At 56.0% G+C, this 40,631-nt stretch carries 48 protein-coding genes (1 of these 48 running past the window's edge); 29 read left to right on the top strand and 19 right to left on the bottom strand.

The window, feature by feature from the left end; genetic code table 11:
- From RMR24_RS11375 to RMR24_RS11290, 18 genes are all read left to right on the top strand, one after another.
- Window positions 1–188 (top strand): hypothetical protein (locus RMR24_RS11375; RefSeq protein ID WP_310615192.1); only part of this gene is annotated, 188 nt, incomplete at its 5' end.
- A gap of 155 nt (window positions 189–343) precedes the next feature.
- Complete coding sequence (nrdR, locus tag RMR24_RS11370) at window positions 344–793, top strand: transcriptional regulator NrdR (protein WP_310615191.1); 450 nt, start codon at window positions 344–346, stop codon at window positions 791–793.
- Window positions 794–846: 53 nt separating this feature from the next.
- Window positions 847–1,386 (top strand): prepilin-type N-terminal cleavage/methylation domain-containing protein, encoded by a 540-nt coding sequence (locus tag RMR24_RS11365; RefSeq protein WP_310615190.1) that lies wholly within the window; start codon window positions 847–849, stop codon window positions 1,384–1,386.
- Entirely contained in the window at window positions 1,374–1,922 is a 549-nt protein-coding gene (gene pilV / locus RMR24_RS11360) for a type IV pilus modification protein PilV (protein WP_310615189.1), read from the top strand. The genes RMR24_RS11365 and pilV overlap by 13 nt, the downstream gene beginning before the upstream one ends.
- Complete coding sequence (locus RMR24_RS11355; RefSeq protein WP_310615188.1) at window positions 1,919–2,686, top strand: PilW family protein; 768 nt, start codon at window positions 1,919–1,921, stop codon at window positions 2,684–2,686. The genes pilV and RMR24_RS11355 overlap by 4 nt, the downstream gene beginning before the upstream one ends.
- A gap of 38 nt (window positions 2,687–2,724) precedes the next feature.
- Complete coding sequence (locus tag RMR24_RS11350) at window positions 2,725–3,381, top strand: hypothetical protein (RefSeq protein ID WP_310615187.1); 657 nt, start codon at window positions 2,725–2,727, stop codon at window positions 3,379–3,381.
- A 5-nt stretch (window positions 3,382–3,386) separates the two neighbouring features.
- The gene (locus tag RMR24_RS11345; protein ID WP_310615186.1) at window positions 3,387–3,797 is read left to right on the top strand and encodes a type IV pilin protein; all 411 of its coding nucleotides are present in this window, start codon (window positions 3,387–3,389) and stop codon (window positions 3,795–3,797) included.
- Between the two features lie 39 nt (window positions 3,798–3,836).
- The gene (gene ribD, locus RMR24_RS11340) at window positions 3,837–4,940 is read left to right on the top strand and encodes a bifunctional diaminohydroxyphosphoribosylaminopyrimidine deaminase/5-amino-6-(5-phosphoribosylamino)uracil reductase RibD (protein WP_310615185.1); all 1,104 of its coding nucleotides are present in this window, start codon (window positions 3,837–3,839) and stop codon (window positions 4,938–4,940) included.
- Between the two features lie 30 nt (window positions 4,941–4,970).
- On the top strand, window positions 4,971–5,651 hold the full coding sequence (locus RMR24_RS11335) for a riboflavin synthase (RefSeq protein WP_310615184.1): 681 nt from the start codon (window positions 4,971–4,973) through the stop codon (window positions 5,649–5,651).
- A complete protein-coding gene (ribBA, locus tag RMR24_RS11330; protein WP_310615183.1) occupies window positions 5,648–6,781 on the top strand; it encodes a bifunctional 3,4-dihydroxy-2-butanone-4-phosphate synthase/GTP cyclohydrolase II in 1,134 nt (377 codons plus the stop codon). Before RMR24_RS11335 ends, ribBA begins: the two co-directional genes overlap by 4 nt.
- 21 nt (window positions 6,782–6,802) lie before the next feature.
- Complete coding sequence (ribH, locus tag RMR24_RS11325) at window positions 6,803–7,276, top strand: 6,7-dimethyl-8-ribityllumazine synthase (protein ID WP_310615182.1); 474 nt, start codon at window positions 6,803–6,805, stop codon at window positions 7,274–7,276.
- Window positions 7,273–7,830, top strand: a complete 558-nt coding sequence (nusB, locus tag RMR24_RS11320; RefSeq protein ID WP_310615181.1) for a transcription antitermination factor NusB — start codon at window positions 7,273–7,275, stop codon at window positions 7,828–7,830. The genes ribH and nusB overlap by 4 nt, the downstream gene beginning before the upstream one ends.
- A gap of 13 nt (window positions 7,831–7,843) precedes the next feature.
- A complete protein-coding gene (locus tag RMR24_RS11315) occupies window positions 7,844–9,028 on the top strand; it encodes a pyridoxal phosphate-dependent aminotransferase (RefSeq protein ID WP_310615180.1) in 1,185 nt (394 codons plus the stop codon).
- Window positions 9,029–9,031: 3 nt separating this feature from the next.
- Entirely contained in the window at window positions 9,032–9,430 is a 399-nt protein-coding gene (ybgC, locus tag RMR24_RS11310) for a tol-pal system-associated acyl-CoA thioesterase (RefSeq protein WP_310615179.1), read from the top strand.
- Window positions 9,427–10,113, top strand: coding sequence for a protein TolQ (tolQ, locus tag RMR24_RS11305; protein ID WP_310615178.1), 687 nt, complete (start codon window positions 9,427–9,429; stop codon window positions 10,111–10,113). The genes ybgC and tolQ overlap by 4 nt, the downstream gene beginning before the upstream one ends.
- Window positions 10,114–10,127: 14 nt before the next feature.
- Window positions 10,128–10,559 carry a biopolymer transporter ExbD gene (locus RMR24_RS11300; protein ID WP_310615177.1) on the top strand — a complete coding sequence of 144 codons (432 nt, stop codon included), beginning with the start codon at window positions 10,128–10,130 and terminating at the stop codon, window positions 10,557–10,559.
- 10 nt (window positions 10,560–10,569) lie between these two features.
- Window positions 10,570–11,538, top strand: a complete 969-nt coding sequence (gene tolA / locus RMR24_RS11295) for a cell envelope integrity protein TolA (protein ID WP_310615176.1) — start codon at window positions 10,570–10,572, stop codon at window positions 11,536–11,538.
- Window positions 11,539–11,559: 21 nt separating this feature from the next.
- Complete coding sequence (locus RMR24_RS11290; RefSeq protein WP_310615175.1) at window positions 11,560–12,603, top strand: acyltransferase family protein; 1,044 nt, start codon at window positions 11,560–11,562, stop codon at window positions 12,601–12,603.
- 10 nt (window positions 12,604–12,613) lie between these two features.
- Here RMR24_RS11290 and RMR24_RS11285 read toward each other — a convergent pair whose 3' ends face one another.
- Genes RMR24_RS11285 through RMR24_RS11275 form a run of 3 tightly spaced genes read right to left on the bottom strand, consistent with a single transcriptional unit; the run spans window position 12,614 to window position 15,444 of the window.
- On the bottom strand, window positions 12,614–13,816 hold the full coding sequence (locus tag RMR24_RS11285; protein WP_310615174.1) for an MFS transporter: 1,203 nt from the start codon (window positions 13,814–13,816) through the stop codon (window positions 12,614–12,616).
- Between the two features lie 22 nt (window positions 13,817–13,838).
- Window positions 13,839–14,939: a chorismate synthase gene (aroC, locus tag RMR24_RS11280; protein ID WP_310615173.1), complete on the bottom strand. Its 1,101-nt coding sequence runs from the start codon at window positions 14,937–14,939 to the stop codon at window positions 13,839–13,841.
- A gap of 37 nt (window positions 14,940–14,976) precedes the next feature.
- A complete protein-coding gene (locus RMR24_RS11275; RefSeq protein WP_310615172.1) occupies window positions 14,977–15,444 on the bottom strand; it encodes a CBS domain-containing protein in 468 nt (155 codons plus the stop codon).
- A gap of 77 nt (window positions 15,445–15,521) precedes the next feature.
- Here RMR24_RS11275 and RMR24_RS11270 point away from each other — a divergent pair, with 77 nt between their 5' ends.
- Window positions 15,522–16,865 carry an O-acetylhomoserine aminocarboxypropyltransferase gene (locus tag RMR24_RS11270; RefSeq protein WP_310615171.1) on the top strand — a complete coding sequence of 448 codons (1,344 nt, stop codon included), beginning with the start codon at window positions 15,522–15,524 and terminating at the stop codon, window positions 16,863–16,865.
- Between the two features lie 12 nt (window positions 16,866–16,877).
- Complete coding sequence (locus tag RMR24_RS11265) at window positions 16,878–17,717, top strand: alpha/beta hydrolase (protein WP_310615170.1); 840 nt, start codon at window positions 16,878–16,880, stop codon at window positions 17,715–17,717.
- On the opposite strand, the gene RMR24_RS11260 is transcribed toward RMR24_RS11265, so the two are convergent.
- On the bottom strand, window positions 17,714–18,934 hold the full coding sequence (locus RMR24_RS11260; RefSeq protein WP_310615169.1) for a YihY family inner membrane protein: 1,221 nt from the start codon (window positions 18,932–18,934) through the stop codon (window positions 17,714–17,716). The two genes, RMR24_RS11265 and RMR24_RS11260, sit on opposite strands and share 4 nt — an antisense overlap.
- A 37-nt stretch (window positions 18,935–18,971) precedes the next feature.
- Here RMR24_RS11260 and RMR24_RS11255 point away from each other — a divergent pair, with 37 nt between their 5' ends.
- On the top strand, window positions 18,972–19,373 hold the full coding sequence (locus tag RMR24_RS11255) for a DUF2069 domain-containing protein (RefSeq protein ID WP_310615168.1): 402 nt from the start codon (window positions 18,972–18,974) through the stop codon (window positions 19,371–19,373).
- On the opposite strand, the gene RMR24_RS11250 is transcribed toward RMR24_RS11255, so the two are convergent.
- Genes RMR24_RS11250 through RMR24_RS11240 form a run of 3 tightly spaced genes read right to left on the bottom strand, consistent with a single transcriptional unit; the run spans window position 19,370 to window position 21,251 of the window.
- Window positions 19,370–20,023 carry a response regulator gene (locus RMR24_RS11250; RefSeq protein ID WP_310615167.1) on the bottom strand — a complete coding sequence of 218 codons (654 nt, stop codon included), beginning with the start codon at window positions 20,021–20,023 and terminating at the stop codon, window positions 19,370–19,372. The genes RMR24_RS11255 and RMR24_RS11250 overlap by 4 nt on opposite strands.
- A complete protein-coding gene (locus tag RMR24_RS11245; protein WP_310615166.1) occupies window positions 20,007–20,390 on the bottom strand; it encodes a polymer-forming cytoskeletal protein in 384 nt (127 codons plus the stop codon). The genes RMR24_RS11250 and RMR24_RS11245 overlap by 17 nt, the downstream gene beginning before the upstream one ends.
- Before the next feature lie 3 nt (window positions 20,391–20,393).
- Complete coding sequence (locus tag RMR24_RS11240) at window positions 20,394–21,251, bottom strand: hypothetical protein (RefSeq protein ID WP_310615165.1); 858 nt, start codon at window positions 21,249–21,251, stop codon at window positions 20,394–20,396.
- Between the two features lie 263 nt (window positions 21,252–21,514).
- On the opposite strand from RMR24_RS11240, the gene RMR24_RS11235 reads away from it, so the two are divergent.
- Genes RMR24_RS11235 through xth form a run of 3 tightly spaced genes read left to right on the top strand, consistent with a single transcriptional unit; the run spans window position 21,515 to window position 23,643 of the window.
- Window positions 21,515–22,351, top strand: coding sequence for a thymidylate synthase (locus tag RMR24_RS11235; protein ID WP_310615164.1), 837 nt, complete (start codon window positions 21,515–21,517; stop codon window positions 22,349–22,351).
- A gap of 17 nt (window positions 22,352–22,368) precedes the next feature.
- On the top strand, window positions 22,369–22,857 hold the full coding sequence (locus RMR24_RS11230; protein ID WP_310615163.1) for a dihydrofolate reductase: 489 nt from the start codon (window positions 22,369–22,371) through the stop codon (window positions 22,855–22,857).
- Window positions 22,858–22,878: 21 nt separating this feature from the next.
- Window positions 22,879–23,643 (top strand): exodeoxyribonuclease III, encoded by a 765-nt coding sequence (gene xth, locus RMR24_RS11225; protein ID WP_310615162.1) that lies wholly within the window; start codon window positions 22,879–22,881, stop codon window positions 23,641–23,643.
- Between the two features lie 37 nt (window positions 23,644–23,680).
- Here the strand turns inward: xth and ntrC are convergent, their stop codons facing one another.
- The 10 genes from ntrC to RMR24_RS11175 all read right to left on the bottom strand — a co-directional run bounded on the left by ntrC (window position 23,681) and on the right by RMR24_RS11175 (window position 33,927).
- Window positions 23,681–25,216 carry a nitrogen regulation protein NR(I) gene (gene ntrC / locus RMR24_RS11220; RefSeq protein ID WP_310615161.1) on the bottom strand — a complete coding sequence of 512 codons (1,536 nt, stop codon included), beginning with the start codon at window positions 25,214–25,216 and terminating at the stop codon, window positions 23,681–23,683.
- A gap of 40 nt (window positions 25,217–25,256) precedes the next feature.
- A complete protein-coding gene (gene glnL, locus RMR24_RS11215; protein ID WP_310615160.1) occupies window positions 25,257–26,330 on the bottom strand; it encodes a nitrogen regulation protein NR(II) in 1,074 nt (357 codons plus the stop codon).
- Window positions 26,327–26,776 carry a hypothetical protein gene (locus RMR24_RS11210; RefSeq protein ID WP_310615159.1) on the bottom strand — a complete coding sequence of 150 codons (450 nt, stop codon included), beginning with the start codon at window positions 26,774–26,776 and terminating at the stop codon, window positions 26,327–26,329. The genes glnL and RMR24_RS11210 overlap by 4 nt, the downstream gene beginning before the upstream one ends.
- A 136-nt stretch (window positions 26,777–26,912) precedes the next feature.
- Complete coding sequence (glnA, locus tag RMR24_RS11205) at window positions 26,913–28,328, bottom strand: type I glutamate--ammonia ligase (protein WP_310615158.1); 1,416 nt, start codon at window positions 28,326–28,328, stop codon at window positions 26,913–26,915.
- A gap of 225 nt (window positions 28,329–28,553) precedes the next feature.
- Window positions 28,554–29,423, bottom strand: coding sequence for a molybdopterin-binding protein (locus RMR24_RS11200; protein WP_310615157.1), 870 nt, complete (start codon window positions 29,421–29,423; stop codon window positions 28,554–28,556).
- The gene (locus RMR24_RS11195; protein ID WP_310615156.1) at window positions 29,386–30,270 is read right to left on the bottom strand and encodes an EI24 domain-containing protein; all 885 of its coding nucleotides are present in this window, start codon (window positions 30,268–30,270) and stop codon (window positions 29,386–29,388) included. The genes RMR24_RS11200 and RMR24_RS11195 overlap by 38 nt, the downstream gene beginning before the upstream one ends.
- Window positions 30,271–30,292: 22 nt before the next feature.
- Window positions 30,293–31,273 carry a sterol desaturase family protein gene (locus RMR24_RS11190; protein ID WP_310615155.1) on the bottom strand — a complete coding sequence of 327 codons (981 nt, stop codon included), beginning with the start codon at window positions 31,271–31,273 and terminating at the stop codon, window positions 30,293–30,295.
- Window positions 31,261–32,076, bottom strand: a complete 816-nt coding sequence (locus RMR24_RS11185) for a polysaccharide deacetylase family protein (RefSeq protein WP_310615154.1) — start codon at window positions 32,074–32,076, stop codon at window positions 31,261–31,263. The genes RMR24_RS11190 and RMR24_RS11185 overlap by 13 nt, the downstream gene beginning before the upstream one ends.
- 2 nt (window positions 32,077–32,078) lie before the next feature.
- Window positions 32,079–33,020 (bottom strand): YncE family protein, encoded by a 942-nt coding sequence (locus RMR24_RS11180; RefSeq protein WP_310615195.1) that lies wholly within the window; start codon window positions 33,018–33,020, stop codon window positions 32,079–32,081.
- 163 nt (window positions 33,021–33,183) lie between these two features.
- Window positions 33,184–33,927 (bottom strand): 16S rRNA pseudouridine(516) synthase, encoded by a 744-nt coding sequence (locus RMR24_RS11175; protein ID WP_310615153.1) that lies wholly within the window; start codon window positions 33,925–33,927, stop codon window positions 33,184–33,186.
- Window positions 33,928–33,971: 44 nt separating this feature from the next.
- On the opposite strand from RMR24_RS11175, the gene RMR24_RS11170 reads away from it, so the two are divergent.
- Complete coding sequence (locus RMR24_RS11170; protein ID WP_310615152.1) at window positions 33,972–34,838, top strand: alpha/beta hydrolase; 867 nt, start codon at window positions 33,972–33,974, stop codon at window positions 34,836–34,838.
- Here the strand turns inward: RMR24_RS11170 and RMR24_RS11165 are convergent.
- Complete coding sequence (locus tag RMR24_RS11165; RefSeq protein WP_310615151.1) at window positions 34,835–35,452, bottom strand: glutathione S-transferase; 618 nt, start codon at window positions 35,450–35,452, stop codon at window positions 34,835–34,837. The two genes, RMR24_RS11170 and RMR24_RS11165, sit on opposite strands and share 4 nt — an antisense overlap.
- A 115-nt stretch (window positions 35,453–35,567) precedes the next feature.
- Here RMR24_RS11165 and RMR24_RS11160 point away from each other — a divergent pair, with 115 nt between their 5' ends.
- Window positions 35,568–36,353 carry a fumarylacetoacetate hydrolase family protein gene (locus RMR24_RS11160; RefSeq protein WP_310615150.1) on the top strand — a complete coding sequence of 262 codons (786 nt, stop codon included), beginning with the start codon at window positions 35,568–35,570 and terminating at the stop codon, window positions 36,351–36,353.
- A gap of 6 nt (window positions 36,354–36,359) precedes the next feature.
- Here the strand turns inward: RMR24_RS11160 and garD are convergent, their stop codons facing one another.
- The gene (gene garD / locus RMR24_RS11155) at window positions 36,360–37,904 is read right to left on the bottom strand and encodes a galactarate dehydratase (RefSeq protein WP_310615149.1); all 1,545 of its coding nucleotides are present in this window, start codon (window positions 37,902–37,904) and stop codon (window positions 36,360–36,362) included.
- Between the two features lie 99 nt (window positions 37,905–38,003).
- Between garD and RMR24_RS11150 the strand changes: the two genes are divergently transcribed.
- The 3 genes from RMR24_RS11150 to RMR24_RS11140 all read left to right on the top strand — a co-directional run.
- Window positions 38,004–39,038 (top strand): LacI family DNA-binding transcriptional regulator, encoded by a 1,035-nt coding sequence (locus tag RMR24_RS11150; protein ID WP_310615148.1) that lies wholly within the window; start codon window positions 38,004–38,006, stop codon window positions 39,036–39,038.
- A gap of 130 nt (window positions 39,039–39,168) precedes the next feature.
- Window positions 39,169–39,978: an NAD(P)-dependent oxidoreductase gene (locus tag RMR24_RS11145; RefSeq protein ID WP_310615147.1), complete on the top strand. Its 810-nt coding sequence runs from the start codon at window positions 39,169–39,171 to the stop codon at window positions 39,976–39,978.
- 26 nt (window positions 39,979–40,004) lie between these two features.
- A protein-coding gene (locus tag RMR24_RS11140; RefSeq protein WP_310615146.1) for a TRAP transporter substrate-binding protein crosses the window boundary here: on the top strand, window positions 40,005–40,631 show its 5' portion. Its footprint extends 354 nt past the window's final position; 627 of the gene's 981 nt are visible here — the first part of the coding sequence; its start codon is at window positions 40,005–40,007; the stop codon falls past the right edge of the window.

Here is a 40,631-nt window from a genome sequence, read left to right as displayed (position 1 = left end):
TTTGGTTTTTGGTGCGGGGTTCGCTCGTTAATATTTCTCGCCGTATACCGCACGGGTTGCTGTTAGGGCGGTTTATTCATGCTGGTAACACAAATAAACACCCGCCGTACCAGCAACCCGCGCTGTTTTGGTTTGAAATATTTCTCTCGAGCGTTTCCTCTTTGTTTATGCACCAATGGTTCGAGTGAAATATGCGAGCGAAGCAAAGCATGACGCAGGCTGAGGGTGTTTGGTATTGGCCGCTGACGATTTCTGCTACTCCAGCATGAGGAAGCGGCCAATACCAAATGCCCTCAGCGAGCCCAGCAAATAAAAATACAAAAAGCAAAAGAGAGAACAACATATGAAATGTCCCTTCTGCGGTCACCTAGAAACCCAAGTCGTCGAAACCCGAATGTCCGAAGACGGCGACTCCATTCGCCGCCGTCGCCAATGCGGCGCCTGTGAAAAGCGCTACACCACCTACGAGCGACCAGACGTTAACTTCCCCAACATCGTCAAGAAAGACGGCCGGCGCACCGAATACAAACGCTCCAAACTCCTTGACTCCATGAGCTTGGCCCTGCGCAAACGCCCCGTCAGCACCGAACAGGTAGACAACGCCATCGAGCGCATCGAAGAAAAGCTCATGTCCTTGGGTCAGCGCGAAATACCCTCCACACGCCTTGGCGAACTCGTCATGCGCGAACTCAAAAAGCTCGACAAGGTTGCCTACATCCGCTTTGCCAGCGTGTACCGCAGCTTTGAAGACATCGATGACTTCAAAAGTTTGGTGGACGAAGTTCGCAAGTAGTTTTCGAGTCTCAGCCATGTGCTGATGCATCTTCAAAACCTAGCATTTGCACCATGCAATCGCTAGGTTTTTTTACGACTCATCTCCGGCGCTTACGGGATTCAAACTCACGAGGCTTCACGCTGGTGGAGCTGTTGGTGTGTTTGGGCATGCTCGCGGTCATCGCATCGTTTGCGATTCCCAGCTGGCAACGGCTTCAAGAACGCAGCCGCATTGAAGCCGCACGCGACCAACTGATGAACGATTTGCAAACCGCCCGCTTACGCGCCCTTCAACGTAGCGAAACTTTGCAACTCACACGCTTGCGTGATTGCACCTGGGCCACATCAGCCAACAACGATTGGAGTTGCGGCTGGCAACTCATCGTCAAAACCAATCAAACCGTTCTGCATACCTCGCAAGTGCAAACGCCTATGCAAGTGACCTTTGCCAAATTAGAACCACTGGACATCAGCCAACGTGGTGACCTTGGCACCGTCGGCGATCGCTGGGTCATCAAGTCACGCCAAGCGTCACTCAACATCGCCAACGTCTTATGCCTTAGCAGCGCCAGTCGTTTGCGCTGGCAATCGGGCGACTCATGCAGCAACTGAACAATTCGCTCAAGCTGCAATGCGTACCGCATCAAAGACAAGCCACACAACGGCAACTTGGCATTGCAATGCTAGAAGCGCTTGTGGCATTGGTCATCTTGGCCTTTGGGGTGCTGGGTCTGTTGTGGATGCACCAGCAGGCATTGACCCAACAGCGACAGCAACTCATGCGATCCGTGGCGATAGGTATTGCCGACGACATCGTTGAACGCATTTTTTTAAACGCAGCGCAACGTGCGATGTACGCCAAGACTTGGGGCGATGCCCCCACTTCAGCGCCTGACTGCGCGACCACCGCCTGCACGCGTCAAGACCTAGCAGCCTGGGACAAACAACAATTGCAACTGACTTTGCAAACCCAATTACCAGAAGGCGACGCCGCCATATATGCCTTGACCGGTGCGGCAGACTGGTGGGGAATCGTCATTGCTTGGCGCGATGCGAATGAAACTTACCGCACCGACACAGCTTCTGGCTCGCCGGCCTGCCCCGCGGACATGAGCTGTTGGCGTTTGCTATTTAGACCCGACCGATGAGCCCACTCACACACACCACACATGGGCAACGCGGTTACACCCTACCCGAGCTAGTCATCGGCATGGCACTGAGCCTACTGGTCATCGCTGCCGCCACGACAGCCTACGGCACCAGCAAACAAACATGGAACGCCATGGCCGCTGCAGATGCGGTCCACGCTAACGCACGCGTGGCGCTGCGCAACATACGCGAGCAAGCTCAGATGGCAGGGGCAACATACCTGAAGCCCGCCAGCAACATCGATGGCGACTTCACTGTAGAAAATTCAACCAGCGACGATACTGGGCAAGCTGCCCTTGCGGGCGTGAACGGCAACAAATCCGTCGAAAGCGTCACCCTCGGCCATTGGCATGCGCTAGACGCCATCGACTGCCAAGGCAATACCGGTAGCACCCACACCAGCGTGCGCAACGACTACAAGCTCAATGCCAACAAAGAGCTGAGCTGCAAAGACCTCAACCTCACCAACAGCACCTACCAAGCCTTGGCCGAAGGCGTAGAAGACTTTCAAGTGCGCTACGCCGAAGTCAACCCAAGCACGCAAACCATTCAATGGAAAACCGCCAATCAAATGACCAGCATGACACAGGTATTGGCCATCGAGGTGTGTTTGCGCGTGGCCAGCATCAACACCGTTCACAACAGCAAGCCCAGCACAAGCCTAAAAGGCTGCCAAGGTGAGGCCCTTGCCTCTGACGGACGTGTGCGTCGCACCTTCAAACGCGTGGTTGCTTTACGCAACCGAGATGGGGTTATGCCGTGAAGGGCCTAAGGTATCGCCATAGGCAGACCCTCCTCCCCATGACCGCCAGAGGTTTTGCATTGCCCATCTTGATGGTCATGCTTGCGCTGGCCAACATCGCCACGTTGTTAGCTTTGCGTAACTTGTGGGTGAATGACCAGCTACTGAACGCCGAAGCTGACCAGCTTCGCACGCAATACAAAGCCGAAGCCGTGTTGCCTGTCGCTCTGGCCGACATCTTGGGTGCTGCAGCCAACAACAACGCACAAGCTACGACAAACCTTCGCCACACCCCAGGCAGCGCCACACTAACCCATGCATTTTTTCCCAACTCGATGGCTGAGTACGCCCTGCTGCGTCAACGATTAAGCGCTATGACGGTAACCTGCAGCTTAGGCATTTGCGCATCCAACACACTTGATGCAAAGACGACCAAAGCCAGCTACTGGAAAACACAAATCACCACGGCCTTGCCTGTCAGCGCAACAGTCACACCCTATGGCGACAACACCGCTTGGTATTGGGTCGAAGTTTTTCCGCAGCACAGCACCAACTCCCCCAACGCATCATTGACTGCGCCATTCATTTACCGGATCACCACACTGGCCAATGGCGTCATGCCCGGCAGCACCACTGTGCTGCAAGCCATTTGGGTTCGTAAAACCCCCACATCCAGCACAGGCCAATGGCACAGCTGGCATGTGCTGCACGACTAAGGCCCATGACACGCACAAATTCATCGCAAGGATTCACCCTCATTGAGCTTCTCATCGCCCTCGCCTGCGTGGCCGCGCTCACCACCCTGGCATGGCCTAGCTTCCAAAGCTTGATTCTGCGAAGCCAACGCGCCCAAGCGCGTGCTTCATTGCTGCAAGCAGCGCACTGGTTTGAACGCGCCGCCAGCGCCAATGGCAGCTATCCTTTGGCAGCCGATGTGCCCACCAGCGTGCTGCAGGTTGATGGACAGCATTACAAGATGACCATCACCAGCACCGCGCAAAGCTACATACTCAGCGCCACGCCTTTGGGCACACAAGCGGCCGATAGCTGCGGCATTTTGACCGTCAACCATTTAGGTGTGCGCAGCGTGCAAGGCGCCAGCCAAACGGCGGCGCAGTGCTGGAGTCAATAAACCGTATCAGCGCCAAGCCTAGCCGTTCATAATTGCGTCATGACATTTTCTGCGCACGACATCACCCACATGACACGCGCCTTGGCCCTGGCGCGCGAGGCTTTGTTCTTGACCTCCCCCAACCCTCGCGTGGGCTGCGTCATCGTGGGCGCAGACGGCGTAGAGCTCGGCAGCGGCCACACACAACGCGCAGGCGAAGCGCACGCCGAAGTCATGGCCTTGCGTGATGCACAAACCAGAAACAACCCTATCAAAGGCGCGACCGCTTATGTGACGCTAGAGCCCTGCAGCCACCAAGGCCGCACCGGCCCTTGCTGTGATGCGCTGGCAGCCGCCGGTGTGGCGCGTGTGGTGGTTTCAGTCCTAGACCCCAACCCATTAGTCTCAGGCCAAGGCATAGCTCGTTTGCGTGATGCAGGTGTGCAAGTCGATGTGGGGCTGCTCAGCACGCAAGCCCACGAACTCAACATCGGTTTTTTCAAACGTATGACGCACGGCACACCCTGGGTGCGTATGAAGATAGCCGCCTCGCTCGACGGACAAACTGCGCTGGAAAACGGCGTGAGCCAGTGGATCACCTCAGCCCCCGCGCGTGACGACGGCCACGCTTGGCGTGCCCGCGCTTGCGCGGTACTCACGGGCATCGGCACCGTGGTGGAAGACGACCCTCAACTCGATGTACGCGCTGTCACCACACAGCGCCAGCCTACGCTCGTGGTGATGGACAGCCAACTGGAAACCCCACCCACTGCCAAACTGTTCACCCCACAACGCCCCGTGTGGATTTACTGCGCGCTAGACAATGCTGAACGCCGCCAGGCACTTGAGGCCAAAGGTGCCCAAGTGGTGTGCCTGCCCAATGACTCCGGCAAGGTCGATCTTGCAGCCATGCTCAAAGACTTGGGTCAAAAACAAATTAATGAAGTGCATGTCGAAGCGGGCCACAAGCTCAATGGTTCTTTGCTGCGCGAAGGCTTGGTGGACGAGCTGCTCACCTACCTTGCGCCCAAACTCATGGGCCAAGCTCGAGGCATGACGAATTTGGGACCTTTCACAAGTTTGGACGATGCAAAAGCCCTGTCGTTTCACGAAGTGACACAAATCGGTCCTGATTTAAGGATATTGGCTCGCCTCAGCCGGTAAGCAGGCTGTAAACCTGCGAAAATATGACCCATGTTCACCGGAATCATCACCGGCGTGGGGCGCATCACCGCTGTCCACGACCTGGGTAGCTCTTTAAGCCACGGCAAGCGTCTCACCATTGAGGCCCCTGCCGCGTATCTCGACGACGTCACACTGGGGGACAGCATCGCGCTCAACGGCGCTTGCATGACGGTCACCAGCTTCGACCTCGACACACACACCTTCACCATCGACATCTCTGCTGAATCACTGGCTCGCACCAGTGGCTTAACTGAGCTTGGCCGCGTCAACCTTGAAAAAGCGTTGCGCGCCCATGACCGCTTAGGCGGCCACATCGTGTCGGGCCATGTGGATGGCATTGGTCATGTGAGCCACTTTGCGCAAATCGGCGAAAGCTGGGAGCTGCGCATCATGGCCCCCACCGACCTTGCCAAGTACTTGGCCTACAAGGGCTCCATCACCATCAATGGCGTGAGCCTGACGGTGAACCGCGTGCAAGACTTCTTCAACGCGAACGGCCCATTGGGCTTGCGCGGCTCTGAAGTCAGCATCAACCTGATTCCTCACACCGTGGACAACACCGCTTTGGGCTCGCTCCAAACGGGCAACACAGTGAACCTCGAAATTGACACCGTCGCCCGCTACGTTGAACGCATGTTGCGTGTCGACGCCTTGCTGGGTGAGGCTGCCGCATTGAAAGCCAACGCATGAGCATCGCCAACGCATCGGGCAAATCGCCCGTCGCCATCTCTCCTGTTGAAGATATCGTGGCCGACATGAAGGCTGGTCGTATCGTCATCTTGGTAGACGAAGAGGACCGCGAGAACGAAGGTGACTTGGTACTGGCTTCCGACCACGTCACGCCCGAAGCCATCAACTTCATGGCCCGCTTTGGTCGTGGCTTGATCTGTCTCACACTCACCCGCGAACGTTGCGAATATTTGAAGCTGCCCCCAATGGCCGCGCGCAACGGCACGGTCTACAGCACCGCGTTCACCGTGTCCATCGAAGCCGCTGAGGGCGTGACCACCGGCATCTCTGCCGCTGACCGTTCGCGCACCATCGAAGTGGCTGTGGCCAAAGCCACCCAGCCAACCGACTTGGTGCAACCCGGCCATGTGTTTCCGCTGCAAGCGGTGGACGGCGGCGTGCTGATGCGCGCAGGCCACACCGAAGCGGGTTGCGACTTGGCCGCCATGGCTGGCTGCTCGCCCTCTTCCGTGATTTGCGAAATCATGAAAGACGACGGCACCATGGCCCGCTTGCCTGATTTGCAAGTCTTCGCAGCCGAACACGGCTTGAAGATTGGCACCATCGCCGACCTGATTGCTTACCGCAGCCGCACCGAATCGTTGGTGCACAAAGTCAGCTCACGCCCCATGCATACGGCGCACGGTGCGTTCACTGCCAACGCTTACAAAGACATGACCAGTGGCGCTGTGCACATGGCGCTCGTCAAAGGCACGTGGGGCTCTGATGCCGAAGTGTTGGCCCGTGTGCACGAACCACTCTCTGTGCTCGATGCGCTGGAACCCAACCGCGTCATGCACTCATGGGGCTTAGACGCAGCCTTGGCTCGCATCAGCGCGCAAGGCACTGGCGTGGTTGTGTTGCTCAACTGCGGTGAAAGCGGCGAACAGCTGCTGAACCAATTTGATGGCACCGCGCGCTCGGCCCACGGACCCGAACGCGGCCGCATGGACCTGCGCAGCTACGGCGTGGGTGCGCAAATCTTGCGCGACTGCGGTGTTCAAAAAATGCGCCTCATGGGTAACCCACGCCGCATGCCCAGCATGACTGGCTACGGACTTGAAATCACAGGCTACCTGTCCAAAGAATAAAACGATCAAAGAATAAAAATTATGTTTGTCTCCAACCTCGCCTCCACCACCACGCTCGATGGCAGCGCTTTGAAAATTGGCATCGTCCAAGCGCGCTTCAACGATGACATCACCAACGCACTCGCGGCGGCCTGCATCGCCGAACTCAAAGCCATGGGCGTGGCAGATGACCGCATCACCCATGTGCATGTGCCGGGCGCCCTCGAAGTGCCTTTGGCCTTGGCCGCACTCGCGCAAATTGAAGACCCCGAACCGTTCAGTGCCCTGATTGCGCTGGGCTGCATCATCCGTGGCGAGACTTACCACTTTGAGTTGGTGGCCAACGAATCTGGCGCAGGCGTGACCCGTGTGGGCATGGACTACCACGTGCCAATTGCCAACGCCATCCTCACCACCGAAGATATGCCGCAAGCTGTGGCCCGTCAAACAGACAAAGGTCGTGACGCCGCACGCGTAGCCGTTGAAATGGCCTTGTTGTTGGAGCAATTGGCATGAACGACATTCAACACACCACAACCTCGGCCCCAACCGCCACAGACGACAAAGCCCCGCGCAAAACAGCCAGCAAATCGGAAAGTAATGGCGCCACCAAAAGCGCCGCCAAATCGGGCCGCAGCCGCTCGCGCGAATTTGCCTTGCAAGGCCTCTACCAATTTTTGGTGGGCCAAAACGAAGCGGCAGACATTGATGTGTTCACCCGCGACTTGAGCGGTTTTCACAAATCCGACTCGGTGCATTACGACGCGCTGTTGTACGGCTGCATTGAGCAACGCGAAATTTTGGATTCCCTGATTGAACCTTTGCTCGACCGCAAGCTCAACGAAATATCTCCCATCGAACACGCCATCATGTGGATGGGCGCTTATGAGTTTCAACACTGCATCGACGTGCCATGGCGCGTGGTGCTGAACGAATACATCGAGCTCGCCAAATCATTTGGCGGCACTGACGGCCACAAGTACGTCAACGGCGTGCTCAACGGCTTGGCGCCAAAGTTGCGCGCTCTAGAAGTAGAGTCTGACCGCGCCAAAGGCAAAACCCAAAGTTGATCAGCGACTGATGATGAAAATCGCCCAGCGCGCACAACGCATAGAACCTTTCTATGTGATGGAGGTGGCCAAGGCCGCCGCAGAGCGTGCAACCTTGGTGGCGCACACCGATGCGCCCATGATCTTTTTGAACATCGGCGAGCCCGATTTCACCGCACCGCCCTTGGTGCAAGAAGCCGCGGCCCGCGCTGTGCACGACGGCGTGACGCAATACACACCGGCACTCGGCATTCCAGAATTACGCGAGCGCATCAGCGCTTGGTACAGCACACGTTTTGGTGTGAACGTCCCAGCGCGACGCATCGTCATCACTGCGGGTGCATCCGCTGCTTTGCAACTGGCTTGTTTGGCGTTGATTGAAGCTGGCGACGAAGTGCTGATGCCCGACCCGAGCTACCCCTGCAACCGCCACTTTGTGAGTGCCGCCGAAGGCCGTGCGGTGTTGGTGCCCACCAACGCAGCTGAACGCTTTCAGCTCAGCTCAGAACAAGTGCGCACCCACTGGACGACTCACACACGCGGTGTGTTGCTGGCTTCGCCGTCCAACCCGACCGGCACCTCGATCCACCCCAACGAGTTGCGTGCCATTCACAACGAGGTTTCCCAACGCGGCGGCACCACCTTGATTGACGAAATTTATTTGGGCCTGAGCTACGACCCACAGTATGGCCAATCGGCACTGGGCATCGACGACCAAATCATCAGCATCAACAGCTTCAGCAAGTACTTCAACATGACGGGCTGGCGCTTGGGTTGGTTGGTCGTACCCGATGCACTCGTGCCGGTGATGGAGCGCTTGGCACAAAACCTATTCATCTGTGCCAGCACAGTGGCGCAACACGCCGCACTCGCTTGCTTTGAAGACGAGAGCATTGCCGAGTACGAACGCCGCCGCGCTGAGTTCAAAGCTCGCCGCGACTACTTTGTGCCCGCCCTCAATGCACTGGGCCTGAATGTGCCTGTCATGCCCGATGGCGCGTTTTACGCATGGGCTGATTGCGCGGCAGCAGCCGAGAAGCTGGGCGTCAAAGGCAGCTGGGACTTTGCCTTTGAAGTCATGAACAAAGCCAATCTGGCCATCACACCAGGGCGCGACTTTGGCCATGCCGACACCTCGCGCTTTGTGCGTTTCTCCACCGCCCGCTCTTTGCCCGAACTGCAAGCAGCGATTGGGCGTTTACAAATCTTGCTGGGCTAATTGATGAGCACCGTTTTCGAACACCCCATTCGGGTGTATTGGGAAGACACAGATGCCGGTGGCATCGTGTTTTACGCCAATTACCTGAAGTTTTTTGAACGCGCCCGCACCGAGTGGCTGCGCGCGCTAGGTATCGGCCAGCACGCCTTGCGCGAAGAAACCGGCGGTATGTTTGTGGTGAGTGAAACCGCTGTCAAATACCACCGCCCCGCCAAGCTGGATGACCAGTTGCGCGTCACCGCGAAGCTGGCCGAAGGTGGCCGCGCCAGCCTGGTAATTGCGCAACAAGCATGGCTGAGCGAGACTTTGCTTTGCGAAGGCACGATTCGTATTGGATGGGTCGATGCCGCCACGATGAAGCCTGCGAGAATCCCCTCTTCTGTATTGGAACGCCTGACATGACACAAGACTTTTCCATCGTTCATTTATTGCTCAACGCGAGTTGGGTTGTTCAACTTGTGGTGTTGATGCTGATGGGCGTCTCCATCGTGAGCTGGGCCGCGATCTTTCGCAAGATTGGTTCGATCAAGCGCATCAAAGAACTCAATGACGAGTTCGAGCGCGACTTTTGGTCGGGCACCAGCTTGAACGAGCTGTTCGCTGCTGCTGCGCAAAACGCCAAAACCTCTGGCCCCATGGAGCGCATTTTTGCCAGCGGCATGCGCGAGTACCAAAAACTGCGCGAACGCCGCATCAACGACAGCAGTGCTTTGATGGACGGCGCACGCCGCGCCATGCGTGCAAGCTACCAACGCGAAATGGATGCGATTGAATCCAACCTCTCCATGCTGGCCTCCGTTGGTTCGGTGTCGCCTTACGTGGGTTTGTTTGGCACGGTGTGGGGCATCATGCACGCCTTCACAGGCTTGGCTGGCATGCAACAAGTGACCTTGGCCAAAGTGGCGCCTGGCATTGCCGAAGCGCTGGTGGCCACCGCCATCGGTTTGTTTGCCGCGATTCCTGCGGTGTTGGCCTACAACCGTTTTTCACGCGACATTGACCGCGTGTCCATCAAGTTGGAAACCTTCATCGAAGAGTTCAGCAACATCCTGCAGCGCAACAGCGCCAGCACGATGACTCACTGAGCTGGAGACGCAGCATGGCTTCTATCTCCCCTCGCTCAGGACGCGGCCGCCGTGCCATGAACGACATCAACATGGTGCCGTTCATCGACGTGATGTTGGTGTTGCTCATCATCTTCATGGTGACCGCACCGCTCATCTCGCCCAGTGTGATTGATTTGCCCAGCGTGGGTAAAGCAGCCACTGTGCCTGACCAAGTGATTCACGTTGAGATCAGCAAAGAAGAACGCATCACCGTCAAAAGCACAGGCACGGTGAACAAGTCGGTCAGCAGCACGTTGTTAGGCCTCGCGCGCGACGTGCGTGAGTTGCAAGGCGAAACCTCACAAGGCCCCGTGGTCATCACGGCAGACCGCACCATCAAATACGAAACCGTGGTCAAAGCCATGGACACGCTGCAACGCGCAGGCGTGCAACGCGTGGGCCTGTCGGTTCAGTTGGTCGACTGATTCTTAAGCCATGAGCGCATTGCCCAAGCATCTAGAGTTTGCTCCGCCGCCACCGCAAGGCACGGGCCGTTCGGTGGGTGCAGCTTTGGTCGTGCATGCTTTGCTCATCGTGGCTTTGACGGCTGGCATTCAATGGAAGCAAGACAACAGCTTGTCAGTAGAGGCTGAATTGTGGTCTGCCGTGCCCATGGCTGCTGCGCCCAAGTTGGTCGAGGTCGAAGCACCGCCGCCACCTCCCGCGCCCAAGCCTGAACCCACTCCCAAGCCGGTGGTGAAAGCCCCAGAACCGCCAGCGCCTAACCGCGATGCAGACATTGCATTGGCGAAAAAGCGCAAGCAAGAAGAAGATAAAAAACTTCAAGACACGTTGAAAGCCGAAGAACGTCGCAAAGATGAGCTGAAGAAAGAAGCCGAGAAAAAGGCCAAGGCCAAGCTCGACGAAGACAAGCGCAAACTTGAAGCCAAGAAGGAAGAAGAGCGCAAGGAAAAAGAGCGTAAAGAGAAAGAAAAAGAGAAAGAACGCGCCGAGAAGGAACGCAAAGAAAAAGAAGCGAAGAAGCAAGCCGAGCAAAAAGACAGCAAAGCTGCCGCAGAAGAAGCCAAAAAGCTCGACGCCATTCGCAAAGAAAACATGAAGCGCATCGCAGGCCTGGCAGGTGCTAGCGGCAACGAAAACGCCACGGGTACTGCCATGAAAGCCTCTGGCCCGTCCGACACCTACGGCGGTCGCATTCGTGCAAAGGTAAAGCCAAACATCACATTCGATCCAAGTTCGGTGGTGGGCAACCCCGCCGCGGAAGTGGAAGTGCGTTGCTCCCCAGATGGCACCATCGTCGGCAAAAAACTGGTCAAGTCCAGCGGCAATTCGGCATGGGACAACGCCGTACTTAAGGCGATCGACAAGACCGAAATCTTGCCGCGCGACACAGACGGTCGCGTGCACTCGCCGCTGCTGCTGGTCTTCAAACCAAACGACTAAACACACACGGAATCCATTCAGTTGTTAGAACGCTCCTTCACAGTGGACGTGTTGAAAGTCGTGGCTGCACAGTTCATTGTGTGGCACCACTTCTCAGCCTACGGCCCCATGGCAGACACCATGACCTTGATTTGGCCGCACCTCATGGAATGGCTGTATCGATACGCACGCCTGGCAGTGCAAGTGTTCTTAGTGGTCGGCGGCTATTTAGCGGCGCAGTCTGTCATGCACAAACCCATCCAAAATCCGTTGGTCAGCATTGCCAAGCGTTATCTGCGCTTGGTGCCGTTTTATGCGTTCGCACTGGCGCTGATCAGCCTTGCCGTGGCGGTGTCTCGCAACACTATCCATGCTGACTGGCTGCCGAGTGAGCCGACCTTGTTGCAGTTTTTGGCGCACGGCTTGTTGCTGCATGACATCTTTGGTTTTGAAGCCCTCTCCAGCGGCGCTTGGTATGTGGCTATTGATTTCCAGCTCTATGCGCTCTTGATTCTGCTTTGCTACACCTTGCAGACAAAGACAAACCAACGTCTGTCGATCGCAGTTGCTTTGCTGTGCGTGGCCTCTGTGTGGCAATTCAACCGTGTGGATGAATTGGACATTTGGGCCATCTACTTTTTTGCAGCCTATGGATTGGGCGTGTTGGCTGCATGGGCCAAACGCTCAGCATTTGAAACCAAGGTGTTTTGGCTCACCGCGCTGCTGGTTGTAGGCGCTTTGTGGGTCGAATACCGCACGCGCTTATCACTCGCCTTGCTGACCGCTGTTTGGTTGGTCATCAAGCCCAAAGGTTTGGTGCACTGGACGCCTCTCAAGCGTGTGGTCCACCGCTTGTCTAACAGTGCTTATGTGTTGTTCTTGACGCACTTCGGTGTGATCGTGCTCTTCAGCGACATGTGGAATAAAAGTTATTTCTACGATCCCAGCATGGCTTTGGCTTTGACAACGTTTGCATGGCTGTGCTGCGTCGCTATGGGCTTGTTTCTGCATGAAAAAGCAGAAGTTCCAATGCACCATTGGGTCTCGCAAAAAACCAAGCAATTTTTTCTTCGCCTAGCCCGCTGACAAACGGGTGTCAGTGTTTGGCATGCTGTCGCATGCATTGCCAAGCGCAAACACAAGCCAACGCAGCCGTCGCAATCGACACGGCATAAACAGACGATAGCCCCAGGGCATCGCTCAATGCGCCGCCGCCCAAAGCACCCAACACACCAGGCAGGCCATAGCCAATCGACGCGTACAGCGCTTGACCCCTGCCCCGCAAGCGACCCGGGAAATGGTGCGACAACAAAGCAATGCACGCCGTGTGATGCGTGGCAAAGGTCAGCGCGTGCAGCAGCTGAGCAAACAGCAAAGCCCACAACCATTCAGCGGCCCAAGTGGTGAGCACCATGCGCAGCACCATGGCCACAGCACACATGAACATCCACATCGACAAGCTCAACTTGGGCAGCCAACGACTTTGCGTGAAGAACCACACAATCTCGGCCGCCACTGACACTGCCCACAACACGCCGATCATGGTTTTGCTATAGCCCAGCGCATCTAGGTAAAGCGAGAAAAACACATAGATGCCAATGTGCGAGAGCACATGAAAAAACACCGAGGCGAAAAACCATTGCACCGCGCGCTGGCGAAGGACAGGCATCACAGACAGCCGAACCTCGTCGTGGTGCACCGCTTCTTTGCGGTTGGGCAGCCACCACACGCTCAGGTTGAGCAACACCAACGAGCCCACAGACCATGCAGGAAAGCTTTGCATACCCTGCACTTCAAACCAAGCGCCCGCCACAAACACGGTGACCAAAAATCCCAGAGAGCCCCACAAGCGCACACGGCCATAGCGGCGTGAGTCAAAGCCTTGGTCGGTACTCACCAAATGCGCCAAAGCGGCTTCGCTCATGGGCATCATGGCGCTGGTGTGAATGAACATCAGCAGCAACACCACAGCAATCCAAACTGCACCCCCTTCGATCAACAACCCCGCCGAGCAGACCAATGCGCAACCTGCACAAAAGCGCAGCAGCTTCACACGTTCGCCCGTGTGGTCACTTAGCCAGCCCCAGCCATAAGGTGCCAGCACGCGCGTAGCGGCTTGCACTGCGGTGAGCAAACCAATGATGGTGATGGAGAAGCCCAAATCTTTGAGCCACAACGGCAAGTACGGGTTGAAAAACCCGATATGCGCAAAGTAGCTGGCGGACAACGCCGCAAACGGAAAGAGCTGAAAACGAGAAAGCGCGTTACTCGAACGCGCTTGTGGGGTGGGAGATGTCAAAGTAGGCCTAAGTGCAAGGCCATCAAGAGCTGATATGGCCCGCAATGGCTGGCATGGTCACCTGCACATCACCGCACTGGGCACGATGCAGCAAGACATGGTCCATCACCACCAAAGCCAACAAGGCTTCGGCAATCGGCGTGGCGCGAATGCCCACACATGGGTCATGACGGCCCTTGGTCACCACCTCGGTGGGCTGACTGTTTTGGTCAATCGAGTCACGCGGGCTCAAGATGGAACTGGTGGGCTTGATGGCAATACTCACCTCTAGGTCTTGGCCCGTGCTGATGCCCCCCAACACACCACCTGAGTTGTTGGTCACGAAACCTTGGGGCGTGAGTGAGTCACCATGCGTGGTGCCACGTTGCGCCACGCTGGCAAACCCAGCACCAATCTCCACGCCTTTCACCGCGTTGAGGCCCATCATGGCGTAAGCGATGTTGGCGTCCAAACGGTCGTAAATGGGCTGGCCCAAACCCACAGGCATGCCGCTGGCCACCACGCGAATGCGTGCGCCGCAGGAGTCACCCGCTTTGCGCAAGCTGTCCATGTAGTTTTCAAAGGCTTGCACGTCAGCACAGGGGGCGTAAAACGGGTTATGGCCCACATGGTCCCAGCTCTCAAAGGGAATAGGCAGCTCGCCAATTTGCGTCATACAGCCGGCAAACGTGGTGCCGTATTTTTCTTTGAGCCACTTCTTGGCGACAGCACCCGCTGCCACCGTGGGCGCAGTCAAACGTGCCGAAGAACGGCCGCCACCGCGTGGGTCACGAATGCCGAACTTTTGAAAATAGGTGTAGTCTGCGTGACCCGGGCGGAAGGTTTGCAAGATGTTGCCATAGTCTTTGCTGCGCTGGTCGGTGTTTTGAATCAACAGCGCAATCGGGGTGCCGGTGGTTTTGCCTTCGTACACGCCGGACAAGATTTGCACTTGATCGGGTTCGTTGCGCTGAGTCACGTGTCGGCTGGTGCCGGGGCGACGACGGTCCAAGTCATGCTGGATGTCTGCCTCACACAGTGGCATGCCCGGTGGGCAGCCGTCAATCACGCAGCCAATGGCTGGGCCGTGGGATTCACCAAAGTTGGTGACGGTGAAAAGGGTTCCAAAGGTATTGCCGCTCATAAGGCGAGATTATCCCACCACCACGAGGCGCCCTGGCTTACTTATCGTCTGGGTCTGGCGTTCCGCTTGGCCAGTCTTTGATGTAGGCCTTGAGCATCTTGTTCTCAAAGTTTTGGCTGTCCACCACCGACTTGGCCACGTCGTAAAAGCTAATCACACCTTGGAGTTGGCGGTTGCCAATGACAGGCATGTAGCGCGCATGGCTCTCGAGCATCATGCGGCGCACATCGTCAATGTCGGTTTCGGGGGTACATGTGAGGGGATGGTCATCCATGGCGCTACGCACTGTGAAGTCGCCCAAGTTGCCGCCATTGCGATGGAGCGCTTGAATCACTTCACGGAAGGTCAACAAACCCACCAAATCACCGTGCTCCATGACCAAAAGGGAGCCCATGTCTTTTTCAGCCATGATGTCAACGGCGGAGACCAAAGGCTCCATCGGATCAATGGTGAACAAAGTGCCGCCGCTTTGCCCTTTGACGCGCAAGATGTCGCTGACTTTCATGGTTTATCTCCTCTGGTTATGGTCGAAATATAGCCCACAATGACCAATCAAATTCTGACAAAACACCCGAGAAAACCATGCCCGGCTATAACGATCCCAGTTTTGACACGCTCGCTTTACACGCAGGCGCAGCACCCGACCCCACCACAGGTGCACGTGCGGTGCCCATTCACCTCACCACCTCGTTTGTGTTTGAGTCTTGCGACCATGCAGCCTCGTTGTTTAACTTAGAGCGCGCAGGCCATGTCTACAGCCGCATCAGCAACCCCACCAACGCAGTGCTAGAACAACGCGTGGCAGCACTTGAAGGTGGCATTGGTGCCATCACCACAGCCAGCGGGCAAGCGGCGCTGCACTTGACGATTGCCACACTCATGGGGGCAGGCTCGCACATCGTGGCCAGCACGGCTTTGTATGGTGGCTCGCACAACCTGTTGCATTACACGCTGAGCCGCTTTGGTATTGAAACCACCTTTGTTAGCCCCAACGACATCGATGCATGGCGTGCCGCAGTGCGCCCCAACACCAAATTGTTTTTTGGCGAGACCGTGGGCAACCCGGGACTCGATGTGTTGGACATCCCCACCCTCTCAGGCCTAGCCCATGAAGCGGGTGTGCCGTTGCTCGTTGACAGCACGCTCACCACGCCCTACTTGATCAAGCCTTTTGAGCTGGGGGCCGATTTGGTTTACCACTCAGCCACCAAATTCCTGAGCGGTCACGGCACGGTGATTGGCGGCATCGTGGTGGACGGTGGCAGTTTTGATTGGGAAAAAAGTGGCAAATTCCCCGAGCTCACGCAGAGTTACGAAGGGTTTCACAACATGGTGTTCAGTGAGGAGAGCACCGTGGGGGCGTTCTTGCTGCGTGCCCGCCGCGAAGGCCTGCGCGACTTTGGCGCTTGCCTGAGCCCGCACAGTGCGTGGCTGATTTTGCAAGGCATCGAAACCTTGTCACTGCGCATGGAGCGCCACATGGCTAACACCGAAAAAGTGGTGCAGTTTTTGGCCAGCCACCCGTTGGTCAACCGTGTGGGCCACCCACTCATCGAGAGCCACACTAGCCATGCATTGGCTGAAAAACTATTGCGCTTTGGTGCACGGGGCGCTGGCTCGGTGTTCAGCTTTGACATTCAAGGCTCGCGCAAACAAGGCAAAGCCTTCATTGAAGCGCTACAAATTTTCAGCCATCTGGCCAATGTGGGCGATTGCCGCAGCCTGGTGATTCACCCTGCCAGCACCACGCACTTTCGCATGAGCGACGATGCGCTGAGCAGCGCAGGCATTGGCCCGGGCACCATTCGTTTGTCCATTGGCCTAGAAGACCCTGCCGATTTGATAGACGATTTGAAACGCGCCTTGAAGGCCGCAGAAAAAGCGGGTGGCTTAGCCCAACAAGCCTCACCAAAGTCCCAAGCCTGAAAAGAGATGGCCATGCAATTCCAACTCCAAACAGCCAGCGGCAAGGCCTATGAGGTCTACGCCTACACAGGCGGCAAAACGTTTGATGCAGCCAAGCCCACGCTCGTGTTCATTCATGGCGTGCTCAACGACCACAGCGTGTGGATTTTGCAAACGCGCTACCTCGCGCACCACGGATTCAATGTGTTGGCCGTCGACTTGCCAGGCCACGGACGCAGCGGTGGCGATGCACCATCCAGCGTGGAAGAAGCTTCGCAATTCATCGCCGATTTATTGGATGCAGCAGGTGTAAAGCAAGCGAGTTTGGTTGGCCACAGCTGGGGCTCGTTGATTGCGCTTGAAACTGCCGCACGTTTGAAAGAACGGATCACACACCTGGCCTTGATCGGCACCGCCTTCCCCATGAAGGTTTCACCCGCCTTGATTGAGGCGTCGTTGAATGAGCCCATGAAAGCACTGAAGATGGTGAATGTCTTTTCACGCGCCACACTGGCTGCGCCACCTTCAGCGCTCGGACCTGGCACATGGGTATACGGTGCTTCGATGGCTTTGGGCCGACGCGTTCTGGCCAGTAATACCCAGGTGAATATTTTTCACCGAGGCTTTGTGGCTTGCGACAGCTATCCCAACGGCTTAGAGGCGATAGCTGACGTGACCTGCCCTGTGTTGTTTGTCTTGGGGAAAAACGACCAGATGACAACACCACGCGCAGCTAAGAGCTTGATGGACCAAGCCAAAGCTACTGGCAAAACCTTCAGCCTGGTGAAGGTGCCCATGGGCCATCACCAAATGAGCGAATCACCAGAAGAAACCTTGAATGCCCTCAAAGCATTTTTGAGCGTGGCCACTTAAAGCACATCGCGCAAGCGCAAGTCTTGCCACGTCATCCACAGGCCTTCAGCCTCGGGGCTGCGAACCAACAACAAACGCTCCATCAATGGAGCCAACGGCGTGCGGTGCGGGTCGGCCAACATCACATACCGGGCTTCTTGCACATGGGTTTGACGGGCGTCAACCGACTCGCTCAAGCGAGCAATCCAATCGAGGTCCACCAAGGTGGCCAACACATCTTCTAGCTGCAAAGGGTCAAGCGCCAAGACTTCGCATAAGGTGCTTAAGCTTGCCCCGTGCTCATCGGTGGTACGCGCCAGTTGCAAACGCTGCAACACTTCCAACGCCAGCTGAAAACGCCAGCCCACACTGCGGCCATCGCGCGAGATGCCTGCCAGCAAACTAGGCAAGTTGGCGACCAAGACAGCACCAATCAGCACAATCGTCCAAGCCAAATAAATCCACACCAACAAAATTGGCACAGTCGCAAACGCACCGTACACCACCGAGTAAGTGGGAATTTGTCCAAAGTAATACGCCAACACTTTGCGCGCCACTTCACTGGCAGCCGCCACCCAAACACCCCCCACCAAGGCATGACCCCAACGCACTTGGGTGTAGGGCACGAAACGGTAAAGCGCGCTCACGGCCCATGCCAACAAAAAGAACTCCAGCACGCTAAAAAACCAACGCAGATTTCCAAGCAGATCAGGCACCGCACCACGCGACGCCGCCATGAACTGCGACATCATCACCAAGCTCGCGCCCATCAGCAAAGGGCCCAAGGTGATGGCCGTCCAATACAGGAGCATGCTGTGTGCGAAAGGACGGCGCTTGCGCACGCGCCAAATGGCGTTGAGCGTGCGATCAATCGTGAACACCAAAGCCAAGGCGGAGATAAGCAATACCGCCACACCAGCAGCCCCCAAACTGCTGGCCTTGCTGGCAAACAGCGTCAAATAGCCCAGCACTTGGCGAGAGATGTTGTCGGGGACCAAGCTTTCAACCAGGCGTTTTTGCAGCACAGTTTGAAAATCGGCAAACATGGGGAATGCGGTCAATACAGCCAGGGCCACCGTCACCAGAGGCACCAAGGCGATGGTGGTGGTGAAGGTCAAACTACCGGCGGTTTGTCCCAAACGGTCATCGCGAAAACGCAGACGCAAAGTGCGGGCGGTGTTGCGCCAAGGGAATCGAGCGAGGCGATCGAAAAAGTTCTGGAGATACGGGACAATCATGGACTGAATCATCCCACTTTCTCTACCCAAGTTCCCCATGAACCTTCAAGAAAATTCGCTCCGTCACGTGACATTCACGCGCTTGATTGCCGTGATCAGCCTGCTGGGCCTCATACTGCTGGGCTTGGCTTGGGAGCTCTGGTTGGCCCCCTTACGTCCGGGCGGAACGCTGTTGGCGCTCAAGGTGCTGCCCCTGTGTTTTCCTCTCACGGGTTTGCTGAAAAACCGCATGTACACATACCGCTGGCTGAGCTTACTGATTTGGCTGTATTTCACCGAGGGTGTGGTTCGCGCTTGGGGTGATGCCGCGCCGAGCAACTACTTTGCCATGGTGGAGGTGTTCTTGTGCGTTGTCTTGTTTGCAGCCTGCGCCTTGCATGTGCGCTTGCGTTTGAAACACGCGAAAGACAACGATTTGAGCGAAGCGCCTCAGGCTTAAGCCGTTTGGCGCTGAGGGGCTGGAATATCTAAGCCAGTCAGCATGTCAATGAGTTCGGGCAAAGTGCCAGCCGCCATTTTTTCCATCACGCGTGCGCGATGCAGTTTGATGGTGGCCGATGCCCCGCCATCAACGGTGGCAATTTGTTGGTTGGAGTACCCACGCACCATCCAATGACAGACTTCCATTTCACGCGGCGTGAGGCGCTTTAAGCGTTCTGACACTTGAATGCTCTTCTGCGCCACAACCACCGCTTGCTGTGACAGGTGCATGGCGCGCTGAATCACATCCATCATGGCTTGTGCCGTGAAGGGTTTGAGCAAAAAATCAACCGCACCCTGCTTCATAGCGACAATAATTTCTTCGGGGCGGCTGTCACCACTCACAAAAATTACGGGCACGTTGTGAGCCAAGGTTTTGAGCTGCGACTGCAAGCCAACACCCGTGGTGCCAGGCATGCGCATGTCCAGCAAAATCACGGCCGGTGAAGGAACGACGGGGTTTTGTAAAAATGCATCCGCGCAGTCATACAAGCTCACCTCGTAGCCTGAACGCTCAAGCATCGTACACAAACTGCGGCGCACAGAAGCATCGTCATCAATCACGATGACATGACCTAAGGTTTGTAAACGGTCAGAGGGGTTTGACATGGTTGCTACTCATCATTCCGTAAAGCTTGGCACCATGCTCAATGGCCATGGTGGCGTATGAAATATTGCCTTTCACATCAGCACCCGAGTGCAGCTCGACGCGACCTGTAGATTCAATGTTGCCGGTCACCACCCCATTGACCACCGCTTGCTGCGCATTGATATCACCTTCGACATGCGCCTGAGACAGCACGGACAACTGAGCGTTTGGGCTGCCATTGACATCAATATTTCCCACCACATGGCCTTTGAGTTGTACCAAGTCTTGAGACACGATGTTGCCAACGACCACGGCCGACTGGCCAATGATGGTTTTCTCAGTGGCGGCAGATGACTCAGACTGCCCAAACGTCATTTTTCTAAACATAGCTTAGCGAGCCACAGAAACTTCTAGCAACTTCACACGGGTCGCAGCGTCAGGCAAGGACACACGTCCACCTTGGAAATAAATTTGAACCTTTGACAAATGAGAGCTCGACACTTGCCAAGGCGACACGCCATAAACACTGCGGTTTTCGCCTGCCTTCATTTGCAACACGGTCGCTTGCTTATTGCCATCAACGACGCAAATGTCAACATTGCTGGTGCTGACCACATACACATAGCGGCCTTCTTTTTGCGCAATGAACGGGGTCAACTCAGGCATGACCTCATCGGCAAACGCACAAGTGGTCGATGGGCTTGAAGCCACTGCAACGGTCGATGAAGCGCTGACGGCAGAGGCTGCACGGATGGGTTCTGGGGTCGATGTCACGACAGCCATCTCGGATATGGCTGGTGTTGAGGCAGGCAGAACTGGTGTGGACTCAGCTCTAGAAGAAGAAGCCAAAAGAGAAGCATCTTCGATACGTTTCGGTCCATACAAACTGAACACAACGACCGCAACAACGAGCAACAACAAAGCACCGATGAATTGCTTATGTCGCTTGAGTTTGGCAAACAGCGCGCTTAGCTCGTCGAAAGTAGAACGATTGATCGTCGGCTGCTGGCTCATGGCCACAATTTGGTCTAGGGTGTTCAGATGCGCCTCCGCCACTTTGGCAGCATCACGCAAATCTTCAGGCACTTCAACGGACGGTGGCTCGGCCCCCAAAATCATCAACAAACGTTTATAAGCTTGGCGCTTGATCGCATCAGAATAAAACAAACCGTCGCTGTCATCGCTCTCAAGTTGGCGAACTTGCGCAACTGACAAACACGCGGTTCGTGCCAACACTAAGATATCCACGTTCGCCGCCTCACGCAGACCGCGAAGGTATTGAGGGTCACATGTGTCGTAGACACTACGCTTTGGATTTTTGTATTCGTTGGATGTCATAAAAGACAGCTTTGTCACAACTTGAAAGAAATAAAGGGCTAATGTCGCAGTGCGTGCAACAAGCGTCAATACGCCAGGTGGCGTAGCATACTTAACTACTCATTCTAGCCAGTCAGTCATCCCAACGGCTGGAGCACCACTAGCGCTTAAACTTGGTCATAGATTCTTACCAAATGACCCACATGCGCCCAATCCGCCGCCAATACGAAGATTTCATGCAACACGTGTCCAGCCACGGTGTGGCCAAGACCGACCGCACCGGAACGGGCACCCAAAGCGTGTTTGGCCATCAAATGCGGTTTGATTTGAACGAAGGTTTTCCGCTGGTCACCACCAAAAAGGTCCACCTGCGCTCCATCATTCAAGAGTTGCTTTGGTTCCTCAACGGTTCTAGCAACAACAACTGGCTGAAAGAGCGCAATGTCAGCATTTGGGACGAATGGGCCCGTGAAGATGGTGACCTCGGTCCTGTGTACGGCGTGCAATGGCGCAGCTGGCCCACGCCCGATGGTGGCCACATTGACCAAATTCAGCAAGTCATCGACACCCTCAAAAACAACCCCGACAGCCGCCGCATCATCGTGAGTGCGTGGAACGTGGCCGAACTCGACAAGATGGCCCTCATGCCCTGCCATGCGTTCTTCCAGTTTTATGTGGCACCTGCACAAAACCCAGGCGAAAAAGCCAAGCTCAGCTGCCAGTTGTACCAGCGCAGTGCCGACATTTTCTTAGGCGTGCCCTTCAACATCGCCAGCTATGCGCTACTCACGCACATGGTGGCCCAACAGTGCGACTTGGATGTGGGCGACTTCATCTGGACCGGCGGCGATTGCCACATTTACAGCAACCACCATGAACAAGTGGCGCTGCAACTCAGCCGCGAGCCTTTTGCTTACCCCACGCTACACATCAAGCGCAAACCTGATTCCATCTTCGACTACCAGTTTGAAGACTTCGAGGTGTTGGACTACCAATGCCACGGTGCGATCAAAGCCCCCGTGGCAGTATGAATGCAGCGGTTTAAGCCATGACTTTGAATTTAATTTTTGCACGCGCACGCAACGGCGTCATTGGCAAAGACAACACGCTGCCTTGGCACTTGCCTGAAGACTTGGCCCACTTCAAACAAACCACGCTTGGCCAACCCGTGGTGATGGGCCGAAAAACATGGGAATCTCTCCCCCCTAAATTTCGTCCATTACCCGGGCGCACCAACATCGTGGTCACGCGCCAAACCAGTTGGCAAGCTGAGGGCGCTGTGGTGGCCCACTCCATAGAAGAAGCGATGCAACACTGCCCATCTGACACGCAGGTGTGGGTCATTGGCGGCGCAGAGGTCTACGCGCAAGCCATGCCCTTGGCAGCTCGCGCCGTGGTGACCGAGATTGATGCTGACTTTGAAGGTGACGCCTTTGCACCCACCTTTGATCTCAGCTGGCAAGAAGCTGAACGCACATCACACACTGCGGCCAACGGCTTGCGCTACAGCCTCGTCACCTTGACGCGCACGCCTTAATTCAACACACACAACTCACACATGCAACTTGCCACCTGGAACGTCAACTCACTCACCGTCCGTCTACCTCAAGTGCTGGACTGGTTGGCGACCAACCCCGTCGATGCCTTGGTGCTGCAAGAAACCAAATGCACCGACGACAAATTTCCGCATGAAGCCATTGAAGCTGCAGGCTACAAGGTGACCTTCTTCGGTCAAAAAACCTACAACGGTGTCGCCCTGCTCTCACGCAGCGAAGCAACCGCTGTGGTGAAAAATATCCCCGGCTTTGAAGACGACATGGCCCGTGTGATTGCAGGCACGGTCGATGACGTGCGTGTGATTGGCGCCTACTTTCCAAACGGCCAAGCGCCCGACAGCGACAAGTTTGTTTACAAAATGCGCTGGCTCAAAGCCCTGCAAACCTGGCTGCGCGAAGAACTCCAACAACACCCCAAGCTGGTATTGATGGGCGACTTCAACATCACCGTGGACGACCGTGATGTGTGGGACCCTGTTGCCTTGAAAGACACCATCCACTGCACAGTGGAAGAACGTGACCACTTTCAAGCTTTGATCGACCTTGGCACACACGATGCCTTCCGCTTGTTTGAGCAAGCCGACAAAAGCTACAGCTGGTGGGACTACCGCGAGTTTGCATTCCGCCGCAACCGTGGTTTGCGCATTGACCACATCTTGGTCAGCGATGCGCTCAAGCCATCCGTCCAAGCATGTGTGATTGACAAAGCGCCGCGCAAAAACGAGCGCCCCAGCGACCACACACCCGTTGTGGTGACGCTCGCTTAATCAACCCACAGCCCTTGCACGCAAGGGCTAGGGCCAATCAATCGTCTAAGCCCAATTCTTGAATTTTGCGAGTAATGGTGTTGCGGCCAATGCCCAACTTCTGCGCGGCCTCGATGCGACGACCCCGCGTGTTGACCAAGGCAGTTTGAATCAAACGCGCTTCAAATCGGTTGACCAACACATCCCACACATCCGTGCGGCCCGCCACGAGCAAACTCATGGCCTCTGCCTCTAGGCCCTGCTCCCAATCGGCACCCGGCATATTGAGCACCACGGGCACAGCACTGTCAGGCAAAACCGCCGCAACAGGTGCCACATGACTCACGTCTTGCAACACGGGTGCACTGAACCCTGATGTGTCTTGCCCTGTGTGGTTAAGTGCAGCCAATGCATCACCCGACAGCATGACCTCGGGCGGCAAGTCTTTGGGCTCAATCACTTGCGAGGGCGCCATCACGGTCAGCCAATGACAAATGTTTTCCAGCTGACGCACATTGCCCGGGAACGCAAATTGGTCAAGCACCGTTTGTGCGCTTTCTGAGATCCGTTTGGATTCCACGCCCAATTGTTGTGCACTCTGCTGCAAAAAGTGGCGCGTCAAAGTGGGGATGTCTTCGCGGCGCTCGCGCAAGGCAGGCAATCGCAAACGAATCACGTTCAGGCGGTGAAACAAGTCTTCGCGAAACACGCCATCTTTGACGCGTTTTTCTAAGTCTTGGTGCGTGGCCGCAATCACGCGCACATTGGCCTTGATGGCGTTGTGGCCGCCCACGCGGTAGTAAGTGCCGTCACTCAACACGCGTAGCAAACGGGTTTGCAAATCAAAGGGCATGTCGCCAATTTCATCGAGAAACAGTGTGCCGCCCTCGGCCTGCTCAAAGCGACCGCGGCGCGTGGTTTGTGCGCCTGTGAATGCACCACGTTCGTGCCCGAACAGCTCACTCTCTAACAAGTCTTTGGGAATCGCAGCGGTGTTGATGGCCACAAACGGGCCTTTGTTACCCGCGTCGCCGCGAGGTGAGTGTTTGTGCAAGGCACGCGCCACCAACTCTTTGCCGGAACCGCTCTCGCCCGTGATCATGACCGTCACATTGCTTTGGCTCAAACGGCCAATCGCACGAAACACATCTTGCATGGCGGGCGCTTGGCCCAGCATTTCAGGCGTGGCATCTTGTTGCTCGCTTTGTAGTTGTTCGCGTTGGCTTTCGTCCAAAGCGCGACGAATCAGCTCAACAGCTTTGGGCAAGTCAAACGGCTTGGGTAGGTATTCAAACGCACCGCCTTGAAAGGCGGACACCGCGCTGTCCAAATCAGAAAAAGCCGTCATGATGATGACGGGCAATGCAGGCAAGCGCTCTTTCACCTTGGTGAGCAAATCGAGCCCCGAGCCACCCGGCATGCGAATGTCACTGACCAAAATTTGCGGGCCGTCGTCCTCGCTCACCGAGTCGAGCGCTTGCAGCACTTCGCGTGGGCTGGTGAAGCTGCGCGTGGGCAGGTTCTCGCGCAACAGCGCTTTTTCCAGCACGAAGCGAATTGACTGGTCGTCGTCCACAATCCAAATCGATTTCATCTCGGCACTTTCTGTTCTAAGTTAGGGGCCACGCGAGGCGTCAAGGCAACGGGATGAGGATTTTGAAATCCGTGCGTCCCGGCACACTGTCACACTCAATCAAGCCATGGTGCTGTTGCACAAACGTTTGTGCCAAATTCAACCCCAGGCCAGAACCGCCATCTCGTCCAGAAACCAAGGGAAAAAATAACCTGTCCTTGATTTCTTGCGGAATGCCGGGCCCGTTGTCTATCACATGCAATTCCAGTGCCAACCGATAGCGTTGTTTGCCAAAAGTCACTTGTCGGCTGATGCGGCTGCGTAAAACAATCTCAGCGTCTCCTTCAAGCACACGGTCCGCCAGCGCTTGGGCTGCGTTGTGCACGATGTTGAGCACAGTTTGGATGAGTTGCTCACGGTCACCACGGAATTCGGGAATGGACGTGTCGTAGTCGCGCACCACCCGTAGCCCCTTGGGGAACTCAGCCAAGATCAGGCTGCGCACCCGCTCACACACCTCGTGGATGTTCACATCGCCCACCACATGCGGGCGACGGTGCGGCGCCAGCAGGCGGTCGACCAGCAGCTGCAAGCGATCAGCCTCGTGGATGATGACTTGGGTGTACTCAATGAGGTCTTTGCTTTCGACTTCCATTTGTAACAATTGCGCCGCACCACGAATACCGCCCAAAGGGTTTTTGATTTCATGAGCCAAGTTGCGAATCAGCTCTTTGTTGGCTTGGGCTTGGTCTATCAAGCGCTCTTCTCGGTCTTGACGGGTTTGCTGCTCTAAGGGCAGCAGTTCGACCAGAACCTCACCCTTCACATCTGTAGGCGCCACGATGACGTGCACGGGCATGGCGTCTTGCAGCGGGCGGCGCAAATGGGCGTCGTAGCGCATGGTGGCAAAGGCGTTGGTCTGGGCACCTTGCAGCGCGTTATTGAACGACTGTGCCTCAGTGAAATAGCTGGTCAGTGCCGAGCCTTCGATGGTGCGGCGTGACACACCCATCACATCCTCAAGGGCCGCATTGGCAAACAGCACCACGCCATCGGTGCGGACCACGGCCACCAAGGTGGCCAGCAAATCGAAAGCTTGGGCATAGCTAGGCTGGGCTTGGCTAAACGTTGTCATGGTTTGACTCCGGTCTGGGCTGGGAGGCCCAAGCGCGACAACTCGCGCTGCAGCCCCGCCACATCAGCCTCTGTACGTTGCAAGGCACCGCGCAACTGCGCCACGCGGTCTTGGTATTTTTGGGGTTGGCGATGTTCATCCGCGCGCCGCTCGGGCTCGCCGTTGTGCCATTCGCGCAGCAACTCGGCATGTTGGCGCTGTGCTTTTTGTAATTCAGCTTGCAGCACAGCCTGGGCCTGTGCATCACGTTGGCGCTGCTCGCTGCTGTCCACTTTGGCAGAACCACCGCTGGCATTGAGCATTGGCGACACTGCCTGCGGCACTTGTACACGCGTGCCCTCAATCACCGTCACGCTACCGCCAGCCAAAGGCTTGCAGTTGAGTGCGGGGTCAGGTTGGTTGGTATAGGCATTGCCACAACGGTAAATGCGCTGCGGTTCAGACATGGCGCATGCCGACCACACAGCCAAACAAATACCTATCAAAAAAGAACGGTGCAACAAAGAGGTCATCACTTAAGGGCAGTTGAAACAAAAAAGGACGGCTTGCGCCGTCCTTTTATTGCACATGTCGTTGCAAAAATTACAGCGAGTAGTACATGTCGTATTCGACAGGAGACACTTCCACACGGCTGCGGTTGACTTCTTGCATCTTCAAGTCGATGTAAGAGTCGATCCACGAGTCGGTGAACACGCCGCCTTTGGTCAAGAAAGCGCGGTCTGCGTTCAATGCGTCCAAAGCTTGGTCCAAGCTAGAACACACGGTTGGCACCAACTTGTCTTCCTCTGGAGGGAGGTGGTACAAGTCTTTGGTGGCTGCTTCGCCTGGGTGGATCTTGTTCTCGATGCCGTCCAAACCAGCCATCAACAAGGCTGCGAAGCCGAGGTAAGGGTTGCACAATGGATCTGGGAAACGAGCTTCAACGCGGCGACCTTTGTCGCTGGCCACGTTAGGAATACGAATCGAAGCAGAGCGGTTCTTGGCCGAGTAAGCCAATTTCACTGGCGCTTCGAAGTGAGGCACCAAACGCTTGTAGCTGTTGGTACCTGGGTTGGTGATGGCGTTCAAAGCACGGGCGTGCTTGATGATGCCGCCGATGTAGTACAGCGCCAAGTCAGACAAACCAGCGTAGCCAGTGCCTGCGAACAAGTTCTTGCCGTCTTTCCAGATGGACTGGTGAACGTGCATGCCAGAACCGTTGTCGCCAGCGTAGGGCTTAGGCATGAACGTGGCAGTTTTGCCGTAAGCGTTGGCCACGTTGTGGATCACGTACTTTTGCAGCAATGTCCAGTCAGCACGCTCAACCAAGGTTGAGAAACGTGTACCGATTTCGCATTGGCCAGCGCCAGCCACTTCGTGGTGGTGCACTTCGACGGGGATGCCCACGGACTCGAGCAACAACGACATTTCGCTGCGCATGTCGTGCGTGCTGTCGACAGGAGGCACTGGGAAGTAGCCGCCTTTGACGCGGTTACGGTGACCACGGTTGCCGCCTTCGATTTTCTCGCCGGTGTTCCAAGGGGCTTCGTATTCGTTGATGGCGTAGAACGTGTTGTTTGGCTCAGTGCTCCAACGCACTTCGTCGAACAAGAAGAACTCTGGCTCTGGACCGAAGTAAGCGGTGTCGCCAATGCCAGACTGCTTGAGGAAAGACTCAGCGCGCTTGGCGATCGAACGTGGGTCACGCTCGTAGGCTTTGCCGTCTGTAGGTTCGATCACGTCGCAGATCAAAACCAAAGTGATTTCTTCGAAGAAGGGGTCGATGATGGCGCTGCTTGGATCAGGCATCAACAACATGTCAGAGGCTTCAATGCCTTTCCAGCCAGCAATAGAAGAACCGTCAAACGCTTGACCTTCTTCGAACTTGCTTTCGTCAAACTGCGACACGGGCGCAGTGATGTGCTGCCATTTGCCACGGGTATCGGTGAAACGGAAGTCAACGAATTTAACTTCGTTCTCTTTCACCATTTTCATTACGTCTGCGACGGTCTTGGCCATCAAGTTCTCCTGCTAGGGTTGTTAGATTAAAAGTGTTTCGAAGATGAAGGATGCAGTTTCTGTGCCAGCAAGCGCCACACATGGCCAGTCATCAGCTTCAGCGTCAAGACGCTTATTTTGCACCGAGATTGGCGCTAATCAGCGGCAAAAACGCATTCTGGTGCGCAAATGCCGCAAATTGCAGTGCACTTTTTTGGTGCAATTTTGCACCAAAATGAATCACGCTTATTTGCGCACCATTTCTGGGCCTAACTTGAAGCCGAATGGTTGAAGGCCCGCGAGCATCGCGGCATAAGCGACTGCGACCTTTTCTGGCGCACCTTTCACGCCCAACTCAATGTGACGCCCATGCACGGGGTGGTCAACGCTGGGCAAGCTGAATATTTTGATGCCATCAAAATCGCGCTCTAAAGCTTCCATCAGCGGCGTGATGGTGGCTTCCATCGAGCCATAGATGACGATGGACTGCTCAATCCAAGCATCGTGCTGAAACAGATGCGGGTAATGCGTGTCGAGCACCCATTCCATCATCGGCCAAGCCATTACCGGAAAGCCTGGCACAAAGTGCACGACGCCACCGCCAGCGCCGGTGCAACTGAAGCCGGGAATCTTGTTGTACGGGTTGGGAATGATGCGCGCGCCCAAGGGGAACACACCCATGTTGAGGCGATGGATGTTGTCGTGTCGGTCAGGCTCATACGGCACGCCCTGCTCTTTGGCCGTATCTTGAATCCGCTCGCGAATCAAGGCTTCAGCCTCATTGTGTAACACGATGTCCACCCCCAAAGCCTTGCCTGCGCATTGACGCGTGTGGTCGTCCGGTGTTGCACCAATGCCGCCACAAGAAAACACGATGCTGTTGCTGTCAAACGCGCGAGCCAGCGTGCGCGTGATGCGCTCGGACGAATCGCCCACGTAGTCAGCCCAATCGAGGGACAAACCACGTGCGTTGAGAAGCTCAATGAGTTTGGGCATGTGCTTGTCGGCACGCTTGCCTGAGAGAATTTCATCGCCAACGATGATGAGGCCGAACTCGGGCCGGTTTGCTGGCTGAGCGTTAGACGCTTGGGGGTTGGGGTGTGCTGCTTGGGTCATCCGCCAATGCTACCGTGGGTAGCGGCACCGAGGCGCCCATCACCACAGTGCCCGACTCCGCCCGCAGGGCTTCTAGGGCAGCCAAGCTGTAATGCGTGAACCACAGCGAAGTGAATGCAAACACCAAGGCATAAATCCAAATGGCCAAGGGAATGAGCACCAAAAACGCCGCCGCAAACACCGCACCGGACGCCCACACGAGGCTAGGCAGCGCGCCCATGTAGCCTGTGAGCACACCAATCGTCAGCAATGCAGCGCGGTGCTGACGGCCAATGGCCAAACGCTCTTCCCGGCTGGCGTGGTCGACCAAGGCGTCAAACACCATCACGCGGTAGCTGAGCCAACCCCAAATGAGCGGCGGCACGATGAACATCAAGGGCGGTACCGCCCACAGCGGTAAAGAAATCACCATGGCAACCATGGCAATCACGGTCGAGCCCACCGTCCAAGCCAAACTGGTGAACGTCGTGCCCCCATGCTTGAGCGCCAAATGCGCGAAGCGTCGCTGCACCACGAGGTCCACCAAAGCGGGCGTCATCATCAAAGACACGGCCAGCAACGAGATGATCACTAAGACGGGCGTGATGGCAAAAATCACCACCAGCGGCACCATAACGGCTTGCAACTCCGTCGCACCTTTGTCTTGCAGCCAATCCATCATGCCTTGCAACACTTGCCACGAAGCCAGCATCTCGCGCACCCAGTCTTGGGTGGGCGACCAATAGAAGTAACCCCAGCTCACCGACAGCACCAGCAACATGGCCAGGGGCAACAGAGAGAGGAGCATTACGCGAGGCATCAAGCAATAAGCCAGTGCACGCCAAAAAGAATCCAAAAACAAACGCATGCCAAAAGCATACCGCAGGTATTTAACGCGTGGATGAAAAACCCAATGCGTGCATGAGGCGTTTGATACCCAATCGCTGCTGCGACCAGAAACCTTCGCCGTAATCAACCCCCTGCTCCACTTGGTCGCGGATGCCGGTGGACTCAAAACGCAGGTCGAAGTTGGCCGTGCCAAACATCACATCCCACCAAGGCAAGAGCACGCCAAAGTTATGTCCGCCCAGAACGGTTTTCGCGCCTTGGGATGTTTCATGTCCCAAGCCAATGGCGTGATGCAGCCGATGAAAGCGCGGGCTGACCCACACACGCTCGCCCCACTTGCCAAAGCTCACACGTAAGTTGGCGTGCTGAAAGTTTTCAAACAGCTGCGTGATGGCCACCACTGCGACAAACTGCGTGGGTGCGATGCCAATGAGCTGCGCAATCAACACCCAAACTACGGCACCTAGCAAATCATCTAGCAAGTGGTTGCGGTTGTCGGTCCACTGCGTCATTTGGCGCTGCGAGTGGTGCAGTGCGTGCAAGGCCCACCACCAGTTCCACTGATGCTGCGCGCGGTGCAGCCAATAGTTGACGAAATCAAACACGACGAGATAAATGACAAAACTGGTCAACGGCCCATCAGTCACCCCGGGCCAAATGTCTTCCAAATGGAACGTGCCAATACCTTGCACGCGCAACTCTCCCATCAGGGTGTCGAGCACCGGGTCGACCAACAAAAACAGCGCCACGCGAAACAGCCCCAATCGGTGAATGAGTGTGTAAATCACGTCGGTGCGGATGGCCTTTGAATCGCGCATCACCTCAACCGGACGCCACCGTTGCAGAGGGCCAATCACGGCCAGCATGACGATGATTTGTATCAGCCCCACCAGGAGCCACCCAGTGCCGTTAAACACATCCTCCAAACGGTTGCCAAGGCCCAGTGCAAACGCGAGGGGCTGCATCACGCCTTCATACAAAGTGGCTTGGGTGTTGGCAAAAAAATCAATCAACGTATCCATGGTTTGAATTGTGGATGTTCTTTGAGCGTGGCAAAGCAAAACCCTTTGGCTTTGAGGCCTTCAATCAATGGCTCCAACACAGCAGGTGCCCAAGGGTCTTGGCGCGACCAGATGCCCAAATGCGCCATCAAGATATCGCCCGAGCGGATGTTGTTCAACGCACGTTGCTGCAGCATGGCATTGGGGAATTTATCGCTGGGCAACTCGTCGCCCAAAAAGCCCGCATCGGCCCAGCCCACGTGTGCAAAACCACATTGTTTGGCAGCAGCTAACAACGAGGGGGAGGTTTTACCGCCAGGTGCGCGAAACAAAGGCAAAGGCTTGACGCCTGTGATTTGCTCTAGGCGAGTGTTGGACAACTGAAGCTGGTCGCAATAGCGTTGGCTGGTCCACACTTCGGTTTGGCCTTTGTTAGGACCCGCGGTAGGGCGCATTTGCCAGCTGCCGCGTGGCAGGTCTGATCGCCAGTAAACGTGGTCAAAGGTGTGGGAGGCAAAGGCGTGGCCTTCTGCGCCGCGAGCACTCCACCAGGCAGCCCAGTGATCGCCCAACGAGCCATCGCCCTCTTTGGTCGGCTCATTGGCCGCAAAAAAAGTGACTTTGACATTTTGACGGTTCAAGACATCGGCGATCAAGGGTGCCACCCCCATGTGGCCGGTGTCAAAGGTGAGGTACAGCGGTTTGCTGCAAGGCACCGTCGCTTGCACGGCAGCACAGTACAGCCCCAAACAAGCCACCGCCCACGCCCGCCATGAAACGCATGGGCGCTTCAAGGACAAGGGGCGCTGCTGCGGTTGGCTCATGGTCAATACCGTTTGGCGTGGTCCAAGGTCCAAATGCCGTGCGGTGATTTGCCCACTTTAATTTGGCGCACCAGCTGGCCTGTGGCGGTGTCAATCACACTGACTTTTTTGATCCAGCGCGAGGACACAAACAGCAGCTTGCCATCTGCCGTGACCTCCATGCAATCGGGCCCACCTGGTGCTGCGAATTGCTGAACAGACTCTAAATTGAAATAGTCAATTTTGTTGACCGTGTTGGCCACGCGGTTACCCACAAACACATGGCGGCCATCCCCCGCTGCGCGAAACGCATGGGCGCCGTCACCCGTGGGAATGGTTTTGAATAACTTGGGGCTTGTGCCCGACACGTCAAACACTTGCACATGGTTGTCGCCGGTCAGGCCCACCAATAGGTATTTGTCGTTGGGTGTGCCAAATACGTCGGCTGGCATTTCGCCTGTTTTCATGCGCCATTTGATGGCTTGTGTGGCCAAGTCCACCGCGACCAGCTCGTTGCTGTCTTGCATGGTGGCATAGGCCGTGGTGCTTTTGGTGTCAATCCAAATGTGGCTGGGCGTTTTGCCAGAAGGAATGCGCTTGGCGAGCGTCAGCTCTTGGCCGTCCCAGCGGTAAATGTCAATGTGGTTCAAACGGTTGGCCACCGTGACAAACCATTTCATGTCGGGCGAGAAGCGCAGCTGGTAAGGGTCAATCGTGCCGCGCACCACGCGTTGCACTTCGGCTGTGCGAGGGTCGATGAAGGTCAACGAGTCGCTACCGGCGTTTGCCACGATGACCGATTTTTCGTCGGGCGTGAGGTAGATGTGATGGGGCTCTTTGCCCGTGGGGATGCGGCGCGTTTCTTTCCAAGTGACAGGGTCAATGACGCTGACATTGGCTTCTAAAGAATTGAGCACAAAAATAGGGTTGGCCGCTTGAGCGGCGCTGGCTGCCAAAAGCAGCATGCTGGCAAAAACCAGCGACAAACGTTGAATCAAAAACACAAAAAATACCTTGAAAAATCTGCTCTCAGTGTAACGAGCAGGGTCTAGCCCCAGCTCAAGTGGGGCTTCAATTGGGCCGAACTTCGTTGACGCAGCGCAAACAAGCCACACGGGCCGAGCGAAGTTAAGCGTTTGTAGCTAACAGCTTCAACTCGTCTTCGCTGATCCAGCGCCACTGGCCAGGCGCCAAATCAGCAGGTAAAGGCATGGCGCCGATTTGTGAGCGGTGCAAACCCACCACCTTGTTGCCCACAGCCGCCAACATGCGCTTGACTTGGTGGTACTTACCTTCGGTCAAAGTCAAACGCAAATGGTGCTCAGCCACCGCCATACACGCTGCAGCTTTCACAGGCTTGGGCGAATCGTCCAACACCACACCGTCGAGCAGGCGTTGCACTTGTGTATCGTCCAAAGGGTCATCGGTGGTCACCTCGTACACCTTGGGCACGTGGTGGCGGGGAGAACTCATGCGGTGAATCAGTGGGCCATCGTCGGTCAGCACCAACATGCCCGTGGTGTCTTGGTCCAAGCGACCCACCGCTTGCACACCTTGCACCGCGCTTTTTTGTGGGCGGTAGCGCAAAGGCGGCGGCAGCAAGGTGTACATGCTGGGCCACGCCGAAGGCTTGTGAGAGCACTCGTAGCCTGCGGGCTTGTGCAGCAGCACATAGGCTTTGGCGTGATACGGCCACAGCACGCCTTGCACCGAGTACGGCAGACCTTCGTGCACGTCAACGTCTTCCAGTGCATCGTCACAGGTGACCAAGCCCTCCCCCAGATCGACCTGCACGTAGCCCTGTTGAATGAGGCCCGCGCAAATACGGCGCGTGCCAAAACCTTGGGAATACAAAATATCTTGCAATTGCATATGCCAATCGTAATCGCTTAAGCTTTGAAACAAAGGCGCACACCATGAAACCCAGCTCACACTATTTGCAATGCCACGGCTTCAACATCCACTACACCGTGTGGGGCGATGCGTGCCTGCCCGTGGTGATTGCCTGGCACGGCTTAGCGCGCACAGGACGAGACTTTGATGCATTGGCCGAACAACTGAGCGCTGACTACCGCGTGATTTGCCCCGACACCATTGGCCGAGGCCTGAGCCAGTGGAGCTCTGCGCCAAAGGACGATTACAGCTTTGCCACTTACGCGCGCATCGCGCTTGACTTGATGGATGCACTGCACATTGAACAAGCGCACTGGATTGGCACGTCGATGGGTGGCGCTTTGGGCTTGGTATGTGCCGCAGCAATAGAACTGCCCGCTTTCAAAGGCCGCATGCGCAGTCTCGTGCTGAACGACATCGCACCTGAAATTTCTGCGACTGCCGTGGAACGCATCAAAGCCTACGCAGGCCAGCCGCCCGCGTTTGAGACCGTGCCCGAACTCGAGGCCTTCTTCCGCGCGGCCTACGCACCCTTCGGCCAGCAAACCGATGCGCAGTGGACGCACCTGACAGAAACCTCCACTCGCCGCTTGCCAGACGGTCGCGTGACACCGCACTACGACCCCAACATCACACAGCAGTTTTTCCGTGAGGTGCCTGAGTACCCCATGTGGGCTGAATACGACGCGCTGAACATTCCTGTATTGGTGATGCGTGGTGCAAACTCAGACTTGATTTCCCCTGACACCATTCAAACCATGCACACACGTGGTCCGGGTGCCAAAGCTTTGTTACGTGCGGAAGAGATTGATGGCTGCGGTCATGCGCCGGCGTTGAACGTGCCTGCACAATGGCAATTAGTGATGGACTTTTTAAAAGCGGCGAGTTAGATCGGCACCCACAGCGGATGCTTGTGCATCACTGCTGCAAAGTCTTCTGAGGCTTCGAATGTGCTCAGCCATTGCACCAACTCAGGCCAAGGCTGCGCGTCAAACCACGTGCGGTCGGTTCGCGCAAACTGGCGCACAAACGGTGCCACGCACGCATCGAGCAAACCCCACTGGGCGCCAGACAAACACGCATGGGCTTGCAAGCGTTTTTGCCAACGCATCAACACCTCAGCGCCTTGCGTGCGATGCGTCACACCATCCGTCAAACCAAAGCGTTGCGGGTATTTGTAGCGGTCCAAATGCGCTTTGAATTCGCCATCGTTCAACGCAATTTCTTCCTGTGCAAACGCCCAAGTCTCAGGCGTTGTAGGCAGCCAAGTCTGCGGGTCGCTTTGCTGCAAAGCCCATCGCATGATGTCTAGGCTTTGCGCTAACACCTCGCCTGTAGACAAGCACAACACCGGCACCGTGCCCTTGGGGGACACCGCCAACATCTCAGCAGGTTTGTTTTTCAAAGCCACTTCGCGGTGCTCGTAGCTCACACCACTCACATGCAAGGCCAAGCGTGCACGCATGGCATAGGGACAACGGCGAAAAGAATAAAGCAAATGCATGAGTAAAACCGAGTAACCAAGGCGTCAGTCCGTACTGGAAAGTTTGAATGTCATCAGGAAGAATGGCTTGCACAACAGATCTTAAAACAGGCGCATTCAGCCAAGGAGACAAACCATGCAACGTCGTCAATTTTTTCAAAATTCTGCGCTCGTCACCTCAGGCGCATTGGTGGGATGCGCCACACCTGGATTTGCCTCCGGTAGTCCGAAGACACCTTTCAAAGTGCCAGCCACCTTCATCCCCATCGTTGGCTCGGACGAAATGTTTCCCGTGCGACGCATCTACTGCATCGGTCGCAATTACGCGGCACACGCCCGCGAAATGGGATCGGACCCCACACGCGAACCACCCTTTTTCTTCCAAAAGCCAACAGATGCCATTCAGTATGTGGCAGCGGGCACGGTGGCTGATCACCCCTACCCCACATTAACCAAAAACTACCACTACGAAGCCGAATTGGTCGCTGTTCTTGACAAAGGTGGGCGCAATATTCCCGTCAACAAAGCACTCGACTTGGTCTATGGCTACACAATAGGCCTCGACATGACGCGCCGCGATTTGCAACGCGGCATGGGTGACGAAAAGAAACCTTGGGAAATCGGTAAAAGTTTTGACAAATCAGCGCCCATCGGCGCTGTGCACAAACTGGCGCAAACAGGCCATTTCCTCAAAGGCGACATCTGGCTCAAAGTGAACGGTCAAGTCAAACAAAAAGCTAATTTGAACCAAATGATTTGGTCTGTGGCCGAGCAAATTAGCAAGCTGTCAGAAGCGTTCGAGCTGTTCCCAGGCGACATCATTTACTCGGGCACTCCAGAAAACGTAGGCCCCGTGGTGCGCGGCGATGTGATTGAAATGCACATCGACGGTTTGCCTAACCTCAGCGTGAAAATCGTTTAACAGGCATCAAGTCACGGGTGCTGGGTTGAACAACACCAAAGCGTTGTGCAGCTTCCAGTGCTCGGCCCATGTTTTTTTGCGGCCACTGGCTACATCCAGCATGAGCTCAAACAGCTCCATCCCGACTTCTTCAATCGTCTTGGAGCCATCGGCAATGGTGCCGGCATTCACATCCATCAAATCATGCCAGCGACGCGCTAGGTCGGTGCGTGTGGCCACTTTGATGACCGGGCACTCAGCCAAACCATAAGGTGTACCCCGCCCTGTGGTGAACACATGCAGGTTCATGCCTGCTGCCAATTGCAACGTGCCACAAATGAAATCACTCGCAGGCGTGGCCGCATAAATGAGGCCTTTTTGTTTGAGCTTTTCACCGGGTGACAACACGCCTGAAATCGGCGCAGAGCCCGACTTGACGATCGAACCCATGGCTTTTTCCACGATGTTGGACAAGCCGCCTTTTTTATTGCCAGGTGTGGTGTTGGCACTGCGGTCCGCACGGCCACGCGCCAGATAAGCGTCGTACCAAGCCATCTCACGAATCATGGCCTGCGCCACTTCAGGCGTGGTGGCGCGTGAGGTAAGTTGGTCGATACCATCGCGCACTTCGGTCACCTCGGAGAACATCACGCTTGCGCCAGCTCGCACCAACAAATCGGTGCAATAGCCCACGGCAGGATTGGCTGTGACACCCGAAAACGCATCACTGCCCCCACATTGCACACCCACCACCAATTCGCTCGCAGGCACGGTCTCGCGACGGCGTTGGTTCAGGCGTTGCAAATGGTGCTGCGCAGTTGTCATGATCGAATCAATCATGTACATGAAGCCCACGTGCGCGTCATCTTGCAGGCACACCACATCGAGTGCCTCGCCGCGTTGGTCGTTGATGGGGATGGCGCCAGGTGGCATCAAACGCTCAGGTTGCAGTTTTTCGCAGCCCAAACTCACCACCATCACTTCACCGCCAAAGTTGGGGTTCAAGCTGATGTTGCGAAGCGTTCGAATCGGAATCTCTGCGCCATCGGCATCTATGGCTACGCCACAGCCGTAGGTGTGCTCAAGGCCCACCACATCGTCCACATGGGGAAACTTGGGTAACAGCTCAGCCTTGATGCGTTGCACAGCAAACTCAACCACACCCGAGACGCACTGCACCGTGGTGGTGATGGCCAAAATGTTGCGCGTGCCCACCGAACCGTCGGTATTGCGATAGCCCTCGAAGGTGTAGCCCTCTAGCGCTGGCAAAGGTTCTGGCTTCACAGTGGCGATCGGCAAGTTATCTAACTCACGTGCTGAGGGCATTTGCAGCAACCGCTCATGCACCCAACCGCCTGCGGGAATGTCTTTCAAGGCATAGCCAATCGCGATGCCATAGCGCAGCACCGCGCCATCTGCAGGAATGTCGACCAAAGCCACCTTGTGCCCCTGAGGCACGGCGTCACGCAAACACAAGCCGTCAGGCAACACAGTGCCTGCGGGCAAACCACCGTGGTTGGCCACAATTGCCACGTTGTCTTGAGGCTGCATGCGTATGGTGAGTGGGGTCATCGATGTCTCCTATCATTTGGCTTGGGTTCAAAGCCTGTACAAGCGCAATGATAGCGGTACCATAAACAAACATGCAATCCAGCAGAGCCAAAGAATTTCATGACCGACAAAGAACAACCCAAACGTTCGCGCCGCAGCAGCGGTGCCATGACCCTGCGCGATGTGGCCATGCTCGCCGGTGTTGCTCCCATCACGGCATCACGGGCCATCAATACGCCCAACCAAGTCTCGCCCGATGTGCTGCGTAAAGTGCAAGAGGCTGTGCAGCGCACCGGCTATGTGCCCAACCGCATGGCGGGTGGTTTGGCCTCTTCGCGCAGCCGTCTGATTGCTGCAGTGGTGCCAAGCACGGTGGTGTCGGTATTCATGGAAACCATCGAGGCTTTGAACGGCACTTTGTTTGACGCGGGCTACCAATTGATGCTGGGCCAATCAGGCTACTCTGCCGAGCGAGAAGAACTGCTGCTTGAGGCCATCATTGGTCGCCGCCCAGACGGTATTTTCATCACAGGCATCTTGCCGCCAGGCAAGGCGCGCACGCGCCTGATGGCATCGGGCATTCCAGTCGTCGAAACTTGGGACTTGACCCCCACACCAATTGACATGCTGATTGGCTTCTCCCACTCGGACATTGGACGTGAAGTGGCTCAATTTCTGATGCACAAAGGCTACAAAAAATTCGCCATCGTACGCGCCGAAGATGAGCGCGCTGACCGCCGCACCACAGCTTTTCAAGAGACCGTCGCTCAGCAAAATTTGCCTCCCGTATTTGTGACCAACGTGGGCGCCTCGCGTTCACTCAAAAGCGGCCGCGAAGCCATGGCTCGCATCTTGGTAGAAGCGCCAGATACCCAAGCCATTTTTTGCAGCTCAGACCTACTAGCTCTGGGCGTGATGACCGAGGCCCGTGCACGTGGACTAGCCGTGCCAGACGACATCGCTGTGATGGGCTTTGGTGATGTTCCTTTTGTGGCAGACATGGTGCCTGCACTCACCACCGTGCGCATCAATGGCGGGCAGATTGGCAAGCTCGCAGCGCAATTTTTGATGGATCGTGCTGAAGACCGCGCAGTTGAGCCACGCATCGTGGATGTTGGCTTTTCAATCATCGAACGCGACAGCACCCGCCCCTAGAGAAAACCCTAGCTAAAAACCATTGACGGCTAGTTTTGCCGTGGATAACATGCGTTGAATCAGTTTGGTAGCGCTACCAATTAAATCAAAAGACAAAATTTTAAAAACTCTCACTTCACCTCATCTGTCTATGGCTACTTCCTCACACATGTACTCACGACTGCTATTAACAGGCGCCGCCGGTGGCCTAGGGCGCGTCTTACGTCCACGCTTGAAAGCACGCTGCGATTTTTTGCGTGTCAGCGATTTGGGCGATTTGGGCACGGCCAGTGATGGTGAAGAAGTCATGCCCGCCCCTTTGCAAGACCGCCCCGCCGTTTTCAAACTGCTGGAAGGTGTCGATGCGGTGGTACATCTTGGCGGTATCTCGACCGAACAACCGTTTGACGACATCGTGCAAGCCAACATCATTGGCGCTTACAACCTCTACGAAGCAGCCCGAACGCACGGCACACGACGCATCGTGTTTGCCAGCTCCAACCACGTCACCGGTTTTTATCGCCAAGACGAAGTGGTCGACCCCAACATGCCCGTGCGCCCCGATGGCTACTACGGCCTGAGCAAAGCGTTTGGTGAAAACTTGGCACGCTTCTACTTCGACCGTTATGGCATTGAAACCGTTTGCTTGCGCATTGGCTCCTCATTTGCAGAACCTAAAGACCGCCGCATGCTCGCCACTTGGATGAGCTTCGATGACCTAGAGCGCTTGGTGATTGCCAGCCTCAACTCCCCCGTTGTTGGTTACAGCGTGATTTACGGCATGTCTGACAACAACCATGTGTGGTGGGACAACACGCCCGCCAAACACATTGGCTACCGTCCGCTCGACAGCTCTGAGCCCTTCCGCGTTGCACTAGAAGCCAAGCAACTCACCCTCGATTTGAATGACCCCGCCGTGATTTACCAAGGCGGTGGTTTTGTCAAAGCCGGTCCTTTCTGAATTTCAAACCACAACAGGAGACAGCCATGAAAGTTCGTTCAAATTTACTCAAGACCTTGGTCGCTGCTGCCGCAACTTCGCTTTTTGCGATGGCTGCAAATGCCACCGAATTCCGCTCATCAGACATCCATCCCGACGACTATCCCACTGTGCAAGCCGTGCGCCACATGGGTGAAGAGCTCAGCAAGGCCACAGGCGGCAAACACAGCATCAAAGTGTTTTCTAAATCTGCTTTGGGCAACGAAAAAGACACGATTGAGCAAACCAAACTCGGCGCCATTGCCATGGCCCGCGTGAACGTGGCACCCATGAACAACATTTGCGCAGCCACCATGGTGCCCACCATGCCTTTCTTGTTCCGCTCCACCGACCACATGCGCAAAGTGTTGGACGGCCCTATCGGCGAAGAAATCTTGAAAGACTGTGAAGCCCAAGGCTTTGTGGGCTTGGCGTTTTATGACTCAGGCGCTCGCTCGATTTACACCGTTAAAAAACCCATCAAAACTTTGGCCGATGCCAAAGGTCTGAAGGTGCGCGTGCAGCAAAGCGACTTATGGGTGTCCTTGCTTGAAGCGATGGGCGCCAACGCCACCCCAATGCCTTATGGCGAGGTCTATACAGCACTCAAAACAGGTTTGGTCGACGCAGCTGAA

Origin of the sequence: Limnohabitans sp. (assembly GCF_031539105.1) — a bacterium.
Classification (GTDB): Bacteria; Pseudomonadota; Gammaproteobacteria; order Burkholderiales; family Burkholderiaceae_C; genus Limnohabitans.
The sequence above is the reverse complement of the archived record's forward strand: the minus strand, read 5'-3'. Positions and strand labels throughout refer to the sequence as shown.

What these genes read in the sequence shown, in the direction of transcription:
- garD (WP_310615149.1), bottom strand. Translation starts at nt 37,904, where the DNA reads ATGACCCCACTCACCATACGCATGCAGCCTCAAGACAACGTGGCAATT.
- RMR24_RS11180 (WP_310615195.1), bottom strand. Translation starts at nt 33,020, where the DNA reads ATGCTGCTTTTGGCAGCCAGCGCCGCTCAAGCGGCCAACCCTATTTTT.
- glnL (WP_310615160.1), bottom strand. Translation starts at nt 26,330, where the DNA reads ATGACAACGTTTAGCCAAGCCCAGCCTAGCTATGCCCAAGCTTTCGAT.
- RMR24_RS11170 (WP_310615152.1), top strand. Translation starts at nt 33,972, where the DNA reads ATGAAACCCAGCTCACACTATTTGCAATGCCACGGCTTCAACATCCAC.
- aroC (WP_310615173.1), bottom strand. Translation starts at nt 14,939, where the DNA reads ATGAGCGGCAATACCTTTGGAACCCTTTTCACCGTCACCAACTTTGGT.
- ybgC (WP_310615179.1), top strand. Translation starts at nt 9,032, where the DNA reads ATGAGCACCGTTTTCGAACACCCCATTCGGGTGTATTGGGAAGACACA.
- nrdR (WP_310615191.1), top strand. Translation starts at nt 344, where the DNA reads ATGAAATGTCCCTTCTGCGGTCACCTAGAAACCCAAGTCGTCGAAACC.
- ntrC (WP_310615161.1), bottom strand. Translation starts at nt 25,216, where the DNA reads ATGAAATCGATTTGGATTGTGGACGACGACCAGTCAATTCGCTTCGTG.
- tolA (WP_310615176.1), top strand. Translation starts at nt 10,570, where the DNA reads ATGAGCGCATTGCCCAAGCATCTAGAGTTTGCTCCGCCGCCACCGCAA.
- RMR24_RS11230 (WP_310615163.1), top strand. Translation starts at nt 22,369, where the DNA reads ATGACTTTGAATTTAATTTTTGCACGCGCACGCAACGGCGTCATTGGC.
- RMR24_RS11345 (WP_310615186.1), top strand. Translation starts at nt 3,387, where the DNA reads ATGACACGCACAAATTCATCGCAAGGATTCACCCTCATTGAGCTTCTC.
- xth (WP_310615162.1), top strand. Translation starts at nt 22,879, where the DNA reads ATGCAACTTGCCACCTGGAACGTCAACTCACTCACCGTCCGTCTACCT.
- glnA (WP_310615158.1), bottom strand. Translation starts at nt 28,328, where the DNA reads ATGGCCAAGACCGTCGCAGACGTAATGAAAATGGTGAAAGAGAACGAA.
- RMR24_RS11255 (WP_310615168.1), top strand. Translation starts at nt 18,972, where the DNA reads ATGAACCTTCAAGAAAATTCGCTCCGTCACGTGACATTCACGCGCTTG.
- RMR24_RS11175 (WP_310615153.1), bottom strand. Translation starts at nt 33,927, where the DNA reads ATGCAATTGCAAGATATTTTGTATTCCCAAGGTTTTGGCACGCGCCGT.
- RMR24_RS11250 (WP_310615167.1), bottom strand. Translation starts at nt 20,023, where the DNA reads ATGTCAAACCCCTCTGACCGTTTACAAACCTTAGGTCATGTCATCGTG.
- ribD (WP_310615185.1), top strand. Translation starts at nt 3,837, where the DNA reads ATGACATTTTCTGCGCACGACATCACCCACATGACACGCGCCTTGGCC.
- RMR24_RS11275 (WP_310615172.1), bottom strand. Translation starts at nt 15,444, where the DNA reads ATGAAAGTCAGCGACATCTTGCGCGTCAAAGGGCAAAGCGGCGGCACT.
- ribBA (WP_310615183.1), top strand. Translation starts at nt 5,648, where the DNA reads ATGAGCATCGCCAACGCATCGGGCAAATCGCCCGTCGCCATCTCTCCT.
- RMR24_RS11150 (WP_310615148.1), top strand. Translation starts at nt 38,004, where the DNA reads ATGACCGACAAAGAACAACCCAAACGTTCGCGCCGCAGCAGCGGTGCC.
- RMR24_RS11350 (WP_310615187.1), top strand. Translation starts at nt 2,725, where the DNA reads ATGACCGCCAGAGGTTTTGCATTGCCCATCTTGATGGTCATGCTTGCG.
- RMR24_RS11315 (WP_310615180.1), top strand. Translation starts at nt 7,844, where the DNA reads ATGAAAATCGCCCAGCGCGCACAACGCATAGAACCTTTCTATGTGATG.
- RMR24_RS11365 (WP_310615190.1), top strand. Translation starts at nt 847, where the DNA reads ATGCAATCGCTAGGTTTTTTTACGACTCATCTCCGGCGCTTACGGGAT.
- RMR24_RS11195 (WP_310615156.1), bottom strand. Translation starts at nt 30,270, where the DNA reads ATGCGTTTGTTTTTGGATTCTTTTTGGCGTGCACTGGCTTATTGCTTG.
- RMR24_RS11265 (WP_310615170.1), top strand. Translation starts at nt 16,878, where the DNA reads ATGCAATTCCAACTCCAAACAGCCAGCGGCAAGGCCTATGAGGTCTAC.
- RMR24_RS11270 (WP_310615171.1), top strand. Translation starts at nt 15,522, where the DNA reads ATGCCCGGCTATAACGATCCCAGTTTTGACACGCTCGCTTTACACGCA.
- nusB (WP_310615181.1), top strand. Translation starts at nt 7,273, where the DNA reads ATGAACGACATTCAACACACCACAACCTCGGCCCCAACCGCCACAGAC.
- RMR24_RS11185 (WP_310615154.1), bottom strand. Translation starts at nt 32,076, where the DNA reads ATGAGCCAACCGCAGCAGCGCCCCTTGTCCTTGAAGCGCCCATGCGTT.
- RMR24_RS11235 (WP_310615164.1), top strand. Translation starts at nt 21,515, where the DNA reads ATGACCCACATGCGCCCAATCCGCCGCCAATACGAAGATTTCATGCAA.
- tolQ (WP_310615178.1), top strand. Translation starts at nt 9,427, where the DNA reads ATGACACAAGACTTTTCCATCGTTCATTTATTGCTCAACGCGAGTTGG.
- pilV (WP_310615189.1), top strand. Translation starts at nt 1,374, where the DNA reads ATGCAGCAACTGAACAATTCGCTCAAGCTGCAATGCGTACCGCATCAA.
- RMR24_RS11335 (WP_310615184.1), top strand. Translation starts at nt 4,971, where the DNA reads ATGTTCACCGGAATCATCACCGGCGTGGGGCGCATCACCGCTGTCCAC.
- RMR24_RS11145 (WP_310615147.1), top strand. Translation starts at nt 39,169, where the DNA reads ATGGCTACTTCCTCACACATGTACTCACGACTGCTATTAACAGGCGCC.
- RMR24_RS11190 (WP_310615155.1), bottom strand. Translation starts at nt 31,273, where the DNA reads ATGGATACGTTGATTGATTTTTTTGCCAACACCCAAGCCACTTTGTAT.
- RMR24_RS11355 (WP_310615188.1), top strand. Translation starts at nt 1,919, where the DNA reads ATGAGCCCACTCACACACACCACACATGGGCAACGCGGTTACACCCTA.
- ribH (WP_310615182.1), top strand. Translation starts at nt 6,803, where the DNA reads ATGTTTGTCTCCAACCTCGCCTCCACCACCACGCTCGATGGCAGCGCT.
- RMR24_RS11245 (WP_310615166.1), bottom strand. Translation starts at nt 20,390, where the DNA reads ATGTTTAGAAAAATGACGTTTGGGCAGTCTGAGTCATCTGCCGCCACT.
- RMR24_RS11210 (WP_310615159.1), bottom strand. Translation starts at nt 26,776, where the DNA reads ATGTCTGAACCGCAGCGCATTTACCGTTGTGGCAATGCCTATACCAAC.
- RMR24_RS11300 (WP_310615177.1), top strand. Translation starts at nt 10,128, where the DNA reads ATGGCTTCTATCTCCCCTCGCTCAGGACGCGGCCGCCGTGCCATGAAC.
- RMR24_RS11165 (WP_310615151.1), bottom strand. Translation starts at nt 35,452, where the DNA reads ATGCATTTGCTTTATTCTTTTCGCCGTTGTCCCTATGCCATGCGTGCA.
- RMR24_RS11200 (WP_310615157.1), bottom strand. Translation starts at nt 29,423, where the DNA reads ATGACCCAAGCAGCACACCCCAACCCCCAAGCGTCTAACGCTCAGCCA.
- RMR24_RS11260 (WP_310615169.1), bottom strand. Translation starts at nt 18,934, where the DNA reads ATGATTGTCCCGTATCTCCAGAACTTTTTCGATCGCCTCGCTCGATTC.
- RMR24_RS11160 (WP_310615150.1), top strand. Translation starts at nt 35,568, where the DNA reads ATGCAACGTCGTCAATTTTTTCAAAATTCTGCGCTCGTCACCTCAGGC.